The sequence below is a fragment of the Pseudaestuariivita rosea genome (assembly GCF_017592335.1).
GTDB lineage: Bacteria > Pseudomonadota > Alphaproteobacteria > Rhodobacterales > Rhodobacteraceae > Parasulfitobacter > Parasulfitobacter rosea.
In genome coordinates this window covers 1-56,753 of the sequence record NZ_JACNMP010000011.1, presented here as the reverse complement: position 1 = coordinate 56,753, position 56,753 = coordinate 1, and the positions used below count along the sequence as shown (strand labels likewise).

The 56,753-nt window shown below is 54.7% G+C and carries 59 protein-coding genes; 43 read left to right on the top strand and 16 right to left on the bottom strand.

Annotated elements, in window-relative coordinates; genetic code table 11:
• The first annotated feature begins 244 nt into the window (after positions 1-244).
• Positions 245-628, top strand: coding sequence for a hypothetical protein (locus tag H7848_RS09545; protein WP_208350576.1), 384 nt, complete (start codon positions 245-247; stop codon positions 626-628).
• 92 nt (positions 629-720) lie between these two features.
• Here H7848_RS09545 and H7848_RS09540 read toward each other — a convergent pair whose 3' ends face one another.
• The gene (locus tag H7848_RS09540; protein ID WP_208350574.1) at positions 721-960 is read right to left on the bottom strand and encodes a DUF6356 family protein; all 240 of its coding nucleotides are present in this window, start codon (positions 958-960) and stop codon (positions 721-723) included.
• Between the two features lie 97 nt (positions 961-1,057).
• Here H7848_RS09540 and H7848_RS09535 point away from each other — a divergent pair, with 97 nt between their 5' ends.
• The 3 genes from H7848_RS09535 (at position 1,058) to H7848_RS09525 (ending at position 2,213) form a co-directional block, all read left to right on the top strand.
• Entirely contained in the window at positions 1,058-1,522 is a 465-nt protein-coding gene (locus H7848_RS09535) for an Lrp/AsnC family transcriptional regulator (RefSeq protein WP_237072682.1), read from the top strand.
• Between the two features lie 11 nt (positions 1,523-1,533).
• Positions 1,534-1,992 carry a DUF6173 family protein gene (locus H7848_RS09530; protein ID WP_208350570.1) on the top strand — a complete coding sequence of 153 codons (459 nt, stop codon included), beginning with the start codon at positions 1,534-1,536 and terminating at the stop codon, positions 1,990-1,992.
• A gap of 86 nt (positions 1,993-2,078) precedes the next feature.
• Positions 2,079-2,213: an aa3-type cytochrome c oxidase subunit IV gene (locus tag H7848_RS09525; RefSeq protein ID WP_208350568.1), complete on the top strand. Its 135-nt coding sequence runs from the start codon at positions 2,079-2,081 to the stop codon at positions 2,211-2,213.
• A 6-nt stretch (positions 2,214-2,219) separates the two neighbouring features.
• Here H7848_RS09525 and carA read toward each other — a convergent pair whose 3' ends face one another.
• Entirely contained in the window at positions 2,220-3,374 is a 1,155-nt protein-coding gene (carA, locus tag H7848_RS09520) for a glutamine-hydrolyzing carbamoyl-phosphate synthase small subunit (protein ID WP_208350566.1), read from the bottom strand.
• A 172-nt stretch (positions 3,375-3,546) separates the two neighbouring features.
• Here carA and H7848_RS09515 point away from each other — a divergent pair, with 172 nt between their 5' ends.
• Positions 3,547-4,005: a GatB/YqeY domain-containing protein gene (locus H7848_RS09515; RefSeq protein ID WP_208350564.1), complete on the top strand. Its 459-nt coding sequence runs from the start codon at positions 3,547-3,549 to the stop codon at positions 4,003-4,005.
• 244 nt (positions 4,006-4,249) lie between these two features.
• On the opposite strand, the gene kynU is transcribed toward H7848_RS09515, so the two are convergent.
• Positions 4,250-5,443 (bottom strand): kynureninase, encoded by a 1,194-nt coding sequence (gene kynU, locus H7848_RS09510; protein WP_208350562.1) that lies wholly within the window; start codon positions 5,441-5,443, stop codon positions 4,250-4,252.
• Between the two features lie 5 nt (positions 5,444-5,448).
• A complete protein-coding gene (locus tag H7848_RS09505) occupies positions 5,449-6,273 on the bottom strand; it encodes an alpha/beta hydrolase (protein WP_208350561.1) in 825 nt (274 codons plus the stop codon).
• Between the two features lie 127 nt (positions 6,274-6,400).
• Between H7848_RS09505 and H7848_RS09500 the strand changes: the two genes are divergently transcribed.
• The 6 genes from H7848_RS09500 to H7848_RS09475 are packed head-to-tail and all read left to right on the top strand — an operon-like array spanning position 6,401 to position 11,190.
• Positions 6,401-6,640: an Lrp/AsnC ligand binding domain-containing protein gene (locus tag H7848_RS09500; RefSeq protein ID WP_208350559.1), complete on the top strand. Its 240-nt coding sequence runs from the start codon at positions 6,401-6,403 to the stop codon at positions 6,638-6,640.
• Positions 6,641-6,661: 21 nt separating this feature from the next.
• Entirely contained in the window at positions 6,662-7,810 is a 1,149-nt protein-coding gene (locus H7848_RS09495) for an ABC transporter substrate-binding protein (protein ID WP_208350557.1), read from the top strand.
• Positions 7,811-7,861: 51 nt separating this feature from the next.
• Positions 7,862-8,770, top strand: coding sequence for a branched-chain amino acid ABC transporter permease (locus tag H7848_RS09490; protein WP_208350555.1), 909 nt, complete (start codon positions 7,862-7,864; stop codon positions 8,768-8,770).
• On the top strand, positions 8,767-9,753 hold the full coding sequence (locus H7848_RS09485; RefSeq protein WP_208350552.1) for a branched-chain amino acid ABC transporter permease: 987 nt from the start codon (positions 8,767-8,769) through the stop codon (positions 9,751-9,753). Before H7848_RS09490 ends, H7848_RS09485 begins: the two co-directional genes overlap by 4 nt.
• Positions 9,746-10,504 carry an ABC transporter ATP-binding protein gene (locus tag H7848_RS09480; protein WP_208350551.1) on the top strand — a complete coding sequence of 253 codons (759 nt, stop codon included), beginning with the start codon at positions 9,746-9,748 and terminating at the stop codon, positions 10,502-10,504. The genes H7848_RS09485 and H7848_RS09480 overlap by 8 nt, the downstream gene beginning before the upstream one ends.
• Entirely contained in the window at positions 10,501-11,190 is a 690-nt protein-coding gene (locus H7848_RS09475; protein WP_336512080.1) for an ABC transporter ATP-binding protein, read from the top strand. Before H7848_RS09480 ends, H7848_RS09475 begins: the two co-directional genes overlap by 4 nt.
• A gap of 472 nt (positions 11,191-11,662) precedes the next feature.
• Here H7848_RS09475 and H7848_RS09470 read toward each other — a convergent pair whose 3' ends face one another.
• The 6 genes from H7848_RS09470 to H7848_RS09445 form a co-directional block, all read right to left on the bottom strand.
• The gene (locus H7848_RS09470; RefSeq protein WP_208350548.1) at positions 11,663-12,571 is read right to left on the bottom strand and encodes a hypothetical protein; all 909 of its coding nucleotides are present in this window, start codon (positions 12,569-12,571) and stop codon (positions 11,663-11,665) included.
• Positions 12,571-13,113 (bottom strand): DUF2244 domain-containing protein, encoded by a 543-nt coding sequence (locus H7848_RS09465; RefSeq protein ID WP_208350545.1) that lies wholly within the window; start codon positions 13,111-13,113, stop codon positions 12,571-12,573. Before H7848_RS09465 ends, H7848_RS09470 begins: the two co-directional genes overlap by 1 nt.
• Positions 13,114-14,790, bottom strand: a complete 1,677-nt coding sequence (gene ctaD, locus H7848_RS09460; protein ID WP_208350543.1) for a cytochrome c oxidase subunit I — start codon at positions 14,788-14,790, stop codon at positions 13,114-13,116.
• Positions 14,791-15,000: 210 nt separating this feature from the next.
• A complete protein-coding gene (locus tag H7848_RS09455) occupies positions 15,001-15,648 on the bottom strand; it encodes a hypothetical protein (RefSeq protein WP_208350541.1) in 648 nt (215 codons plus the stop codon).
• A 116-nt stretch (positions 15,649-15,764) separates the two neighbouring features.
• A complete protein-coding gene (locus H7848_RS09450; RefSeq protein WP_208350539.1) occupies positions 15,765-16,556 on the bottom strand; it encodes a cbb3-type cytochrome c oxidase subunit I in 792 nt (263 codons plus the stop codon).
• A gap of 49 nt (positions 16,557-16,605) precedes the next feature.
• On the bottom strand, positions 16,606-17,991 hold the full coding sequence (locus H7848_RS09445; protein ID WP_208350677.1) for an MORN repeat-containing protein: 1,386 nt from the start codon (positions 17,989-17,991) through the stop codon (positions 16,606-16,608).
• Between the two features lie 442 nt (positions 17,992-18,433).
• Here H7848_RS09445 and H7848_RS09440 point away from each other — a divergent pair, with 442 nt between their 5' ends.
• From H7848_RS09440 to H7848_RS09420, 5 genes are all read left to right on the top strand, one after another.
• The gene (locus tag H7848_RS09440) at positions 18,434-20,092 is read left to right on the top strand and encodes an NAD+ synthase (RefSeq protein WP_208350537.1); all 1,659 of its coding nucleotides are present in this window, start codon (positions 18,434-18,436) and stop codon (positions 20,090-20,092) included.
• A 66-nt stretch (positions 20,093-20,158) separates the two neighbouring features.
• On the top strand, positions 20,159-21,130 hold the full coding sequence (locus H7848_RS09435; RefSeq protein ID WP_208350532.1) for a pyridoxal-phosphate dependent enzyme: 972 nt from the start codon (positions 20,159-20,161) through the stop codon (positions 21,128-21,130).
• Between the two features lie 288 nt (positions 21,131-21,418).
• Positions 21,419-22,294 carry a DMT family transporter gene (locus tag H7848_RS09430; RefSeq protein ID WP_208350530.1) on the top strand — a complete coding sequence of 292 codons (876 nt, stop codon included), beginning with the start codon at positions 21,419-21,421 and terminating at the stop codon, positions 22,292-22,294.
• Between the two features lie 57 nt (positions 22,295-22,351).
• Positions 22,352-23,065 (top strand): cytochrome c biogenesis CcdA family protein, encoded by a 714-nt coding sequence (locus tag H7848_RS09425; protein ID WP_208350528.1) that lies wholly within the window; start codon positions 22,352-22,354, stop codon positions 23,063-23,065.
• A 15-nt stretch (positions 23,066-23,080) separates the two neighbouring features.
• The gene (locus H7848_RS09420; protein WP_208350526.1) at positions 23,081-23,488 is read left to right on the top strand and encodes a thioredoxin family protein; all 408 of its coding nucleotides are present in this window, start codon (positions 23,081-23,083) and stop codon (positions 23,486-23,488) included.
• Positions 23,489-23,493: 5 nt separating this feature from the next.
• On the opposite strand, the gene H7848_RS09415 is transcribed toward H7848_RS09420, so the two are convergent.
• The gene (locus H7848_RS09415; RefSeq protein WP_208350524.1) at positions 23,494-24,267 is read right to left on the bottom strand and encodes a DUF2125 domain-containing protein; all 774 of its coding nucleotides are present in this window, start codon (positions 24,265-24,267) and stop codon (positions 23,494-23,496) included.
• Positions 24,268-24,653: 386 nt separating this feature from the next.
• Here H7848_RS09415 and H7848_RS09410 point away from each other — a divergent pair, with 386 nt between their 5' ends.
• The 23 genes from H7848_RS09410 to H7848_RS09300 all read left to right on the top strand — a co-directional run bounded on the left by H7848_RS09410 (position 24,654) and on the right by H7848_RS09300 (position 46,326).
• On the top strand, positions 24,654-25,049 hold the full coding sequence (locus tag H7848_RS09410) for a hypothetical protein (RefSeq protein ID WP_208350522.1): 396 nt from the start codon (positions 24,654-24,656) through the stop codon (positions 25,047-25,049).
• A gap of 51 nt (positions 25,050-25,100) precedes the next feature.
• Entirely contained in the window at positions 25,101-27,161 is a 2,061-nt protein-coding gene (locus tag H7848_RS09405; RefSeq protein WP_208350521.1) for a dynamin family protein, read from the top strand.
• 22 nt (positions 27,162-27,183) lie between these two features.
• The gene (locus H7848_RS09400; protein WP_208350517.1) at positions 27,184-29,037 is read left to right on the top strand and encodes a dynamin family protein; all 1,854 of its coding nucleotides are present in this window, start codon (positions 27,184-27,186) and stop codon (positions 29,035-29,037) included.
• A gap of 80 nt (positions 29,038-29,117) precedes the next feature.
• A complete protein-coding gene (locus H7848_RS09395; protein WP_208350512.1) occupies positions 29,118-29,519 on the top strand; it encodes a hypothetical protein in 402 nt (133 codons plus the stop codon).
• A 31-nt stretch (positions 29,520-29,550) separates the two neighbouring features.
• On the top strand, positions 29,551-30,459 hold the full coding sequence (locus tag H7848_RS09390) for a hypothetical protein (RefSeq protein WP_208350510.1): 909 nt from the start codon (positions 29,551-29,553) through the stop codon (positions 30,457-30,459).
• A 92-nt stretch (positions 30,460-30,551) separates the two neighbouring features.
• Positions 30,552-31,388, top strand: a complete 837-nt coding sequence (locus H7848_RS09385) for a flagellar motor protein MotB (protein WP_208350508.1) — start codon at positions 30,552-30,554, stop codon at positions 31,386-31,388.
• 96 nt (positions 31,389-31,484) lie between these two features.
• The gene (locus H7848_RS09380; RefSeq protein ID WP_208350507.1) at positions 31,485-32,786 is read left to right on the top strand and encodes a flagellar hook protein FlgE; all 1,302 of its coding nucleotides are present in this window, start codon (positions 31,485-31,487) and stop codon (positions 32,784-32,786) included.
• A 19-nt stretch (positions 32,787-32,805) separates the two neighbouring features.
• The gene (gene flgK, locus H7848_RS09375) at positions 32,806-34,251 is read left to right on the top strand and encodes a flagellar hook-associated protein FlgK (protein WP_208350506.1); all 1,446 of its coding nucleotides are present in this window, start codon (positions 32,806-32,808) and stop codon (positions 34,249-34,251) included.
• Positions 34,252-34,253: 2 nt separating this feature from the next.
• Positions 34,254-35,264 (top strand): flagellin, encoded by a 1,011-nt coding sequence (locus tag H7848_RS09370; protein WP_208350505.1) that lies wholly within the window; start codon positions 34,254-34,256, stop codon positions 35,262-35,264.
• A complete protein-coding gene (locus H7848_RS09365; protein WP_208350504.1) occupies positions 35,261-36,364 on the top strand; it encodes a flagellar basal body P-ring protein FlgI in 1,104 nt (367 codons plus the stop codon). The genes H7848_RS09370 and H7848_RS09365 overlap by 4 nt, the downstream gene beginning before the upstream one ends.
• An 85-nt stretch (positions 36,365-36,449) precedes the next feature.
• On the top strand, positions 36,450-37,802 hold the full coding sequence (aroA, locus tag H7848_RS09360; RefSeq protein ID WP_208350501.1) for a 3-phosphoshikimate 1-carboxyvinyltransferase: 1,353 nt from the start codon (positions 36,450-36,452) through the stop codon (positions 37,800-37,802).
• Positions 37,799-38,203, top strand: a complete 405-nt coding sequence (locus H7848_RS09355; protein ID WP_208350499.1) for a GFA family protein — start codon at positions 37,799-37,801, stop codon at positions 38,201-38,203. The genes aroA and H7848_RS09355 overlap by 4 nt, the downstream gene beginning before the upstream one ends.
• On the top strand, positions 38,200-38,823 hold the full coding sequence (gene cmk, locus H7848_RS09350; RefSeq protein ID WP_208350498.1) for a (d)CMP kinase: 624 nt from the start codon (positions 38,200-38,202) through the stop codon (positions 38,821-38,823). The genes H7848_RS09355 and cmk overlap by 4 nt, the downstream gene beginning before the upstream one ends.
• 3 nt (positions 38,824-38,826) lie before the next feature.
• Positions 38,827-39,054 carry a hypothetical protein gene (locus tag H7848_RS09345; RefSeq protein ID WP_208350496.1) on the top strand — a complete coding sequence of 76 codons (228 nt, stop codon included), beginning with the start codon at positions 38,827-38,829 and terminating at the stop codon, positions 39,052-39,054.
• Positions 39,055-39,076: 22 nt separating this feature from the next.
• On the top strand, positions 39,077-40,753 hold the full coding sequence (rpsA, locus tag H7848_RS09340) for a 30S ribosomal protein S1 (RefSeq protein WP_208350494.1): 1,677 nt from the start codon (positions 39,077-39,079) through the stop codon (positions 40,751-40,753).
• A gap of 288 nt (positions 40,754-41,041) precedes the next feature.
• Positions 41,042-41,323 (top strand): integration host factor subunit beta, encoded by a 282-nt coding sequence (gene ihfB, locus H7848_RS09335; RefSeq protein WP_208350492.1) that lies wholly within the window; start codon positions 41,042-41,044, stop codon positions 41,321-41,323.
• A 6-nt stretch (positions 41,324-41,329) separates the two neighbouring features.
• On the top strand, positions 41,330-41,680 hold the full coding sequence (locus tag H7848_RS09330; protein ID WP_208350486.1) for a LapA family protein: 351 nt from the start codon (positions 41,330-41,332) through the stop codon (positions 41,678-41,680).
• Between the two features lie 19 nt (positions 41,681-41,699).
• The gene (locus H7848_RS09325; protein WP_208350484.1) at positions 41,700-42,341 is read left to right on the top strand and encodes a phosphoribosylanthranilate isomerase; all 642 of its coding nucleotides are present in this window, start codon (positions 41,700-41,702) and stop codon (positions 42,339-42,341) included.
• Complete coding sequence (locus H7848_RS09320; protein WP_208350482.1) at positions 42,338-42,802, top strand: GNAT family N-acetyltransferase; 465 nt, start codon at positions 42,338-42,340, stop codon at positions 42,800-42,802. Before H7848_RS09325 ends, H7848_RS09320 begins: the two co-directional genes overlap by 4 nt.
• Positions 42,803-44,023 (top strand): tryptophan synthase subunit beta, encoded by a 1,221-nt coding sequence (trpB, locus tag H7848_RS09315; RefSeq protein WP_208350480.1) that lies wholly within the window; start codon positions 42,803-42,805, stop codon positions 44,021-44,023.
• A gap of 119 nt (positions 44,024-44,142) precedes the next feature.
• Positions 44,143-44,457 carry a hypothetical protein gene (locus tag H7848_RS09310; RefSeq protein ID WP_208350479.1) on the top strand — a complete coding sequence of 105 codons (315 nt, stop codon included), beginning with the start codon at positions 44,143-44,145 and terminating at the stop codon, positions 44,455-44,457.
• 202 nt (positions 44,458-44,659) lie between these two features.
• Complete coding sequence (locus H7848_RS09305) at positions 44,660-45,577, top strand: sulfite exporter TauE/SafE family protein (protein ID WP_208350478.1); 918 nt, start codon at positions 44,660-44,662, stop codon at positions 45,575-45,577.
• Positions 45,574-46,326, top strand: a complete 753-nt coding sequence (locus H7848_RS09300; RefSeq protein WP_208350476.1) for a TIGR02186 family protein — start codon at positions 45,574-45,576, stop codon at positions 46,324-46,326. Before H7848_RS09305 ends, H7848_RS09300 begins: the two co-directional genes overlap by 4 nt.
• Here H7848_RS09300 and H7848_RS09295 read toward each other — a convergent pair.
• The 5 genes from H7848_RS09295 to ccrA all read right to left on the bottom strand — a co-directional run bounded on the left by H7848_RS09295 (position 46,316) and on the right by ccrA (position 50,914).
• Positions 46,316-47,848, bottom strand: coding sequence for an ATP-dependent DNA helicase (locus tag H7848_RS09295; RefSeq protein WP_208350475.1), 1,533 nt, complete (start codon positions 47,846-47,848; stop codon positions 46,316-46,318). The two genes, H7848_RS09300 and H7848_RS09295, sit on opposite strands and share 11 nt — an antisense overlap.
• A gap of 39 nt (positions 47,849-47,887) precedes the next feature.
• On the bottom strand, positions 47,888-48,517 hold the full coding sequence (locus H7848_RS09290) for an acyl-homoserine-lactone synthase (protein ID WP_208350474.1): 630 nt from the start codon (positions 48,515-48,517) through the stop codon (positions 47,888-47,890).
• Between the two features lie 93 nt (positions 48,518-48,610).
• Positions 48,611-49,294 (bottom strand): helix-turn-helix transcriptional regulator, encoded by a 684-nt coding sequence (locus tag H7848_RS09285; protein WP_208350473.1) that lies wholly within the window; start codon positions 49,292-49,294, stop codon positions 48,611-48,613.
• Positions 49,239-49,439 carry a hypothetical protein gene (locus H7848_RS09280; protein WP_208350472.1) on the bottom strand — a complete coding sequence of 67 codons (201 nt, stop codon included), beginning with the start codon at positions 49,437-49,439 and terminating at the stop codon, positions 49,239-49,241. The genes H7848_RS09285 and H7848_RS09280 overlap by 56 nt, the downstream gene beginning before the upstream one ends.
• 191 nt (positions 49,440-49,630) lie before the next feature.
• Entirely contained in the window at positions 49,631-50,914 is a 1,284-nt protein-coding gene (ccrA, locus tag H7848_RS09275; protein ID WP_208350471.1) for a crotonyl-CoA carboxylase/reductase, read from the bottom strand.
• A gap of 281 nt (positions 50,915-51,195) precedes the next feature.
• Between ccrA and H7848_RS09270 the strand changes: the two genes are divergently transcribed.
• From H7848_RS09270 to H7848_RS09255, 4 genes are all read left to right on the top strand, one after another.
• Positions 51,196-53,163, top strand: a complete 1,968-nt coding sequence (locus H7848_RS09270) for a protein meaA (RefSeq protein WP_208350470.1) — start codon at positions 51,196-51,198, stop codon at positions 53,161-53,163.
• Positions 53,164-53,205: 42 nt separating this feature from the next.
• Positions 53,206-54,078 carry a class I SAM-dependent methyltransferase gene (locus H7848_RS09265; RefSeq protein WP_208350469.1) on the top strand — a complete coding sequence of 291 codons (873 nt, stop codon included), beginning with the start codon at positions 53,206-53,208 and terminating at the stop codon, positions 54,076-54,078.
• 108 nt (positions 54,079-54,186) lie between these two features.
• Positions 54,187-55,686: a SulP family inorganic anion transporter gene (locus H7848_RS09260; protein WP_208350675.1), complete on the top strand. Its 1,500-nt coding sequence runs from the start codon at positions 54,187-54,189 to the stop codon at positions 55,684-55,686.
• A 3-nt stretch (positions 55,687-55,689) separates the two neighbouring features.
• Entirely contained in the window at positions 55,690-56,535 is an 846-nt protein-coding gene (locus H7848_RS09255; protein WP_208350467.1) for a universal stress protein, read from the top strand.
• The last annotated feature ends 218 nt before the right edge of the window (positions 56,536-56,753 follow it).

The window sequence follows — 56,753 nt, the reverse complement described above, 5'->3', positions numbered from 1 at the left end:
AAAGCGTAATTCTAGAATTTCGGGCACTATATCCACTTATCCCGCCCGGTGGGCACCACCGGGCAGCGCCCGACCCGCCCCCCAGGGCGGGCGCTTCTCGCCCACCCTCGGGCCGGTCGCTGCCCTCGGCTATAATCAAAGACATTTATGTGCGGAAGAGCTGAAATCTAAGCGACCCTTCTTCAGTTGAAATACATAAGCAACATACAAATAAAGATACCAAAGTCCTGAAGGAGTAAAATACATGAAGATTGTGGCGCAGGGCCCTTTTCCGGGATGGCGCGATGGTAGTGGGAGGCGAATGGCTTGCATGAACATGACTGCGTACCAACTTGGGACTTTGCTTGGCTTAGAAACGCACACCGATAATGAAGATCAATATCTATGGTTTGACAGGACTAGCATAGGCAGAATGACAGTCATCACAGATGCGAGGAATGATTTTGATTTTGCCGAGGTGTATGTTGAACGTCACGCCAATCGTTTGGAAGCGTTTAAAGAGATAATCGCGATGTTCATTGAAGTTCTACCGGATGATGTTCCGTGTCAGCTTGAGGATGAAATCGACTATGACCGCTCGTACCGGCTTATTCACGGTTATCCACTTGAAGGGCCTTTGCAAAAGTAGATGAGGCCTTTTACCGACGTTTTCTTCGGTAGCAAAATAAGTCGTCAGATTAGATTATGACATGAAAGCCAAAATCCATCCGTCATTCCAAATCAATCCTGCCCCGTTGCCCCACGGTTTTCGATGCGCGCGTGAAGGCGGCGGATGATTTGGCTGGCGGTGGTTTCGCATAGGGCGGGGATGACGGCGTGTACCAACGCTGCCAGCCCCGCGACGATCAGCCAAAAGGCAAAACTGGCCGCGAACCACATATGCTGGAAATATGTTTCACCCACGCTGCGGGGATGCTTGAGGAACAGGTTCAAAACAGCGGGATTGGATTGGTCTGACATGGCGGCGCCTCCTTACATCTGAAGATAAAACAAAGACTGGAAATGTTATCTCAAATAACCTTGCAAATTGGCGCGAAATTCGAATATTTTCCACATGATGGCTGATTTGGACAAATATGATCAACAGATATTGAAGATTCTGCAAGACGATTGTTCAGTCAGTATCGACGAAATCGCCGAACATGTGCACCTGTCGCGCAACGCCTGTTGGCGCCGGATCAAACAGCTTGAGAACACAGGGGTCATCCGCAAACGTGTAGCACTTTTGGATGCCGATGCTTTGGATCGGGGGCAGATGGTTTTTGTCCTGATCAAAACCAACCAGCATGACGCGGACTGGATGACAAAGTTTGATCAGACTGTCAGACATCTGCCCGAGGTCGTCGGCGCCTATCGACTGACCGGTGATCTGGATTATGTGCTGACCGTACGGGTGGCCGATGTCGCCGCCTATGACCGGTTTTACAAGAAGCTGATCGCGCGGGTTCCCGTGTCTGAGATTTCGGCCAGTTTCGTGATGGAACACATGAAGGATACAACCGCCATACCGATTGGAACATGAAGGGATAACAGATGGACAGTCAGATCAAGACTTCGGCCGAAGCCTATGAAAGCGATGCCCTGCCACGTGCCCGCGAAGTGCACGCCGACCCAAATCACGAAGGCTGCACCGATGTCGCGCTGCCGGTGCAGATGAAAAAGCCGGTGAAAACGAAAAGCCCGGCACAATGGGCCTATGAACGCATTATCTTGTATATCAAGAACTTCGAGGAACAGCTAGACAATCAGCACGAAATCGCGATGGGCTTTGCCGGCAGCAACACCGGTATCCTGAAAATCGAAGGCATGGGCTATTTCGACCCCGATATTGTGACATTTTTCGGCAGCGATGAGACCGGAGCGAAGACACAATTGGTGCAACATGTCAGCCAGTTGAACGTCATGCTGCGCGCGCTGCCCAAGGAAACCGACCAGCCTGAACCCGTCCGCATCGGTTTCCGGCTGGCGCAGGAATTGAATGGGGACGCGTGATGTTTTGAAAATGCGCCGTCATGTCCCACGTGACATCTTTGACGGAATCAATTACGTCACCGAAAACGCAATACAGGAAATATCTGATGTCTGACTATGAGCCCGGGAAAATGGACACGACCGAACAGGAAAAGACCTTTGCGGGGTTTGTCAAATTTTCCACTTATTCTGTTGTCGCTATTCTGATTGCGCTGATCTTTCTGGCGCTGATCGGTGCGTGATTTCGGCTATTTATCTGAAATAGCAGTAGAAAATCGTTCAAACAGATAGTAACTGTCCTGTGGCCCCGGGCTGGCCTCGGGGTGGTATTGCACCGAAAAGACCGGGCGGTCTTTCATTCGAATACCGCAGTTTGACCCGTCAAACAACGACACGTGCGTCTCAATAACACCGTCGGGCAGGGTCTGACTGTCGACGGTAAATCCGTGATTCATGGACGTGATTTCGACCTTGCCAGTTTCAAGATCCTTCACGGGGTGATTTGCGCCGTGATGGCCGTGGTTCATTTTGATGGTCTTTGCACCAAGCGCCAGGGCCAGCATCTGATGACCCAGGCAGATGCCAAAGACGGGGATATCCGTTTTATCGATCACATCGCGGATCATCGGCACCGCATATTCGCCGGTCGCCGCAGGATCGCCGGGACCATTTGACAGAAACAGACCGTCCGGCTGATAGGCTATCACATCATCATAGGTCGCGGTGGCAGGCAAAACAGTTACATCGCAACCAGCGCTGGACAGGCAGCGCAGAATATTGCGCTTGGCACCGTAGTCGATCGCCACGACCTTGTGACCTGGGCCAGTGCGCTTGGTATAGCCTTCGGGCCACTGCCAGCGTAGTTCGTCCCACCGATAGGATTGCGCGCAGGTGACTTCACGGGCCAAGTCCACACCCTCTAGTCCTTTGAACGCACGCGCTTTTTCTACCAGAGCCTCGATATCAAAAACGCCATCGGGCGCATGCATCAGCGCCACGTGGGGTGCGCCCTGCTGGCGGATGGCGCGTGTCAGACGGCGCGTGTCGATGCCGCCAATGCCGATCCGGCCCCGCTTGGTCAGCCAGTCGGTCAGCCGTTCCGCCGCGCGCCAATTCGATGGCTCGGACGGGTCCCATTTGACGACCATACCAGCGGCAACGGGATCAGCGGTTTCATCATCTTCGGGATTCACACCGACATTTCCGATATGGGGAAAGGTGAATGTCACCACCTGCCCCGCATAGGATGGATCGGTCATGATTTCCTGATACCCGGTCATGGCGGTGTTGAAACAAAGCTCGGCCTGGGTTTCGCCGACGGCGCCAAATCCGCGACCGTAGAACAGGGTTCCATCCGCAAGCGCCAGACAGGCCGTGGGTTTTTCAGCGGCAGATGCGATCATATTCATTCTCCCCACGGCATAAATCTGCGTGACCCTAAGGGGGTGCACCGATTGCGTCAAGGCCGAAAGAAAGGTCATAAAAACAAGATGTCTTTGCGGCAGATGGCTTGTCATTGGGGCCGACTGAAATTACAGTAGGCCTTTGTTCAAACCCGCGGGGATAGGGCCAAACATGGATATGCGAAGCCGGGTGAATACAGCCCTGAAAGACGCTATGAAAAGCAAGGACAGCGAACGACTGTCGACATTGCGGCTGATCAATGCCGCGATCAAGGATCGCGATATTGCGGCACGTGGCAACGGATCGGGTGATGGCGTGTCCGAGGCTGAAATCCTTGGGATCCTAGGCAAAATGGTCAAACAACGGCAGGAAAGCACGCGCGCCTATGAAGAAGGCGGTCGTCTGGAACTGGCCGAAAAGGAACAATCCGAAATTCGGATCATCGAAGAATTCCTGCCGAAACAGCTTAGCGATGCCGAAGCAGCCCAGGCCGTCGATGCCGCGATATCCGAGGTCGGCGCCGAAAGCATTCGCGATATGGGTCGTGTGATTGGCGTGCTGAAAGGCAAATATACCGGCCAGATGGATTTTGGTCGCGTCGGGCCGATGGTGAAGGAAAAGCTGGGCTAACGTCCCAAGCTGCCTGCGCGATGGTGTGAAACGCAAAATCCACCGCGCAGACATAGGGGGTTAATACTCTGGTCATTACAAATCGACTTGCCAGTTCAATATCCCAGAGCGTCTGAGTGAGTATCTGTGCACCAGACTGGCATCTTGAACTGTCGTGTTCCGACGGCAGATCGAAAACCTGCCTGCCCAAGGGTATATCCCGTGCAGATTGTGCGTTCCGTGTCCTGGCGCACAAAGTTCGAATTTAAGTGACGCCTTTGGGCTTTCTGAACTCGGGTTTATCCCATTCGCGATTATCCAGAACGTCGGCCAGGTGACCCACAGCGTCACAAATATCATCCTCGTCCAGATAAAGGGGCGTGATACCAAACCGCATGATATCCGGCGCGCGGAAATCGCCGATGACGTTCCGGGCGATTAGGGCCTGAATGACCGCATAGCCATGGTCGAAATGGAACGACACCTGGCTGCCGCGCTGGCCCCCATTTCGCGGGCTGGCCAACGTCAGTTGCGGGCAGCGCTGTTGCACCTGTTCAATGAACAAGTCCGACAGCCGCAGACTGGCGGCGCGCAGGTCGTTCATGTCGACGTCCTCCCACACTGACAGAGCTGCATCAAGGGCGGCCAGTTGCAGCACGGACGGCGTGCCCACGCGCATGCGTTCGATGTCAGGCGCCGGGCGATAGGTGGGTTCAAACGCGAAGGGGGCGTCATGACCCAGCCAACCACTCAGGACCGGCGACAGATCTGAGACAACATCCGGGCGCACATAGATAAACGCAGGCGCGCCGGGACCGCCGTTGAGATATTTATACGTGCAGCCAACCGCAAATTCGCAGCCAGAGCTTTGCAGATCGACCGGCACGGCACCCGCACTATGGGCCAGATCCCAGATCATGACGGCGCCAGCATCACGGGCCTGCTGCGTTATATGGTGCAGATCATGCATGCGGCCCGTGCGGTAATCGACCTGGGTCAGCATAACGGCGGCTGTGTCATAGGTGATGGCGGATGCGACGTCTTCTGGTTCAACGATACGCAGTTCATGGCCCTGATCCATATGGCTGATCAGACCCTGTGCCATATACAGATCTGACGGGAAATTCCCGCTGTCCGACAGGATAACCTTGCGATCAGGTCGCATTTTCAGGGCCGAGGCCAGCGCCTGAAACACCTTGATAGACAGGGTATCGCCCATCGTCACCGACCCTTCGGGCGCGCCGATCAGGCGGGCGACCTTATTGCCAACCGACATGGGCAGCCCCATCCAGTCATCAACGTTCCACCCCTTGATCAGGTGCTGCCCCCATTGATCTGTCACGACGTCAGACAGGCGCTGCTGCACACCCTTGGGTAATGGCCCAAGAGAGTTTCCGTCCAGATAGATCATGCCATCGGGCAGGATGAACTTGTCTTTGATGGGCAAACTGAGGGGCATCCGCGTCACCCGCCAACAAATGCTGTCGTGATGGGGCTGTCAGGGTCGGTCAGTCCTTCGATGATCGAAAAGTGATCATGCTGATCTTCGACAACACACTTTGTGACGGCATCCAGACCATCCCACATCTGCGCCATGATCCGGGCCTGACGGATGAACTCAGGCCGTTCGTCACTGCCAACCCAACAGGTCAGATGCGGGTTACCGTTAGGCAGATTCAGCGCCGCGCTTTCAGTGGTGGCCTCGGCCAAATCAAGCTGCAGCGCTTCGTTCATCTTGGTCTTCAGCAACAGCCGCAGATCGTGCAAACCACTGATCGATAGCGTGTGTTCAATGCGCGAGGCGATACCATCGGACAGGGGCGTGTCCGCGCAAATCATCCGCGATACCAGATGACCGCCCGCCGAATGACCCGCCAGCCTGATCGGTCCGGCAACGTGATCCGCTGCCGCTGCAATCGCCTGCCCAATCTGTTGGGTGATCTGGCTGATCCGCACCTCGGGCGTCAGGGTGTAGCTGGGCAGGCAGACGGCCCAGCCTTTCGCCCGTGCGCCCTGTGCCAGATGGGTCCAATAGGATTTATCGAACCGCATCCAATACCCACCATGCACAAAAACCGCCAAGCCCCGTGCCATGCCATCAGGCCAAACCAGATCAAACCGTTCCCGCGGCTGATCCCCATAGGCGATATCCTGATCGATCCGTACCCCACTTGCCCGATAAGCGGCGGCCTGTTCCGACCAGAGCTGCGGCAGTTTTTCAGCCCCCGGAGTGTATGCCATATTCGCATAAGCATCGTCCCAGTCGCGTAAATGTTCGGTTTTTATCATTTTCATCGCCCGATATTACCGGATTGGAACGCCACTAAACTGTGAATATTACAAATTCGGCATTTCCAATTCCTGACATAGCGGTAAAACTCGTGCAACCAAGATGGCAATCACAGGGATAGCAGCCATGATCTGTGCCTTCATATTCTTCCGCTGCAAACCGGGGTCGGCCTATCGCGTCGCGTCCGAGTTGGCCGAGAAAGAACTGCATTCCGAACTTTATTCGATCAGCGGTGACTTTGATCTGTTGATGAAGGTATATGTGCCAAAAGACGAAGATCTGGGATTATTCGTGAACGAAAAGATACTGGGGTCCGAGGATATCGTACGGTCACAGACCGTTATGGCGTTCAAGGCATTCCACTAAAAAACGACAGGGAGATATAATATGAAAATCACAACGCTTCTGGCGTCGGTGGCTGCGGCTGGTCTGATTGGCACCGCAGCACTGGCCGAGGGTCACGAGAAGGTCAAGGTCGGCATGATCTCAACGCTGTCGGGCGGTGGGGCCGGGTTGGGCATCGATGTGCGGGATGGGTTCTTGCTGGCCATCGAACAATCGGGGCGGCAGGATATCGAAGTGATTGTCGAGGACGATCAGCGCAAACCCGATGTGGCCGTGCGCATCGCGGACCGGATGATCCAGTCGGAAGATGTCGATGTGCTGACCGGTTTGATTTTTTCGAACCTGGCGATGGCCGTCGTTCCATCGGCAGTGGCGCAAGGCAAGTTCTATCTGTCACCCAACGCAGGCCCATCGGCTTTGGCCGGGCGCGGGTGTCATCCGAATTATTTCAACGTATCCTGGCAGAATGATGTGATCCACGAAGCCGCAGGCGCACAGGCCAATACGCTTGGGTATCAGAACACCTTCATGCTGGCCCCGAACTACCCCGCCGGCATCGACGCGATGAACGGTTTCAAACGTACGTTCAGCGGCACGCCGTCGAATGAAATTCTGACCAAACTGGGCCAGACGGATTATGCCAGCGAAATCGCCCAGATCCGTGCATCAGGCGCCGACAGCGTCTTTTTCTTTCTACCGGGCGGCATGGGGATTTCGTTCCTGAAGCAATATGCGGACAGTGGTGTTGATATCCCGCTGATCGGACCTGCCTTCAGTTTCGATCAGACCATCCTGCCTGCGGTGGGTGATGCCGCCCTGGGCGTCAATAATACCGCCCAGTGGAGCCCTGATCTGGACAACCCAACCAACGTCGCGTTTGTCCAAAGTTTTCAGGAAAAATACGGTCGTCTGCCATCGATGTACGCCAGCCAGGGGTTCGACACCGCCAATCTGCTGATCAGCGCCCTTGAAAAAGCACCGGTTTCCGACACCGACGCGTTCCGCGCGGCATTGCGGGAAGCTGACTTTAGCTCAACCCGTGGTGCGTTCCGCTTTAACACGAACCAGCACCCTATTCAGGACGTGTATGTGCGCGAGGTGATCAAGGACGGCGATGTCTTCACGAACCGGTTGATCGGCACGGCATTGACCGATCATGCGGATGCCTATGCCGCTGAGTGTAATATGTAAATTGTTTGGGCGGGGCATCTGCGGATGCCTTGCCCGCGTTGGAATATCTGAATGTCGCTATTGATCGCAGAGCAGTTTTTGAACGGTATCCAACTGGGTGTCATGCTGTTTCTGATGGCCGCTGGGCTGACCCTGGTTTTCGGGGTCATGGGGCTGATCAATCTGGCGCATGGGTCGCTTTATATGGTCGGTGCCTTTGCTGCGGCGTTCGTTGCCGCCAATACCGGTTCGTACCTGTTGGGTATCGTGGCCAGCGTTGTGGCCGCCGCAGTCGCAGGGGTGCTGATCGAAACACTTGTGATCCGGCGGCTTTATAAACGCGATCACCTTGATCAGGTTTTGGCCACCTTTGCGCTGATCCTGATTTTTTCCGAAGGCACGCGGATGATCTTTGGGTCCTTTCCACTGTATCTGTCGATCCCGGATGCGTTGGGGGGACCGATTACACTGCCGGGCGGCATCGAATACCCGCTGTTTCGCCTGACCCTGATCGCTATGGGGCTGTTGGTGGCAGTGGGGCTGTATCTGCTGATCACCAAGACCCGCGTGGGTATGCAGATACAAGCGGGTGAGGCGGACCGAGAGATGATCTCCGCCCTTGGTGTCGATATCTCAAAACTTTATACGTTCGTTTTCGCGCTTGGGGCCGCGCTGGCGGGTCTGTCTGGCGCTTTGGTCGGTACGTTGCAGTCGGTCGAGGTCGGCATGGGCGAACCCGTTCTGATCATGGCCTTCGTCGTCATCGTGATCGGCGGGATCGGATCCATCCAGGGGGCACTGGTGGGCGCGGTGCTGGTGGGTGTTGTCCAGACACTTGGTGCGTTCTTATTGCCGATCTGGTCAAAAATGCTGTTCGGCAGCCCAGATGCAGGCGCGGTTTTATCATCGATGCTGATCTATATTCTGATGGCCGGTGTCCTGCTGATCCGACCACAAGGATTGATGGGACAAGCCGCGTGATTTCTGAACGATACCTCAACATCGCCATCTGGGTGGGTGTGCTGGGTTTTGCGCTTTATGCAAATTTCAGTGGTGAAACCTATTGGGTCACGCTTGCCACCCGCGCCACGATCTTTGCGATTGCGGGTATCGGGCTGAATTTTGCGCTGGGTTACGGTGGCTTGATCAGCTTTGGCCATGCCGCGTTTTTCGGGATAGGCGGATATGCCGTCGGCATTCTGGCCAGCCATGCGCAGAGCTTTACGCCGATTTACGATGGGTTCGTCACCATCGATGGCACGCAGTCGATGGTGATCGCTTGGGGCGCCGCTGTGGTGGCCGGGGCGCTGACGGCCCTGCTGATCGGGGCGCTGTCCCTGCGGACCTCGGGCGCTTATTTTATCATGATCACCTTGGCCTTTGGTCAGATGTTCTATTACTTCGCAATCAGCTGGCCCGCTTATGGTGGTGAAGATGGCATTTCAATCTATGTCCGCAACAGCTTTCCGGGGCTGAACACTTTGGTGCCGTTTCAGTTTTTCTGTCTGGTTTTTACTGTTCTGACCATTGTTATTCTGCTGGTCAGGACCATGAACAAATCGCCCTTTGGTCTGGCGTTGAATGCAGTGCGGCAGATGCCTCAACGTGTTGAAACCGTAGGCATTGCACCCTTTAAATTGCGACTGATTGCCTTTGTCATTTCAGGCATGATCACCGCGCTGGCAGGGGCCATGTTTGCCGATCTGAACCGCTATGTCAGCCCTGCAATGTTTTCCTGGCACGTCAGCGGCGAGATCATGGTCTTTGTCATTCTGGGCGGCGTCGCGCGACTGATGGGCCCCGTAATCGGCGCTGCGACGTTCGTTGCGTTTGAGGAGGTTCTGGGCCGGCAAAGCGAACACTGGCTGATCTATCTGGGCTTGGCTTTGCTGATTATCGTGTTGTTCGCCAAGGGTGGCATCGTCGGATCACTGGCGCGGCGGGGGACAGCGCGCCATGGATAAGGCCGTTTTGTCGATCCGTAATCTGTCGAAATCCTTCGGTGCGATTGAGGCCAGCAAGGATATCTCGCTTGATGTTCGGGCGGGTGAAATTCATGCACTGATCGGGCCGAATGGGGCGGGAAAATCGACGCTGATCCAACAGATCGCGGGGGGTCTTCGGCCAGATGCAGGCCAGATTGTTTTTCAGGGCGAACCGGTCACACATCTGACAACGGTGCAGCGTGCGCGGCTTGGTCTGGGGCGCAGTTTTCAGGTGTCCGCCGTGGTGCCGGACTATACGGTTCTGGAAAATATTATGCTGGCGCTGCATGGGCGCAACCGAACGGCTTTTCGTTTGTTTTCAAATGCTTTTCGGGATACCGCGCTGCTGGCCGAGGCCCGCCGCCACGCCGAACGCGCTGAATTGGGGGACCGGTTATCGATACCAGCTGCGGCGCTGGCCCATGGCGAAAGACGGCTGTTGGAACTGGCGATGGCACTGTCGTTGAAGCCCAAGATTTTTCTGCTGGATGAGCCGATGGCGGGCCTTGGAAATGACGGCACACAGCGGGTCACGACCTTGCTGGCGCAGCTGAAAACCGAGGCGCCAATCCTGCTGGTGGAACATGACATGGATGCGGTGTTTGCGCTGGCGGATCGGATCTCGGTTCTGGTGTATGGACGGGTGATTGCGACGGGGACCAGGGATGAAATTCGAGCGAATGCGGATGTCAGGCGGGCCTATCTGGGCGATGATGAGGACGCGCTGTGATGCTGTTGGAGGTCCGCAATCTGACGGCCAGCTATGGGCCGACGCAGGCGCTTTTTGATGTGAATTTGACCGTGCCCAAGGGTCGTGTCGTGGCGTTGCTGGGGCGAAACGGGGTTGGGAAATCAACGACGATCAAGGCGATTTGCCGGATGTTACCTCATAAATCCGGGCAGATTATCTTTTCAGATCAATCCATTACGCATCTACCGTCGCATAAGGCCGCGCGGCTTGGGCTGGGGCTGGTGCCCGAAGGTCGCCGCTGTTTTACCAATCTGACTGTGCTGCAGAACCTGACTGTCGCGGCGCGGGACGGGTATTGGACTTTTGACCGCGTGGCCGAGCTGTTTCCGCGTCTGGCCGAGCGGCAAAATCAGATTTGCGCGACGCTGTCGGGTGGGGAACAACAGATGGTGGCGATCGGGCGGGCGTTGATGACGAACCCGCGACTTTTGATCCTGGATGAGGCGACCGAAGGACTGGCACCGATTGTCCGCAAAGAGATCTGGCAGGCGGTTCGGGTTTTGAAGGAAAGCCAGGGGTTGTCGATTTTACTGGTTGATAAGTCTTTGAAAGAGCTGCGAAATATCGCAGACGAAGCAGTTGTTTTGCATCGCGGATCAACCGTGTGGCAGGGCGAGATATCATCTTTGACGGATGAGATGACGGATCGTTATATCGGTGTCTGAGCGCCCGACGCAACGTCACGAAAGTAAACGCGCCGTGCGGTGGGAAATTTGGGCGAAATTACGTGTGCAAATTGCACATTTTCGAAGTTTTGCGATGATAGCCGCCCGCCGTTTGTGACAAATCGTACGTTTCGTACCTAGGTTTCATACGATTCCTGGACGTACAAAACACGCCGTCAATGCGCACGGTTGGGTTTGGATTGGGTAACATTCTGGCGGGATTAACTATTTTTGGCGGGATTTAAGATTTTGTTAGGGCATGGTCCTAAAAACATACTTTGTATTTGATAAGAGCTGCGGGCAGCGACCGGCCCGAGGGTGAGCGAGAAGCGCCCGCCCTGGGGGGCGGGTCGGGCGCTGCCCGGTGGTTCCCACCGGGCGGGATGGGCGGATATAGCACTGTAGGTTTTTTAGAACGATGCTCTAGCAAGAGGTCCCGGATCGAGTCCGGGACTGCGGTGGAAGGTGACGCCTAAGCCTGTGGGAAATCCTGTTCGATCTGGGCCAGCGTTTCGGTGTCTTTGACCTGATAGCGTTCGACAAACCGGGGCTTGAACCCCACGCGGCCGCGGCGGGTGCCGAAATTTTCGCCGTGGTTCAGCATGTATAGCGCTGCGGGAAATGGGAAAGGTGTCAGAGGACGCGCCGCCAGCCGGGACAGATAGGGGAACATGCGGTGTTCATGCTGGGTCAGGGTCGCCAGAAAGTCAGCCTCAAGCGGGGTATCGCTATAGCGGAAGGCGGCGGTGCTGCCGCAAAGTTTCCAGAAGGGTTTGCGGATGGGTTTCGACCAGGTGCGCGGCCCGGCCAGCCCAACGCGGTCCGCCGCGACATCCTTGATATAGCCCGAGGTGATCAGATACCCGCCAGGTTCGGCCATGCCGATCATATGTGCCACGGCGCGCGGATGCAGCAGGTCATCGGCGTCGAAGGGCATTACATAACCGTCCCACATGCCTTCGGTCGGCAGGTGGCGCACCAGCGCCGACAGCTTGGCCCATTTATCGTTGCCCTCGACAGGATCGGTGAACGGCAGAAAGACGATCTTATCATCAAAATCGATCTGATCGGGGCGGTCCTGACCACAGATAACGCAGGACCAATAGGGCGAGGTCTGGCGGCGAAACGAGGCCAGCGTCGCGGCCAGACGGGCCTGAACAGCGGACCAATCGGACACCTGATGCTTGCCTACCAGCGGGATCAGGAACATGACCTTGGGGATTTTTGGCAACGGCGGCTGCCCCGTACGGGCCAGGGTCAGGGCGGTGATTTCAGAATCCTGCAGGTCGTCATTGTCCAGCGCGGCTTCAGGTCCGAACAAACGGGCCTGCATCAGCAGTTTGAACCGTCGCGATTTGGGCGTTGCGGGGACTTGCGCCATCAATGGGTCCGAACGCGGCGCAGACAGTCAGATAACTTGGCGAACAGTTCCTTGCGTTCGTCTTCGCTTAGGAACGACCCGACCTCGACCTCTCGCCCGCCGCCGCTGAGCGTCACATAGTGGGGCACCGGCCCGCTTTTTTCGTGCATGTTCACTGTCACCCAATAGGTATTCGCTGTCCATTCCTGCCGCGGTCCGCGCGGGTTGTGCCGGATCAGTTCGGCGCGATCGGACCAGATTGTCAACTGCTCAAGCACTGATCCGTCCTTATAACTGCGTTCCAGTGCCCACCATACCGCACCCAGGGTGATCAGGAAAAACGGCAGCAGGCCCCAAACGACGGGTGATCCAAGGATGGTGACGATGGGCAGAAAGATCAGCGCCGCCGTGATGCCCATGAACAGAACAAAGCCGCGGCGCGGTAATGATCGATAGGGCCAAAGCGAAAACTGGCAATATGGTCGCCCTGTACCATCCGCATACGAAAAAGCCCCGGAATTTTCCGGGGCCTCTTGCGGTTTTATGGAATGCTCAAGAGGCATTTAATGCGAATGCTGCTTGTCCCAATCTTCACGCTTGGGCAGTTGTTCGAACGTATGCTCGGGCGGCGGGGATGGCAGTGTCCATTCCAGCGTGTCGGCATGTTCATTCCAGTAGTTCTTTTCAGTCACGCGACGCCCTGCCATCAGGGTGTAGGCAATGATACCGATGAAGAACAGGAACGAAGCGAATGACAGGAACGCACCGATACTTGAGATATAATTCCAATAGGCGAACGCCTCGGGGTAGTCGATGTAGCGGCGTGGCATCCCCTGACGGCCCAGGAAGTGCTGGGGGAAGAAGGTCAGGTTAGACCCGATGAACATCATCCAGAAGTGCAGTTTACCCGCCCATTCGGGATACTGACGGCCCGACATCTTGCCGATATAGAAGTATATCCCGGCAAAGATACAGAAGACCGCACCCAGTGACATCACATAGTGGAAGTGCGCCACGACATAGTAAGTGTCGTGATAGGCCCGGTCGACGCCCGCCTGTGACAGGACAACGCCGGTCACACCGCCCACGGTGAACAGGAACAGAAAGCCGAAGGCCCAGAGCATGGGTGTTTTGAATTCGACCGACCCGCCCCACATGGTGGCAATCCAGCTGAAGATCTTCACACCCGTCGGCACCGCGATGACCATAGTGGCCAGCATGAAGTAGGACTGTTGCGTCAGTGACATACCTACGGTGTACATGTGGTGTGCCCAGACGACGAAGCCCAGAACACCGATGGCAACCATCGCGTAGACCATTGGCAGGTAGCCAAAGATCGGCTTCCGGGCAAAGGTTGCGATGATGTGGCTGATCAAACCAAATCCGGGCAGGATAATGATATAGACCTCGGGGTGGCCAAAGAACCACAGGATGTGCTGGTACAGCACAGGGTCACCGCCACCGGCCGGGTCAAAGAAGGTGAAGCCGAAGTTGCGGTCCATCAGCAGCATGGTGATCGCACCGGCCAGCACTGGCAGGGCCAGAAGGATCAGCCAGGATGTGACAAAGATCGACCAGGCGAACAGCGGCACTTTGTGCAGGGTCATACCCGGCGCACGCATGTTCAGGAATGTAGTGATCATGTTGATCGCGCCCAGAATCGACGACAAGCCCGACACGTGCACCGCGAAAATGGCCAGATCCATCGACATGCCCGGCGCGCCCGAGGTCGAAAGCGGCGGGTAAAGCACCCAGCCCACGCCCGCACCGGCCTGCCCATCGGGACTACCCGGCGCAAACATTGATGCCACACCCAGGGCCGTACCGGCCACGAACAACCAATAAGACAGGTTGTTCATCCGCGGGAAGGCCATATCGGGTGCACCGATCTGCAGCGGCATGAAATAGTTGCCGAAACCGCCGAACAGGGCGGGGATCACCACAAAGAACATCATCAGGACGCCGTGATAGGTGATCAGCACGTTCCAAAGGTGTCCGTTGGGGGTACAGGTGGCCTCGGACACAAAGAACCGTGCGCCTTCCATACACATGTACTGGACACCGGGGTTCATCAGCTCCATCCGCATGTAGACGGTGAAGGCAACCGAGATAAAGCCGACAATGCCAGCGGTGAAAAGATAAAGAATACCAATGTCTTTGTGGTTCGTAGACATGAACCAGCGGGTAAAGAACCCGCGGTCGTCTTCGTGGTCGTGCCCGTGAATGGCGGCGTCTGCCATGCGGTTTCTCCCAATTCATTCGGATGTCAGATGCAAGGACGAAGAGTGACTCGCCCACGCGAATTTTGTGCTGTTCTAAATTGCCTTTTGCCAAAGGGCAATCACTGTGATGCGATAACGCTGGGGTAAAATGCCTCACCCCTTGTGTTGCAGCGGTTTGATTTTACGGAAAATTGTTGGTTTTTAGGGACGCAGAGTTCCGATCTTTATCTATTTGGTAGATGATGAAGTGTGAACGCCGACCACTTCGCCCTTGTCGTTAAGGCTTACACTTATACTGAAACCGTACGCTATTGTCATACCAGTCAAACGCCAGAGCAGAGGCTTAGTAAGTTCATTTATCCCCTCGGCACTCATAGTGCCTGCAATATATGCAATTGGATCATCTTCGTGCCTTGGTTCGTAGTTTAATGACTTAACCCGCCTTGGCCCATATGCCGAAAATCCATGATGGCTGAGCCAGCTCTTTATTTGCTCATGCGTCTGCAGACTGGTAAATATACGAAAAAAACAAACTCGCTTTGCTGCAGCAGGTCGCAGTTTCAACCAATCAATATTAAGTAGATTTGGCTCCATTTTGTCTTGTTCGTCCTTTATCAAGCATGATCGCGCATCTGGATAAAGAGCTATATAGTGATCGAATTCATGCCATCTTGGGTGATTACGGTCGACAAGATTACCTAAGAACATAAACGGTCTAGTCTCTTGTGTTGTTAACCGTTCAACGGGCACGCTGCAATTGTCCCAAGTGAAGGAATTCGCGGCAACATCGCGGCTGCCATCCTTTTCCGCAACGGCTGGCATTGATGCCAAAATCGTCGCAAAAATACCGAGTAGAATAACGATTGTTTTATTCATTGTCTTAATTGCTTCTGGTTAATGGAGCTTTGGCAATGATAACTTTATATACTTCTTATATGTTAATCGCAGGCTGCCAATTCCAGTGGGCATAAAGCATTGGCTGATATCGGTACTTATATTGCATTGGAAAGCAGCGCCAGACCCACACAGAACCCCAGCGTCAGAAGTGACAGAAATAGAGGGCGGCTTTGGCGGATGGGGGTTGCGTTGGTCATGACGATGATTGCGGCGCCCAGGATGAAACCGAGGATCAATAACATCTGCAGTTCGGGGTGGCCAAAAATCCACAGCAGATGCTGATATAGTACCGGGTCAACGCCGCCTGCGGGGTCAAAGACAGATACGCCAAAGGCGCGGTCGGTCAGACTTAGGTGTATCAGCAGCGTCAGAACGGGGATCAGACACAAAAGCGCAGCAGCCCCACCAGCGATCACGCCTGCGGTCAAGGTTTGCTCACCCATGTCGGGTGATAGTTTGGGTTTTGTGAGATATGTGATCATCAGGTTCAGCGCCATCAGCATCTGTGCGGCAGAACAGGCATAAAGGGCGATAAAAACAAAGTTGGAAAACCCCAGCACGGTAAGGCCGCCAGTAATAAATGTCAGGGCAAAGCCTGCGCAGCACACAGCATTGGCCCATGGCACCGCCAAATCCTTGGTTTGCGTCTGGAGTGGTAGGAAATAGCAGCCCAGACCTCCCAGGAACGCTGGGGCCAGCATGAACAACAGCACAAGGAAACTGTAGTTCACGGAAGCCATCAGCAGAATGTTCGAACGAGCCACATATTGCACCCCGGGCAGCATCAGTTCGGCCCGTGTGTAAAAGCTGATGACCAACAGCATCAGACCCACAATCGCAGCCATCCACAGGTGGAAAAGGCCCGCAGTTTTATGGCTGATCCGCATCAGATCAGGACCGCTGGATCGGGGCCTGAGTTATCACACCGCATTTGGGTCAGTTTGCGGATGCGTCGCCGCCATCATCGGCATCCGGGGCGCCATCCGCAGCATCGGCTGAAGCGGCCTCGGGCTGGGCAGTGTTATCGACCAGAGAACCGTTTTCCCAAATGCCCGAGATCTCAACCCCGGATGTAAAGCGCATGGTGCCCTGACCGCTGCGCGCACCGTTTTCGAACATGCCGATATAAACGTCGCCCGTGTCATAGACCGCAGTTCCTTGGCCGGTCATTTCCCCCTGACGCCATTCACCCTGATAAACAAAACCATCGGTCATGGTGAATTTGCCCTGACCGTGTCGGCGACCGTTCTGCCATTCGCCTTCATAGACATAGCCATTTGGAAAGGTCATCGTGCCTGTGCCGTGGTTTTGCGCATTCTGAAAGCCACCTTCGTAGATCAGGCCGTTGGGATAAGTGACAGTGCCCTGGCCTTCGATCACACCTGCGGACCATTCGCCTTCGTAGGTGCTGCCATCGGCATAGACGATCCTGCCCTGGCCATCAGGCAGTTCGTTGACAAAGCTGCCGGTATAGACCGACCCGTCGGGATAAGTGATTTCGCCCTGCCCTTCGATCAGGCCATTCTGCCATTCGCCGGTATAAACATAGCCATCGGTGCTGGTGAATGTTCCGGTTCCGTGGCGTTGATCATCGGCGAACTGGCCTTCGTAGACATCACCGTTGGCCAATGTGACCTTGCCCTGACCGTCACGCCGGCCGGCTTTGAAATCGCCTTCGTAGACATCACCATTGGCCTGAACCAGACGACCCTGCCCCTGCAGCTGATCATCGACCCATGTGCCCTCAAAAACTGTGCCGTCTGAAACCGTCAGGGTTCCCTGACCCTGACGCTGGCCATCCGCTACGGTTCCGTCATAAACAGACCCATCGGCATAGGTGATGCGCGCTTCGCCGGTGCGGAGACCATCAACCCAGGCACCTTCGTAGACATAACCGGACGGATCTTGCAGCTTGCCAAAGCCATTATGTTCGGCATTTTCAACGCTGCCTTCATAGACCACGCCGCTGGCATAGATCACGATACCCACACCCGTGATCTGGCCGTTTGCCCAGTCACCTTCATAGCTGCCGCCATCGGCAAAGGTCATCTTACCAAAACCGTTTGGCTGGCCTTGGGCAAATTCGCCGACATAGACGGACCCGTTCGGGAACTTGGCTGTCCCTTCGCCCGAGATTTCGCCATCGACCCATTCGCCGGTGTATTCATAGCCATTCGGCAGGGTATAAGTACCAAAACCGTGCTGCTTGCCATCCTGAAAGGTGCCTTCGTAGATGCCACCGTTTTCATACTGCTTGATCTGAACATCCTGCGCCCAGACACCGAAACTCGTAAGAAGCAACCCCGCCGCTGCGGTCGTCATACGTAAAAGACGCACCCTTATCCCCCTGTAATCGACGCGCCCCAGCGCCATTGATAGATTTGTGGCGAAGCCTAATTGACCCTTACGTCAGGGGCAACGGTTTTCAGCGCCGCACTCTTTCGTTCGTCCCTATATCTGGTAAACGGGTCGCAGTTACTAGGGCCTGTTCACACTATTGAGTTAGCTCTGGCGCGAGACCCATTTTGCGGCTGACAAGCCGATTTGACCGCAGCGATGTGGTTCATCGTCAGGGCAAAGCGGCTTGTCAGCCGCAAAATGGGCCGCGTCCCGCGGGGATTTCGCCAAAATTGCCCATTTCGTCGTTATTTGAGCTTGAAATAGCCCGCTATTCCTGCGCTCAAATGCTGAGAGATGAGCAATTTTGGTCTGAAACCAGCGCTAACTTAATAGTGTGAACAGGCCCTAAGAAAGGTCTTCATTTATGTCCCGAACATTCCGCGTGACGCTGGCCCAACTGAACCCGACAGTTGGCGATTTTCAGGGCAACATGGAAAAGGCCAAGCAGGCCTGGCAGGCGGGCAAAGAGGCTGGCGCCGATTATGTCATGCTGCCCGAGATGTTTCTAAGCGGCTATCAGGCGCAGGATCTTGTGATGAAGCGCGCCTTTACGATTGAGGCGATGCAGACGGTTGACCAGCTGGCAGCCGATTGTGCCGATGGTCCCGCCTTGGGCATCGGTGGCCCGTGTTATGAAGGCACCGAGCTATTCAACACCTATCACGTCTTGCATGGCGGGCAGGTCAAGGCGCGGATCTTCAAGCACAACCTGCCGAATTTCACAGTCTTTGACGAAGAACGCTATTTCATAAGCGGTCAGATCAGCGGCCCCGTGACAATCGGCCCGATGCGCGTGGGTATCCCGATTTGCGAAGATGCCTGGCACGAAGACGTGCCCGAGTCACTAGCCGAGACCGGGGCCGAGGTTCTGATGGTGCCCAACGGGTCGCCGTACTTTCGCGATAAATTCGACATCCGTTTGAACAAGATGGTGGCGCGTGTTGTCGAAACGGGGTTGCCTCTGGTCTATCTGAACCTGGTTGGTGGGCAGGATGATCAGATTTTCGATGGCGGGTCCTTCGTGCTGAACCCCGGTGGCAAGTTGGCCGTGAAGATGCCCGTCTTCGACGAATGCATCACCCATGTCGATTTTGAGCTGACCGATCAGGGCTGGCGCGCGGTGCCGGGCGAAAAGGTGGTGCATCCCGACAGCTATGAACAGGATTACCGCGTGATGGTCGAAGGCCTGCGCGATTATCTGGGCAAGACGGGGTTTGGAAAGGTCGTGCTGGGTCTGTCCGGTGGGATTGACAGCGCGATTGTGGCGACGATTGCGGTGGATGCGCTTGGGCCTGACAATGTGCGCTGTGTGATGCTGCCGTCGGAATATACCTCGCAAGGTTCACTGGACGATGCCGCGGCAGTGGCGGCAAACCTGGGCGTGCATCTGGACAGCGTGCCCATTACCGGCCCGCGCCAAGCCGTGACCGAGGCGCTGCAGCCGCTTTTTAACGGTATGGCCGCGGATATCACCGAGGAAAATATCCAGTCGCGTCTGCGGGGCCTTCTGCTGATGGCGCAGTCGAACAAGTTTGGTGAGATGCTGCTGACCACCGGCAATAAATCCGAGGTCGCGGTCGGCTATGCCACGATCTATGGCGATATGTCGGGGGGTTACAATCCGATCAAGGATATGTACAAAACCCGCGTGTTCGACACCTGCCGCTGGCGCAATGCCAATCATCGGCCGTGGATGAAGGGACCGGGGGGTGAGGTGATTCCAGTTCAGATTATCGAAAAGCCGCCCACGGCGGAACTGCGTGATGATCAGAAAGACGAAGACAGCCTGCCCCCCTATGAGGTGCTGGACGGTATCCTTGAAATGCTGATCGACCGCGATGCGTCAGTCGCTGACTGTGTTGAGGCGGGATTTGATGCGCAGACGGTGAAGAAGGTCGAACATCTGATCTATATCTCGGAATACAAACGGTTCCAATCCGCCCCCGGCCCCCGCCTATCCGGCCGCGCCTTCTGGCTGGACCGCCGCTATCCCATCGTGAACCGCTGGCGGGATGGGTCATGATTATACTGCGCAGTCCGTCGTTAATGCCGCCAAAAGGAAGCAAAACTTGGAAAAGAACCACGAAAGATGACAATTTCGGAACGCATTTACGAACAAGCCGCACGTTCCGTAATAGTGCGAAAGAAGATCAGCAGAAAGCTATCCTTGACGCCCTGCCTGCCTTCCAGGGGCTCATCCGAAGACCACAGGCATTTGGTTTTCAAGTGCGAGAACCTGCAACATACCGGTTCCTTTAAGTTTCGTGGGGCCATGGCGAAGCTGACTGCCACCTCACTTGAAGTTCCGCTGATCACTGCGTCGTCCGGCAACCACGGCTTGGCCGTCGCGAACGCCGCCCGTATCACGGGCCACTCGCTGACTGTGGTGTTGCCGGAAACCGTCGCAGAGGAGAAACTGAGCCGTATCCAGGCGCTCGGTGTGAAGACGATCCTTCACTCGAACGATTCCGGCCTTGCTGAACAACACGCACGAGAAATCGCGGACACCGAAGGGATCACCTACGTGTCACCATATAACGACGCCCAGGTCGTCGCCGGGCAAGGTACGATTGGCTTGGAACTGATTGAGCAGGTGCCCGATCTTGATACCGTTTACGTTGCCATGGGTGGCGGCGGCCTGATCTCTGGCATTGGCAGCGTTCTGAAAGCCTTTGCCCCTAATGCACGGGTTGTAGGCGTCAGCGCCGTCAACTCCCGCGCCTTCGCTTCTAGCCTGCGTGCCGAAAAGCATGTCGAAGTCGATCACCATCCGACCCTGGCCGATGGCGTTGCCGGGGGGTTCGATAGCGACTCGATCACGCTGCCGCTGGCATCTGAAGTTGTCGATGATCTCATCGACTGCTCCGAAACCGAAATAGCAGACGGCGTGCGACAGGTCGCCTGGACAGAAAAAATGCTTGTTGAAGGGTCCGCAGGTATGACGCTGGCGGCGTGGGAAAAGGACAAAGGGCGACAAGGAATAGGGACGAGCGTTGTCCTGTTGTGTGGCGCGAACTTCGACCGGAAGACAATCGCACCGATCCTTGGTGGTTCAGCATGATCCAACTTCATTATTCGCCTGGCTCATCTTGATAAAATGTTCGAACTCCGTGTCGGTCACAACATTGATCAGCTGATAACGAAGGAAGTCAGTGGCAATCAGACGTCTTATGATCTGAAGATCATGCACCCGTAATTGCGGCGTGGGTATAAGAGTTTGAGGCCGAAGTGCTGTTGTTATTCACGCCCAATAACAGGCAATTATTGAAACTGAGTTAGTCTGCACCTTCCCCAAGTGGCGGTTTTCGACTACGCCGGTCGGGCTGTTGACGGAACGCCGGGGGCAACCATGGACATTCGCGCCCTTTTGATGGGGCTGACATTTGCGGTGATCTGGTCGTCGGCCTTTACCTCGGCGCGGGTTATTGTGGCCTATGCACCGCCACTGACGGCGCTTTGCCTGCGGTTTCTGATATCAGGGCTGATTGCGGTCATTGTCGCGCGGATGTTGGGGCAAAGCTGGCGATTGACGCGGGCGCAGTGGGTGGCCACGGCGATTTACGGGGTTTGCCAGAATACGCTGTACCTGGGGCTGAATTTCATGGCGATGCAAACGATCGAGGCATCGCTGGCCGCGATTATATCGTCGACGATGCCCTTGCTGGTGGCTTTTGCCGGTTGGGTCGTCTTTCGTGAAAACGTGCGGCCCCTGGGGATTGCGGGTCTGATCGTCGGGGTGGTTGGTGTAGTCGTGATCATGGCGTCGCGGCTGCAGGGGAACGTCGATATCTATGGCGTGCTACTGTGCATTGGCGGGGTGATGTCGCTGACCTTTGCGACGATGGCGGTGCGCACGGCATCGTCCGGCGGCAATGTTTTGATGATCGTCGGGCTACAGATGCTGATCGGCAGTCTGACCCTTAGCCTGCCCGCGGCCGTTTTCGAGACGATTGAGGTTGAGCTGACCTGGCAGCTGGTCGTAGCCTTTACCTATACCACGATCTTTCCGGGGCTGGTCGGGTCAGCGGTCTGGTTCATGCTGGTGCGTCGGATTGGGGCGGTCAAGGCCTCAACCTATCATTTTCTGACGCCTTTTCTGGGGGTTGCGATAGCGGCTCTTATGTTGGGCGAACGGCTTGGCGTTCTTGACATGGCGGGGGTCGCTATCATTGCTGCCGGTATCTTTGCCGTGCAGATTTCGAAACAAAACCCCACGCGGATGTGACCCAGATAACGCGTCGGTGAAGTGACAAAGCGCCCCGCATAACGCAAGCCTGCGCCTATGGAATTGCTATTTGGATATGGTGCGGGTCTGCTGACCCTGATCAACCCTTGCGTTTTGCCGGTGCTGCCGATTGTGCTAGCGACCGCCCTGCAAGCCGACCGGCGCGGGCCGATTGCGTTGGCCGCGGGGATGAGCGTTGCCTTTGTTATTCTTGGCGTCACGGTCGCGGCTTTTGGGCGGGTTCTGGGCATTGATGATACTACTATCTCAAGCGTCGGGGCGGCGCTGATGATCGGATTTGGTCTGATCCTGCTGGTGCCCCGCTTTGCGACCGGGTTTGCGACGGCGACCGCGGGCTTTGCGGATAAGGCCGATGCGGGCATGGATCAGATTGATCGGTCGGGTCTGAAGGGCCAGTTTCTGGCCGGCATGTTGCTGGGCGCTGTCTGGAGCCCTTGTATCGGCCCCACATTGGGCGGCGCCATTTCGATGGCCAGCAAGGGCGAAAGCCTGGGCTGGGCCACGGCGATCATGGTCAGCTTTGCCATGGGCGTGTCGACCATTATTTTGGCTTTGGGCTATGGCGCGCGGTCTGCTCTTCAGAAACGTCAGGCCACGATGCGGGCGATTGCCGCGAAATCCCGTCCGATCATGGGGATCATCTTTATCGTCGTGGGCGTCGTGATGCTGTCGGGCGCTTTCAAGATCGTCGAGATCTGGTTGCTGGATACGATGCCGATCTGGCTGCAGGATTTATCTGTTGCCCTGTAAAAAAGGAGAGTTCCGTTGAAAAGAAGAGAGTTTATCGCCCTGACCACCGCCGCCGTTGTGGCCCCGATGATGGCCCAGGCCGCTTTTGTCAGCTATACGCCCGGGCTGATCGATGAACGGCTTGCCGCCGGTGACACTGTATTTGTTGATTTCAAGGCCAGCTGGTGCAGCACCTGCCGCGCGCAGGAACGTGCGATCAATGCTCTGAAATCCTCGAACCCGGCGTATCAGGAAAACATCACCTTTATCGCGGTTGATTGGGACACCTATAAAAACGATCCGATTGTGCAGCGCTATAACGTGCCCCGCAGGTCGACACTTATCATGCTGCGCGGGGATCAGGAGCTGGGGCGCATTGTGGCCGATACCCGCAAGGACACCATCAAGGCGCTACTGGATTCAGGTTTGCCGGAAAACGCCTGATCCGGTCAGCCCAACAGCAACGGTGGGATCGTAAAAATTGTAACCGGCCCCACCCGTGCGACGCCATCAACGACCAGAATAGGAACCGTAACACTGGACTGAGCAGTGTCGCCCAGGGCGTCTGACACGCTTGCGCGGCTGACTGTGCCATTCACTGGCAGAAGCGCCAGCGTGCGTTGTAGATCAGGCAATGTCATCTGCAGGGTTCCGCTGGCCAGTCCCTGCTGATCGACACGAAGCCCGCCTGTCATCTGAAGTCGTAATGCGCCCCAGTCAATTGCTGCATCGGTGATATCGATGGTTTGTATCTGCGGCGCTTCGTTCGAGAAACCAGAACGCGCCCATGGTTTATCAAGGATCACATCGGCCTGCAGTTCGGCACGGTCGACGACCGCCGGCAGACGTCTTCCTTGAACATCCTGCACAATGTCAGGGGGCAGGCGAAACCCCCGTGTTGAAAGCGAAACCCCATAGGTGTTTGATCCGCTCTGCCCAACACGCAGCCCGGCGCGCTGCAGAATCTGACGCACATCGTCGTCCTCGATCAGGGATAAGGTCTGCGCGGTCAGGCGTATCCGGTCTGTTGATGTGGTGGACGGCTGCCGCGTGGTATCTGTTGCAGATTGGAAAAGGCTGCGCTTGTCGACACCATTGCTGGCCACGGTAGCGGAAACTGAATGATCATCCGCTGTGCCTGTGCTGGACCCCGATTGCGATATGGCTGGTGCAGCCACCACCAAACCGGACAATACAAAAATAATGCGCAGTATAATTTTCATAACATTCACCATGATTATGCCACCTTCGGGCCGCAAATAACCTGCTTTACGTCTGCTGCTGATTCTAGCAAGAACAGCTCGAACCAGCCAGCGATATCGTTAACAATGACATGATTCTTGTCACGAAAAGAATCGCTTACCGTGATGAAACCTGTGGTTTTTCTGCTTTGAGTTGTCAGAATCGGCTTTTTGTTTACCTTTAGGGGCAAAACCCGTTACAAAAGTGGCACGGTTGTCCAAAGAGTGCCTAATTTTAGCCTAAGCGACCGCATAGGACTTAAAATTAGGGGCTGAAGAGCATCTTTCGATGTTACTTTAAATTGTTCTGAGAATCGCTCGGGGCACCTGATATGTATATGGGTCACTTTGTGTGTTAGGACTTACAGATGTTAAATGCGGATGACACCGGAAAAGACGCGGTATTATCGCATCAGGCCAAGCAGCAGGAAATCTTTCGCAAACTGGGTATGCTGGAAAAGGTTGCGGAGGGTGCTGGCGTTTGCATTTCGATCAAGAAAAAAGATGCGGATGCCGAACTGCTTGCCAATGCGGCTTGGCAACATTCGAAAACAGCGACACATGACCTACTTGTAGAAAAAGCGCTGGTGCGGTTTGCTGACAGTGACGACTATGATCATATCGCAGTCGCCGTTGATCCGACCGCAGGGGCGTCTTTATCCGACGAAACGATGACAGACCTGACCTACAGGGCCATTGAAATCGTTGGGCTGATACAGGCACCTAGTGAGGCAAATGATCTGGATCGGGTATCCGGGTCATGACATGTCTGATCAAGGCCATTGGGTAGGTTTTGTTATGGGGGAACAAGAAAAATGACCGTCAATCCTCAGATAGACGCAGCGCAGGGTGAATGCATTCCGGCAAACCGCCGTCTACTTCCATTGGGTTTGAACAGTCTTGGACCGTTGAATTACGCGTTCGAGGAAACAGGCAATGCCGTTCAGAAACTGGCCGAGGTCTGTGATAAACGCACATCCGCGCGCGCGATGGCGCTGAAAAAGAAACTGGATGATTTTGAGCCCAGCGTGACGCTGGTGGGCCAGGTTAAAGCTGGTAAAACTGCACTGACCAATGTTCTGGTCGGATCGCCGGGGTTATTGCCGTCCGATGTGAACCCTTGGACATCGGTTGTGACCACACTGCACATCAATCCCAAGCATGAAGGTGCGCAGACCAAGGCGCTGTTCGAATTCTTCGACAAGGATGAATGGGACAAACTGGTTCTGACCGGTGGTCGTCTGGGTGAACTGGCCGAACGGGCCGGTGCCGATGACGAAATGCAGGAAATTCAACGCCAGATCGCCGAGATGCAGGAAAAGACCCGGTCGCGTCTGGGGAATGATTTTGAGACCCTGATGGGTCAGCAGCATCGCTACGATTACTATGACTCTGAGTTGGTCGAACGTTATGTCTGTCTGGGCGAAGATCCTGTTACCGGCGCACCTGTCGAAGGAACGCGGGGCCACTATGCAGATGTCACCAAATCGGCCGAGCTGTTTGTGGATCTGCCCGAATTTCCCGGCACACTTTGCCTGCGCGACACGCCCGGTGTGAATGATACATTTATGGTGCGCGAACAGATCACAATCCGCAGTGTCCGTGATTCCGAGATTTGTGTGGTTGTCCTGTCAGCGCATCAGGCACTGACGACCATGGATATGGCGCTGATCCGGCTGATTTCGAACCTGGAAAAACGTCAGGTGATCCTGTTCGTGAATCGCATTGACGAACTGCCCGACCCGGCAACCCAGGTGCCCGAGATCGAAAACAGCATCCGCGCCACACTGAAGGGCTATAATGCCCCGCATGACTGTTCGATCATCTTTGGCAGCGCGAAGTGGGCCGAGGCCGCGTTGACCGACAGTATCGGTAGTCTATCCGATGAAAGCCGTAATTCGCTGATCGAATGGGCCCAGGCCGCCGAAGATTTTGCGGTTGACGATGTCGAAGCCCACACATGGTATCTGTCCGGCATTCCGGCGCTAATGGATTCTGTTTATGCCCGCGTCCGCGAAGGCAGCGGCCAACGGACGCTTGAAAAGGTTCGTAAGCGCGCACTGAACCTGGCCAACCAGGCCCGTGCAGCAACCAGCACCGGCAGTCGGATGCGGCTGAATCTGTCAGGCGACATCAATGTTGACGTCAAACTGTTGAAAGGATCTTTGAAAGCCTTGATCCAGACCTATGACAGCAAGATGGCAGCTGTTTTGAAGGATTTGCAGGATGGGCTGAGTTCCCGTCTGGAAAAGGCCGAGGCCAGCTTTGTGAAACGGGCCACAGATGCGCTGATCAGTCATCTGCAAAAGAATGGTGAACACGGATCGTGGCAATACAAGCCAGATGGTCTGCGTCTGCTGTTGCGGGCGGGATACCTGAATTTCTCAAACGCGGCGAGCAAGAATGCCGCCGCCCTTTATGCACAATCCGCCAAGGATATTGAGCGGATTTATATGGAAGTATTCGGGGTCGACCTGGATGGCTTCCATATTGAACCACCAATCCCGCCACGCGTGCCGCCCCCTGTCGTGTTGGGAAAAACCATCGCGCTGGACCTGCAAAGCACGTGGTGGCGCAAATGGTGGCAGAAACGTAAGGGTTTCGAAGCATTTGCAACGGATTATGCGCGTTTGATTCATTCAGAGTCAGGGGCAATCATTCAGGAACTGCAGGAAACGCAGGTCAAAGAGGTGTTGCAGAAAATCAGCTCTACTTTGGACGAGTTTCTGCAAGAGCAAAGCGAAATGCTGTTGAAACTGGCTGAAAACCCCGAATTGGGGTCTGAGCATTTCCAATCCGGCAGTGATGCTGAGTTGGAACAAACGCAAGGCGCATTGGGCGATGTGTTGACCCGACTGGAACGGGTCGCCGCCTGATCAGGCCGGAAGGAGAGACGTGATGACGGGACAAGCCCCCAACAAACGCCAACTTAGCCCTGCACAGCTTGAGCGGCTGACAAAATGGGCCAAGCGCAAGCCTGCCATTGCGTTGATGGGTGAATTCAGTGCGGGGAAATCCACTCTGCTGAACCTGTTGCTGGGCACGTCGATTCTGCCGACGCAGGTAACGGCGACGCAGCTGCCCCCCGTCTGGATGCGTTATGGCGAAGGCGAACCGTTCCGTATGGATGTTTACGGCAATCGCCGTTCGGTTGACCTGAACGACATAGGGTCGATCAATGTACGCAAAACACGGTTTATCCGGGTTTACAGCAAGGCAGAGTTCTTGAAACGCTGCGATCTGATCGATACGCCCGGCATTTCGGACCCGAACATTCCCGCACAGGTTTGGATGCATGCCGTTGGTTATGCAAATGCGATTTTGTGGTGTACACACGCCACCCAGGCCTGGCGCGAAAGTGAACGCAGCGCCTGGGTTTCTCTGCCTGACCGGCTGAAAGACAAAAGTCTGCTGCTGGTGACACGGGCCGACAAACTGGCAACCCCGGAAGATCGCCAGCGGGTTGACGCACGTCTGGAACGCGAAGCCGCACCCCTTTTCCGCAGTCGTCATTTCATGGCGTTGTTGGAAGCTATTGAGGCACGTGAAGCCGGTGATACGGGTCCAATGTGGGAACAAAGCGGTGGTAAGGGCTTTACCGAAGCGTTTGACCGCGTGCTTGATGACATTATGACCGAACGCGGCAAGATGCTGATGCGCCATAATGGCGACACCTCAAGCAATGTGGAAAGCTTCCCAGGCGTTGTGCGGCCCAACCGGCCAGGCCGGGACAATCCGTTGGTTCAGTCATTTTCACCAGTGCGGCCTTCGCGCCCGGCACGCAATCCGGAAGAACGCCGCGAACGCCTGCCTACGTCCGAGGCAAACGATCTGCGCTCGAAACTGGGGGGGGACGACACTCTGCAGGCTGCTGCACCAGCATCAGAAAACACTGAGGCGCAACAACCGACGCCACCAGCAGCACCAGAGCCGCCTGCGGAAAACAAGATCAGCGCATTGCGTGCAGCTTTTGACGGCAATTTGCGACCCGAAAACAGCTCTGATGCGGATCAACACATCGAAGAGACTGTGGAAGAACCTGTTGCCGAAACACCAACAGCGTCTTCCGCCGCCGGCTTCGGGCATAGTTTTGCACCGATGACAGACGAAGACCGCGCCCAACAGGATCAGGTGGCGCAGGCTAAAGACGATACAGATGTTGACGTACCGCATGACGATTTCGAATATCGCCCTGTAGAAACGCCAGCCGAGCCTGTTTCGACCTTCGCGCCTGTTTTCACGGAAGAAACGACTGAAGACGCCGACCACTCCGAAGAACCAGTCATCGATGCAGTTTCAGAAACCGCAGACGAACCGGCACAGTTCGACGAAAGTGAGGTTTTTGCCGAAGTCGAAGAATATGCCGACATGACCGAGCCGCTTTCCAAACAAGTGGAAGAGGTTGAGGAAGATGACATTATTAAAGATGTCGCGACAAATGTTGTGGGCGTACTTGGCTCTGCCCAGTCAGAACCCGACGCAAAGGCGTCCGCTTTGCAGGAAACAGCCAGTGTTGATTTACCCGAGACCGATGATGCCCTTGAAGACGCTCCAACGGATGTCTTGCCATCACAAATCTGGGCTGAAATCGCGCAACGTGGCGACATAAACTCGATACCCGATGTTCTTGCCGCCGTTCAGGAACTGCTGGAACGGATCGAAGCGCAGGATGAGGCGATGATGCAGGCCGAACAGCAGGCCGCCGAAACGGACGACGACCCGGCGCCCGGCGGTTGGAGCAAGCTGGCCTGACCTTTCGGAATACTTGCCTAATGGATCAAGCCATGTGATAAGCCATGGCTTGTCTATTTATGTTGTGATCCGGAGTGACCATGTCACTTGAACAGGCTTTAGAAAAATCCATGACGAACGTGCCCGAATGCCTGGCGGTCGGGTATCTGGACGTTGAAACGGGCATGTTGCTGGCTGAAACCATGATGCCCGGTTTTTCATCTGACGTCTTTGATACTCTGGCGGGCGCCATGACCGATATGTTGCTTGGTGACGAATTTGCCAGATTGGATAATCACATGGCGCAAGGCGACCCCAATGAACCATCTGAAAGCTATTTTCAGGAGTTTCTGGTTTTTAATCAGCAATATCTGAATGTGTTCATGCGGACGAAACAATATCCTAACCATGTTGTATGTTATATCTGCAATAAACTGGCCAATCCGGGTATGGTTCTGACCAAATCGCGCATGGATCTGGATACTATAACTGCAGCCGTATAGCGTCTGCGCAGCCACGTCGGGACTTTTAGTCATGTCGCTTAGTGCCTCACTTGCCAATATCCTAAAACAGGTACGAAAAACTGCTAAAGAGCGTGAACAACAGGTGCGCCACCTGCCCTCTGAGACAGCGCAGGAACGTCTTAAAGCGATTACAGGTGAAATTGGTCAAACACTTCTGCCGCGTGTTTTGACTTTTGAAAACGGCAACAATGCACATCTGACCATCGACGCCGGCAGCAGACGCGTGTTGAAGGTGCTGGATGTTCAACCGTCTGGTCTTCTGAGGGAAGGCGATACGCTTTTCACCGGCCGCGATGACAGCCAGCGTGATGAGCAACTGACATCGTTGTCACATATGCTGACGTTGTTCGCCAGTATTGACGGTAATTTGCGGGTTCTGTCCGCACCGCCACAAGAACTCTATGGCGCGGACGAGGTCGGCTATACCTCGGACGAACTCGAGAGCGCTTGCAAAAAACTGAATCTACCGAATGAAACGATAATCGACCTTTTGGAAGCAGCCCTGACAAACGTAGACGCTGCGGATCCTTCGGTTCAAGGCGATACAGACCCACCGCCTTCTGTGCCGATCCTAGATGGTGTGCCTGAAAAGATCTCGGTCTTTTTTCAATCGATCCAGCGCAGAAGCAACGTTGCCTTTCTGGTCGCCCCATCAGGCGATGTTTTGCAGTCAGTCCCGGACCCGTTTGACGGTGATCTTTTGGATATAAAGGACGAAATACTGGGGATGCTGGACCGCTGGTCAACGGAAACATCATCGGTGCTATCGGGCCAAAAGCTGATCGTGATGCGATCACAGGCCGCCGATGGCAATTCAGTCGCGTTTTTTATGCACGAAGGACATTGCATTATTTCCTCATTCAAAAATAAAGACTTAGGTCGAGTATTTTCAAGTTGGGCCCAAGTGTCATCCACCTAAGAGACGTCCGAAATACAAACAATTTGAATTGGTAAGGCGGTTTTCACTTCTTCATCTTATTGCTGCTTGCGGGTGAAGAAAAGGTGGTGGATATGTCCGGGCAGTCAAAGGCGCCGATTATTATCAAGCGCAAAAAAGTCGTGGCGGGTGGCGGGCACCATGGTGGTGCTTGGAAAGTCGCATATGCTGACTTCGTAACCGCGATGATGGCGTTTTTCATGTTGATGTGGTTGTTGAATGCGACCACTGAAAATCAGCGCAAGGGCCTGGCGGACTATTTTTCGCCATCCATTGCGGTCACGCGGACCTCGGGCGGCGGTGATGGTGCATTTGGGGGGGAAAACATATTCTCAACCGAAATGTCAGCCCGCACCGGTGTAGGTGCAACACGGCCCGAATCTGAACAGGATCTACTTGTTATCGGTGCAGACGGTCAGACGAATACCGACGCCGAAACTGATGGCGCGAATGAAAAACTCTTTAAAATTGAAGAGGAATTGCTGGGCCTGGGCGGCGAAAGCGATGTCGCAAATGAACTGATGAAGCATATCACGACCCGAGTGACAGACGAGGGGCTAGTGGTCGAAATATTTGCAACACCGGATGACCCTATCTTTGATGCAACTTCCGGCGAACCAACCCGCTTGACTGTCGCCTTGGTTGATATGATTGCGGATGTCTTTCAACTCGTCGAAAATAATGTTGCAATTGAAGGACATAGCAGATCAAAGCCAATTGTTGTGCGTGATAATCCCGTATGGCAGATATCGACAGATCGCGCGGCTACCATCAGGACACTGTTCGAAAACAGCAACTTTGATCCAATGCGGTTGAACCGAACGACAGGACATGCAGACCGCGAACCGATCGTCGAGAATACCATGTCCGTGCGCAATGATCGGATCGAGATTATTCTGCTGAGGGACTGAAATCAGAATTGCGCAAATTTTATCTGTTAGCACACTGTTAAGTCACCGTGCGGTAGCAACGGGAAGATAAATGTCGATGCAGCAGAAAGGCGCAAAATGACGATTTCTTCCTCGCTCAATGCCGGTGTGGCGGGTCTGACCGCGAACGCAAGCCGTTTGGCCACGATATCGGACAACATCGCGAACTCCTCGACCTTTGGGTATAAACGGGCAACTGCAGATTTTCATTCGATGGTCATTTCATCGGGTTCGGGAACTTATTCCGCAGGCGGGGTGCGCGTCACGACACAACGCTTGATCGATGAACGTGGTCCACTTGTGTCCACCAGCAACCCAACAGACCTGTCAGTGCGCGGTCGCGGCATGCTGCCTGTAACGACAACATCAGCCGTCAATGTCGACAATGGTGAACAGGAAATGATGCTGACAACCACGGGATCTTTCCGCACAGACCAGGATGGTATCCTACGTACAGAATCCGGCCTGGTTCTGATGGGATGGCCCGCTAATGCTGACGGAACGATCCCAAGCTATCCTCGGGATACTTCTGCTGGCCTTGAACCCATTCAGATCAACGTGAACCAGTTTGGCGGCGAACCAACAACCCGCATGTCACTTGGTGTAAATCTGCCGGCGACTGATACCGAGGTCGGGTCAGCAGGTGCCTCACAACAATTGTCGATTGAGTATTTCGACAATCTTGGCACATCCCAAAGTCTTTCTGTTGAATTTACACCAACTGTTCCGGCTGCGGGTGCGTCAAATGAATGGACAATGCTTGTGCGCGATTCGGCATCCGCGAATGCTGTTGTCGGGGAATATACTTTGAACTTCAACGACAACCGGACCGATGGCGGCACGATTGCTTCGGTTACAACAACAAGCGGTGGCGCATATGACCCTGTCACTGGAACATTTCAGGTGAATGTTCTGGGCGGGCCTATTGATATCTCAATCGGAACACCTGGCGATAGCAGTGGTATCACACAACTGTCCGACAACTTTGCGCCTGTCTCGATTCTGAAAGACGGATCGCCCGTGGGTAACATGACATCAGTTGAAGTGGACGAAAACGGCTATGTTCGCGCCTTCTTCGACACTGGGATTTCACGGACGATTTATCAGATTCCACTTGTTGATATGCCGAACCCAAATGGCCTGGTGGCTATGGATCAGCAGACCTATTCAATCTCACCGGAAAGTGGTTCCTATTTTCTGTGGGATGCAGGGGATGGCCCAACCGGCGACATCCTAAGTTTTGCTCGTGAAGAATCGACCACCGATGTCGCTGGCGAGTTGACCAATCTGATCCAGACGCAGCGCGCATATTCGTCCAATGCAAAAGTGATCCAGACAGTGGACGAGATGCTGCAGGAAACAACCAACATTAAACGATAACGTGCAAAGGGGCTGACCCATGTCAATCACAAGCGCACTCTCTAACGCGGTTTCAGGCCTAGGCGCCATGTCTCGGGCTGCGGAAACAGTATCGACAAACGTCTCCAACGCCTTAACAGATGGATACGGAAGGCGAGAAATAACGCTGTCTTCCCGCACGTCGGGAAATATGGGCGGCGTTCAGGTCACATCCGAGAGGCGTATTATCGACGCGGGTCTGGTTTCAGATCGACGGTTGGCCGAAGCTGATTTGAGTTTTTCACAAACAAAATCGAACTTTCTAAACCAGCTCGAAAGAACAATCGGCGTTCCCGGGGAACCGGGATCGCTGTCCAGCCGCTATGCAGATTTCGAAGCCAGCCTACTGGCCGCATCCAGTCAGCCTGATAGCGATGCCAGACTTACGGATGTTTTGGAAAGTGCATCAAGACTCACGGATTCGATCAACATTCTGAATGACGACATTCAGATCGCACGCATGAATGCGGATGCGGCTATCAAGCGGGACGTTGATGCCCTAAATGCTGCAATGCAACGCGTTGCGGAACTGAACTCAACCATTAAACGTCATAATGCGACAGGTCTTCCAACGGCCTCGCTTCAGGATGAAAGACAACGGCAGATTGATCTGATCTCGGAAATTGTTCCGATTAAAGAACTGCAACGCGATCATGGCCAAGTGGCACTTATCACCACGGGCGGCGCACAGCTTGTTGATGGTGTTCCGGCCGAGCTGACTTTCCCACCGACCCCCACAATCGCCGCCGGTATGACTGTCGAAGCCGGTTCTCTGGGCCGCCTCACGCTGAACGGCCGCGAGATTGACGGCATGGCCGGATCCCTTCGTGGTGGGCGGCTTGCTGCAAATTTTGAAATCCGCGATGATCTTTCCGTGACCGCTCAGCAACAAGTAGACGCACTGGCGCGCGATCTTGTTGAACGGTTCCAAGACCCGGCTGCGGACGCCAGCCTGAGTGCTGGCGATGCGGGACTATTCACCGATGGAGCATCAGCCTTTGATCCTGCCAATGAAAGCGGATTGGCAGAAAGACTATCGATCAACCCCACAGTCGATCCCGCCAATGGCGGAGAGCTTTGGCGTCTACGTGATGGTGTTGGCGCTATCGCACCAGGGCCAAGTGGCGATGGAACACAGCTATTGTCATTCCAAGAAGCTTTTACCAGTTCGCGTGCGCCCTTGCCCGGTTTGGGCAATTCATCACGGTCGGCCGCTGGATTTGCATCTGACCTATTGTCAGGCATTTCGACGTCACGGCAAAATCTGGAAGCTGATCAAAGCTTTGCCGCCACCCGCGCAAACACACTGCGCGACCTTGAGGCGGCCAATGGCGTCAACACAGATGATGAGATGCAAAAACTGCTTCTTATTGAACAAAACTACGCCGCAAATGCACGTGTTATTCAAACCATCGACGAATTGATGGACCAAATCATCAGGATCTGAATATGAATTTTAACCCTGTCAGCGATCTCTCCCAAAGCCTGCAAAGCAGGCGATATAATGCAGAGGTCAAATCGGATCTTGTCCGCTTGTCACAGGAATTGGCAAGTGGACAGAAATCCGACATTGCCAAAGCTGTAGGCGGTGACTTTCGAGCCCTGGCGGGAATCGAAAATTCACTTCGCGCGCTGGATAGTTTCAAACTGATAACAACCGAAGCTGAACAATATGCAGGAACGATGCAGCGTACTTTGGGGCTGGTTCAGACCATGTCCGAAGACATGTGGGCAACTCTATCAACATCCGACGATTTGAATTCCGATGCTGCAACCCAGGCCGTGTCACAAGACGCAAAAGGCAAATTGCAAAGCGTTATTTCAGCAATCAACACACCATCTAGTGTCGGAACGGTTTTCAGCGGTGCGACGACAAATGGGCCAGCTTTGGCCAGCGCAGATGTTATCTTGGATGAATTGCGAGCGGTTGTCGCGTCTGAAACCACGGCTGCAGGTGTCAAAGCGGCAATAGATAACTGGTTCGATGCATCAGGCGGTGGATTTGAAACGCAGGGTTACCTGGGCTCAACAACGTCTAAGTCCGGTTTCAAGGTCGGGTCGTCCGAGGTCATTAACCTTGATATAAAAGCAGATGAGCCAGAAATCAGGGATGTTTTGAAAGGGCTTTCGCTTGCAGCCCTTGCGGGTGATGGACTGACGCTAACGCCACCTGACAACAGCCGCGATCTGTTTGATATGGCCCGAGGCGAACTGGGCGCGGCCAATAACGGCTTGGTCAAACTTCGTTCAGACGTAGGGCGCGTTGAGGCAGGGATCGAAAACGCCTCGGTCAGAAATGAGGCTGAAAAAACTGCACTGGAAATGAGCTTGAACCACCTGACATCGATTGATCCGTTTGAAACGGCGACAAGATTGCAAGAAACACAGACACAGCTTGAAACGCTTTACACTGTGACAGCAAGATTATCGCAGCTAACGCTGGTGGATTTCCTAAGATGATGCGTCTTGTTTTATGCCTGCTGTTGGCTGTGGTTGGTGCAACCAACGCCTTTGCAGGGCCTATTCGAATCAAGGATCTGGTCGAATTTGACGGCGTACGCGGCAACGACCTGGTTGGATACGGATTGGTTGTGGGACTCAACGGAACTGGTGATGGGATCAGGAACGCGCCATTCACCGAAGAAATCATGGCCAATATCCTTGAAAGGTTGGGCGTGAATGTGTCTGGCGAACAGTTTCGGCCGAAAAACGTGGCCGCCGTTTTAGTCACCGCCGAACTACCACCTTTCTCAAGGGCCGGGTCACAGATTGACGTGACGGTTTCAGCGATTGGCGATGCCAAAAGCCTTCTGGGTGGCACGCTGATCATGACGCCTTTGAATGCCGCTGACGGCCAGATTTACGCCGTGGCGCAAGGTACCATCATCGCCGGTGGCGTTTCCGCCGGCGGGGACGGCGCCAACGTTGTGCAAGGCGTTCCAACGGCCGGGGTTATTCCGTCGGGTGCGCGCGTCGAACGTGAGGTTGATTTCGACTTCACCGGCCTGACAAGTCTGCGAATGGCCCTTCGCACACCCGATTTCACGACAGCCGGACGCATTGAGCAAGCGGTGAATACCGCCTTTGGGCGACCGGTCGCCCGTATGTTGGATGCAGGGACTGTTGAGCTGGATATCGTTGCCACCCGATTGCCTTCGGCGGCCCATGCCTTGGGGCAGATCGAAAATATTTTCGTTGAACCAGAACGCAAAGCCAAGGTGGTGGTTGATCAACGCTCTGGCACGATTGTGATGGGCGAAGATGTCCGCATTTCGCGGGTTGCCGTTTCGCAAGGGAACTTGACGCTGCGCATAGAAGAGGCCCCGATCGTTGTGCAGCCCAGCCCGTTTTCTGATGGCGAAACAGTTGTCGTGCCCCGAACGACTGCCGAAATCGAAGAAGAACCAGGGATTGGGTTGGCCGAGGTGCGCGAAGGAACATCTTTGTCAGAAGTCATTGCCGGGCTGAATGCACTTGGCGTTTCACCACGTGACATGATCGACATCCTGAAAAGCATCAAGGCCGCGGGTGCGCTACATGCCGAATTTATAGTACGATAGATTTGGGTGCACCAAAGTACAAAGTGATAATTTACCCTGTCTGTTGTCTCGGTTAAGTATCTGCCGAACAACAGACGAGGTAACAATGTCCGGTCACGGCACACCAATCCCGATGACATCCAGAAAATCGGGGCCTTTGCGGGGCACAGCCAATGTGCCGGGGGACAAATCGATTTCACACCGCGCGCTGATCTTTGGCGCGCTTGTGATCGGAGAAACTAAAATCAGCGGATTGTTGGAAGGCGAAGATGTGCTGGACACAGCGGCGGCAATGCGCGCCTTTGGGGCAACGGTCGATCATATGGGCCCCGGCGAATGGTGTGTTCAGGGCGTCGGCGTTGGCGGATTTTCTGAACCGGATGATGTTATTGACAGCGGAAATTCCGGCACCGGTGTCAGACTGATTATGGGTGCCATGTCAACGTCACCCATCACGGCCACTTTTACCGGCGATGCCAGCCTTAGGTCACGACCGATGGCGCGCATCACCGATCCGATTGGCCTGTTTGGCGCCACGTCCTACGGTCGGAAAGGTGGGCGCTTGCCCATGACAATCGTGGGCGCGCGCGACCCTATACCCGTCAATTATAAGGTGCCCATGCCGTCCGCTCAGGTCAAATCTGCGGTTTTACTGGCGGGATTGAATGCGCCCGGCCAGACGACGGTGATCGAAAAAGAGGCCACGCGCGACCACACCGAACGGATGCTGCAGGGTTTTGGTGCAGATGTTGAGGTTACAGAAAGTGCCGAAGGCCGCGTCATCGTTCTGACCGGCCAGCCCGAGTTGAAGCCACAAAAAATAACAGTGCCCCGCGACCCAAGCTCGGCCGCGTTTCCGGTGTGTGCGGCGCTGATCGTCGAAGGCTCGGACGTTTTGGTGCCGAATATCGGCCTGAATCCCACCCGCGCCGGTCTGTTTACCACGTTACGCGAAATGGGCGCGGACCTGACGTTTGAGAATGAACGTGAAGAAGCCGGCGAACCCGTCGCAGACCTGCGCGCGCGCTTTTCGCCCGAGTTGAAAGGCGTCGAAGTGCCCCCGGAGCGCGCAGCCAATATGATCGACGAATATCCGATCCTGTCGGTTGTGGCATCATTCGCCGAAGGCGCAACGACCATGCGGGGTGTCAAGGAATTGCGCGTGAAGGAAAGCGACCGGATCGATGCAATGGCCCGCGGGCTTGAGGCTTGTGGTGTGACGATCGAGGAGGACGAAGACACCATGATCGTTCACGGACGCGGCGCGGATGGAGTACCCGGCGGAGCGACTTGCGAAAGCCGTCTGGATCACCGCATCGCGATGAGCTTCATGTGTCTTGGAATGGCCACGCAAAAAGCAGTCAGTATTGATGATGGCGGCCCCATTGCGACCTCTTTCCCGATCTTTGAGCCCCTAATGAAAGAGCTTGGCGCGCAGATTGTAAGAGCGAATAGATGACAAAAGGAAGCTGTCTTTGCGGTGCAATTGAGTATCACGTCAGTGGTCCCATGAGGCCGGTTATCGCGTGCCACTGCAACCAGTGTAGAAAATCGAGCGGCCATCACGTGGCTGCGACCTCGGCCAAACGCGAGCTGATCTCAATCAAGGGGAACGTGACCTGGTACCAATCGTCGGATACCGCGCGGCGCGGGTTTTGTGGCGTCTGTGGCTCACAATTGTTTTGGGACGGCCCCGGATCGCATATGTCAATTTTTGCGGGTACGCTGGATGAACCAACCGGTCTGAAGCTATCGGGTCACATATTTTGTGCAGATAAGGGTGACTATTACGACATCGAAGATGGTCTGCCGAAGGCGGATCAGGATCATCCAGACATGACCACTCAGGTCGCCCCATGAAGTTCACAGTCGCAATTGATGGCCCGGCTGCGGCGGGCAAGGGAACGATAAGCACGGCCGTCGCAGCACATTTTGGTTTTGCGCATCTGGACACCGGGCTTTTGTACAGGGCGGTTGGGCGAAAGACTCTGCTTGGTCATGATGCCGTTATGGCTGCGAAAACATTGGCGGCGACGGATTTGCAGGAAACCGACCTTCGAACACCCGAGGTCGCGCAGGCGGCTTCGAAGATTGCCGTTCTGGCCGAGGTGCGGACAGCGCTTGTTGATTTTCAGCGCAATTTTGCGGCGCGGGATGGTGGGGCTGTTCTGGATGGCCGCGATATTGGCACCGTGATCTGCTCGGATGCGAACGTAAAACTGTTTGTAACCGCAAGCGCTGAGGTACGTGCTGAAAGGCGGTACCTTGAACTGCGAGAAAAGGGCCACGACGTCAGCCGCGAAACGGTTCTGGCCGATGTCAAGGCACGGGATGAACGCGACAGCCAACGCGAAGCGGCACCATTAAAGCCTGCAGAAGATGCTATCATGATCGATACCTCGGATATGTCGATTGATGACGCTGTAAAAACTGCGATCGAGATGGTGCAGACCAGACTAAAGCCGTCGAACAGGACATAATTTTTGTCGCGGTACGCATGGCGCGGCGGCGATGCGCAGAAAACCTTAGGAAAACCTTGTATTCCTGAAAAACCCGAGTTATACGCAGCGCGTCAAAGCGGCGATAACAGCCGTTCAGAACAAATATGGGCAGGGTCGGTCATCACCGGCCCTTACTGTTTTGGCAAATCCGTTTTGACCAAAGGAACCCTCAAGACCGGCGGAGACAACCGCTCGGCCCGAAAAATGTAAACGTAAGGAAACTGTGAACTACATGGCGAATGCATCAATGGAGGAATTCGAAGCCCTCTTGCAAGAAAGCTTCGAGATTGACACACCCGAGGAAGGGTCAGTTGTCAAAGGTAAAGTCATCGCAATCGAAGCGGGACAAGCCATCATCGACGTCGGCTACAAAATGGAAGGCCGCGTTGAACTGAAAGAATTCGCAAATCCTGGGGAGGCGCCCGAAATCGCAGTTGGCGATGAGGTTGAAGTGTTCCTTCGTCAGGTCGAAAACGCCAAGGGCGAAGCGGTCATCAGCCGCGAAATGGCCCGCCGCGAAGAAGCCTGGGATCGTCTGGAAAAAGCATATGCCAACGAAGAACGTGTCGAAGGCGCGATCTTTGGCCGGGTCAAAGGTGGCTTTACCGTTGATCTGGGTGGCGCTGTGGCGTTCCTGCCCGGCTCGCAAGTCGATGTGCGCCCCGTGCGTGACGCAGGCCCGCTGATGAACATGAAGCAGCCGTTCCAAATTCTGAAAATGGACCGCCGTCGCGGCAACATTGTTGTGTCCCGCCGTGCCATTCTGGAAGAAAGCCGCGCAGAACAGCGCGCTGAGGTTATTGGCAAGCTGGCTGAAGGCGACGAAGTTGACGGCGTGGTCAAGAACATCACCGAATACGGCGCCTTTGTTGACCTGGGCGGTGTTGATGGTTTGTTGCACGTCACCGACATGGCGTGGCGCCGCGTGAACCATCCATCGGAAATCCTGAATATCGGTGAAACGATCAAGGTTCAGGTCATCAAGATTAACAAGGAAACCCACCGAATCAGTCTGGGCATGAAACAACTGCAAGAAGATCCCTGGGATCTGGTTGCAGCTAAATATCCGCTTGAATCAGTCCACATTGGTCGTGTCACCAACATCACCGATTACGGTGCGTTTGTTGAGCTGGAAGCCGGTGTTGAAGGTCTGGTGCATGTGTCCGAGATGTCTTGGACCAAAAAGAACGTCCATCCCGGCAAGATCGTTTCGACCAGCCAGGAAGTGGAAGTCATGGTTCTGGAAATCGATGGTGCAAAGCGCCGCGTGTCCCTTGGCCTGAAACAGACCATGCGCAACCCATGGGAAGTCTTTGCTGAAACCCACCCTGTTGGCACCGAAGTTGAAGGTGAGGTCAAAAACATCACTGAATTCGGTCTGTTCATCGGTCTGGAAGGCGACATCGACGGCATGGTTCACCTGTCTGACCTGACATGGGAAGGCCGCGGCGAAGACGTGATCAACGACTATCGCAAAGGTGACGTGGTCAAGGCCGCTGTCACCGAAGTTGATGTCGAAAAAGAGCGTATCTCGCTTTCGATCAAAGCTCTGGGTGGCGATCCGTTTGTCGATGCCGTTGACGGCGTCAAGCGTGGATCGGTCATCACTGTTGAGGTCACCGCGATCGAAGATGGCGGGATTGAAGTTGAGTATGAAGGCGCGAAATCCTTCATCCGCCGTTCGGACCTGTCCCGTGATCGTGCCGAACAACGCCCTGAGCGGTTCCAGGTTGGTGACAAGGTCGATGTGCGCGTGACGAACATTGATCAGAAAACCCGTAAACTGGGTCTATCGATTAAGGCACGCGAGATTGCGGAAGAAAAAGAAGCTGTTGCACAATATGGCTCGTCCGACTCGGGCGCATCACTGGGCGATATCCTGGGTGCAGCTTTGAAAACCGACGACTAAGTTCGATAGAAATTCAAATGTCAAAGCGGCCTCATCCACGGATGGGGCCGCTTTTTATTTCGAATCAGAAGTAGCGCGGCGTGGTCGACAGCGACCAAGACCGGCGAAAGCATGCCAAATAGATTGGAAATTGTGGAAAACTCGCTGAAATTGATCAGTTTATGAACAAAAATTTTCCCAGAAAGATCAATGACATGCTTTCTTGAAGCGTTTTTTTTGCATATAGTCGGACCATTCATCGGTCCGCAAAACGGGCGCATTGGCATTTCGTGTAGGGAGATGAGGGAGATGATCAGATCTGAACTGATCCAGAAGATTGCAGATGAAAATCCGCATCTTTATCAACGTGATGTGGAAAAGATAGTTAATACCATTTTTGAAGAAATCATTGACGCCATGTCGAACGGGGATCGTGTCGAACTGCGTGGATTTGGTGCATTTTCGGTGAAGAAGCGTGACGCGCGCACGGGGCGGAACCCAAGAACGGGTGAATCCGTTGAGGTTGACGAAAAGCATGTACCGTTCTTTAAAACCGGTAAACTGCTAAGGGATCGCCTGAACGGAGGATAACGGCAAATGCGTTATATTCGCTATCTGATCATCGCAGCAATTGCGATCGGTTTGATTATCGTTGCTCTTGCAAATCGCGATATCGTAACGCTGAGCCTTCTTCCGGCTGAATTGGCCGCGCTGACCGGATTTTCGTTTCAGATACAACTGCCTTTGTTTTTGATTATCTTTGCCGGAATTGCCGTTGGTATTCTTTTGGGTTTTGTCTGGGAATGGATGCGCGAGCATAAGCATCGGTCAGAAGCCTATCACAAAGGCCGTGAGGTCAATAAGCTTGAGCGCGAGGTCAAGCGTCTGAAGGGTGAAAAGCACAAAGGCAAAGACGAGGTTCTGGCTTTGCTTGAGGAAAGCAGCTAACCCGCGTATCTACGCGGGCATGAGCGTAAAGATCAAAATATGCGGACTGAAGCGGTCTGAGGAAATCAGGGCCGCTGCTGATGCCGGTGCCCAGTATGTCGGGCTGGTTTTCTTTCCCAAATCCCCACGCAATATCACGGTAGAACAGGCAAAGGCACTTGCCACAACTGCACCCGTTGGCCTGGCCAAGGTCGGGCTGTTTGTCGACACGCCAGACGATTTTCTGGATCGCGTTCTTACATCGGTGCCACTTGATATCCTGCAACTGCATGGACACGAGACACCGGATCAGGTTGCACATATTCGGCAACGATACGGGCTGCCGGTTATGAAAGCCATTGGGATTGCTGACGAAGCAGACCTGCCGCAGATTAATGACTATGCAGCCGTTGCAGATCAGATTCTGGTCGACGCAAAGCCACCCAAGACGGCTGACCTGCCAGGCGGCAACGGCCTTAGCTTTGATTGGAGATTAATCGCCGGACGCAGATGGCCCGTGCCCTGGATGCTGGCTGGCGGCCTGACCCCACTGAATGTAGCCGAAGCTGTCAGATTGACCGGTGCCAGTCAGGTCGATGTGTCCTCGGGTGTCGAAAGCGCACCGGGGGTAAAGGACATTGATCTGATAACCGATTTCATCAGTGCCGCGCAAAAGGTATGACCATCGTTTTCCGCCATGCTATTGCCGCCGATGTGCCAGCTATCATCGGACTACTGCGTGACGACACCTTGGGTAAAACCCGTGAAATGGATGAACTGGCTATCTATCACCGTGCATTCGCTCAGATGCAATCTGAGGCAACGAATCAGATTATTGTCGGGGATCAGAACGACCGTGTGATAGCAACCTATCAGATCACCTTTATCCTGGGTCTTTCCCTAAAAGCCAGTCGTCGGGCACTGATCGAAAGCGTCCGTGTTGCAAGGGATCTGCGTCGCCAAGGGATCGGAAAGCTGATGATGCAGGATGCAGAACGCCGGGCGCGCGAAGCCGGCTGCAGCCTGATCCAGCTGACAACCAACCAAAGCCGCGACAATGCGCACAGATTCTACGCTGGCCTTGGCTTTACGCCATCGCATATAGGGTTTAAACGCGTTCTGTCTGACCCAGAGGATAGCTGAATGGCCAATGATCTTTTCAACAGCTTCATGAACGGCCCCGATGACAAGGGCCGCTTTGGTGATTTTGGCGGACGCTTTGTCAGCGAAACCCTGATGCCGCTAATCCTTGAATTGGAAGCAGAATACGAAAAGGCGAAGACCGACGATAGCTTCTGGGCCGAGATGGATGATCTTTGGAAGCATTACGTTGGCCGCCCCAGCCCGCTTTATTTTGCAGAACGCCTGACCGATCATTGTGGTGGCGCAAAGATTTATATGAAGCGGGATGAACTGAACCATACCGGCGCGCATAAGATTAACAATGTTTTGGGGCAAATTCTGTTGGCCCGTCGGATGGGCAAAACGCGGATTATTGCTGAAACAGGTGCGGGCCAGCATGGCGTGGCAACTGCAACTGTCTGTGCGCGCTTTGGGTTGAAATGCATCGTCTATATGGGTGCCCATGATGTGGAACGTCAGGCGCCGAATGTCTTCAGGATGAAGCTTTTAGGGGCCGAGGTCATACCCGTGACCAGCGGTCGTGGCACACTCAAAGACGCCATGAATGACGCGCTGCGCGACTGGGTCACAAATGTGCGAGATACGTTTTACTGCATCGGCACTGTTGCAGGACCACATCCTTATCCAGCCATGGTACGCGATTTTCAGTCAATCATCGGAAAGGAAGCCAAAGAACAACTGATGGAACGTGAAGGCCGCCTGCCTGATACGATCATTGCCGCCATTGGCGGTGGGTCCAATGCGATGGGTCTGTTTTATCCGTTTCTGGACGACAAGGATGTTAGGATTATCGGGGTTGAGGCCGGTGGTAAAGGTGTGAACGAAAAGATGGAACACTGCGCCAGCCTGACCGGTGGCCGCCCGGGTGTGTTACATGGCAACAGAACATATCTTTTGCAGGATGACGACGGTCAGATCCTGGAAGGCTTTTCCATCAGCGCCGGTCTTGATTACCCCGGCATTGGCCCCGAACATTCCTGGCTGCATGACATCGGTCGGGCAGAATACGTCGCGATTACCGACAACGAGGCGCTTGAGGCATTCCAGCTTTGCTGCCAGACCGAAGGCATCATTCCTGCGCTGGAACCCAGCCATGCCTTGGCGCACGTGACCAAAATCGCACCTGATCTGCCGAAAGATCACATCATCATCATGAATATGTGCGGCCGCGGCGACAAAGATATTTTTACGGTCGCACGTGCTTTGAATGTTGATATCTAAAAAATACCTATAAAATCAAAGAATTATAAAAAATTTTCATTTTTAGGGAATAAAGCTGAATTCGGTCCGTTCTTCAATGTGAACCGCTTGGATGCGGTTTTGCAAAAAGGAGAATGGCGATGAAAACCTTAACAGCTTTGACAACCGTTGCATTTCTGATGACCAGCACGGCGCAGGCCAGTGTCATGCATAGCGAAATCAAATTTGGTCGGGCCGGATCTGATATATTCGGTGCAGAAACCGTTTCCTATACCTGGGAAGATTTCCGCGATGACCTGGATGACGCTTTCAGTGGTCGTGATGACGACGATGACGACGATGACGACGATGACGACGATGACGACGATGACGACGATGACGACGATGACGACGATGACGACGATGACGACGATGACGACGATGACGACGATGACGACGATGACGACGATGACTGATATCGTCTACCGAATAATAAGCAAGCTTCCACTCACAACTGGCACCGATTTTTCGGTGCCTTTTTTCCATTCCACATCGCAAAACCGGCGAAAAAGCCCGCATGTCGAGATAATTTGGCAATAGTTCCGATTTGTCGCACTCGGGGGGCTACACCATACCTGCGACATTTTGTAATCGGGAAGGGATTGTGAGACTCTGCATATGCAAATCTACCTTCCAATTGCCGAAGTTTCGGTAAACGCGTTTCTGCTGCTTGGCTTGGGTGGCCTTGTTGGCATCTTGTCGGGAATGTTCGGTGTGGGTGGCGGGTTTTTGATGACGCCCTTGCTGTTTTTCATCGGAATTCCACCCGCCGTGGCCGTTGCGACCGAAGCCAATCAGATCGTTGCATCTTCATTTTCCGGGGTTCTGGCGCATCTAAAGCGTAAAACCGTAGATCTTAGGATGGGCACCGTATTGCTGATCGGCGGTTTGATCGGCGCGGCATTGGGTGTGGTAATTTTCAACTATCTTAAAAGCCTGGGGCAAGTCGATTTGCTGGTACGACTGTGTTACGTCGTTTTCCTGGGGATTATCGGCAGCCTGATGTTTGTCGAATCGCTGCGGGCGATCCGACGCGCTAAAAATCCTGGTACGGCCCCGAAGCGGCGCAAGCACAACTGGATTCATGCCCTGCCATTCAAGATGAAGTTCCGTGTGTCGGGTCTTTATATCTCGGTCATCCCGCCGGTGTTGGTCGGGATTTCGGTGGGCGTTCTGGCCGCGATTATGGGGGTCGGCGGCGGCTTTATCATGGTGCCGGCAATGATCTATCTGCTTGGAATGCCAACAAAGGTCGTCGTTGGAACATCACTGTTTCAGATCATATTTGTCACGGCCTTTACCACGTTGCTGCACGCAACGACCAACTTTACTGTTGATATCGTTCTAGCAGTCTTGCTGTTGGTCGGCGGTGTGATCGGTGCACAGATCGGCACCCGCATCGGCACCCGAATGAAGGCCGAACAGCTAAGGATACTGTTGGCCATCATGGTTTTGGCAGTTTGCGGCAAACTCGCCTTTGATCTTTTGGTCCAGCCGACAGAACTTTATTCGGTTGGTGTGGGGGGGCACTCATGATCCGGCTCAGCATCCTCTTCATTCTTTTCATGACCTGCCAGGCCATCGCGCAGGACATCGTTGGCGGCCTGTCACAAAAAAGGGTGGCGATCACTGCCCGCTTCGAGGGGTCCGAAATTCTGATTTTCGGTGCCGTCAAACGCGACGCCCCGACCGAAGACAATGTCGAGGTGATCATTACAGTCGCCGGCCCATCTGAGCCGATAACCGTGCGCCGCAAATCGCGAGAGTTTGGGATATGGATTAACACTGCCGCGGTTGAGGTCGATGCCGCCCCCAGTTTTTATTCGATTGCGACGACAGCGCCACTTGGCGAAATCCTGACAAATACTGAAGATCTGAGGCATAAAATCTCGATCCCGCGCGCGATCCGGTCGGTCGGCGCACCACAGACCATTGCAGACGCGAACACGTTCACGGATGCACTGGTCAGAATTCGCAAACAGGAAGATCTTTATCAGTTGAACGAAGGCAGCGTATCGCTGGCCGATCAAACGCTGTTTCAGACGTTCATAACGCTGCCCGCCAATCTGGTCGAAGGCAGCTATGAGACCCGCATTTTCCTGACCCGCGATGGTGAGGTAATCAGCACCTACACAACGGCTATCGATGTGCAAAAAGTGGGTCTGGAACGGTGGCTGTATACCCTAGCCCACGATCAGCCGCTGATTTATGGATTTCTGTCGTTGTTTATTGCGATTGCTGCGGGGTGGGGCGCGGCGGCGACATTTCGATTGCTTAATCTATAGCCGTCTCGCCGATCAGTTCCAGTGGAACCTGTTTGGCGCGAAGATCGTCGATGCGAAGCGTGTGCGACGGTTTGGCCAACCTGTTTCGGACGACCCAGTAAAGCCGCTCTTCCGCACGTGTGATCGCGACATAGGCCAGACGTTTCCACAAAGGCACCCCGGCTTCGCTGCGCCCGGCCCGCGCCGCCGCGTATAAATCCGGTGCGAAAACCTGAACATTTTCCCACTGTGATCCTTGCGCCTTGTGAATTGTCACCGCAGCGCCATGCAGAAATGTCGCGCCCATGTTGGCAGCAAAGGGGATAAAGGGCTCTTCCTCGTCCGGTTTTTCGATTTTGACGATCGAGGCCGCGCTGACTTGTGGATCCTCGGCGCCCATGACGTGCAGGCGGGAAAAGCCAGGCTTGCGACCAGCGCCTAGATAGATGACCTGCGCCCCCTTGATCAGACCGCGCGCCTCAAGATCCAGCCGTTTCTTGCGATGCTTCAATGGTAATTCAATACCATCACAGATCAGCGGTTCCCCTTCCAACAATTCGTGTTCGGGCGCGTCATAGGCCCCACGAAAAGCCTGGATCAGACGAACACGGGTGACGTTGCGCCAAACCAGAACAGGGGACCGCGCCATCAGGTCAGCCTCGACCCGCTGCGCCCAGATAACACGCCCGTCGCGTTCTGCCGCGGCCTGAACCAGCTTTTCAAATCCTTCAAACGTCAGCGTATCATCCGACAAGGCATGCGCTAAATCCAGAATGGGGTTGTCGGTATCTTGGCGGTGAATGCGGCTTAGGGTCAGTTTGCGCGGCCCTTTGATACTATCAAAAACCATGGATCCGGATTGATTGACCGGTGCAAGCTGCGCCGGGTCACCAAACAGGATCAGGGTCGGAAAAATTTCCTGCAGATCTTCGAATTGCTTGGCATCCAACATCGAGCTTTCATCGATGAATCCGATATCCAGCGGGTCTTCACGCCTTTTCCAGCCTGTGATGAAATCGGACCCCTTCAGTCCGGCCGCCGCCAGCGCTCCGGGAATAGATTTATTGTTCTGGTAAAATGCAAACGCCCGATCAAGTGCTGCTTCGGTCAGGTCTTCGATTTCAGGTTTTTCGCCATCGCCCGCCAGCCATTCGGCGATCTTTTCGTATTCCGGGTCATAGACCGGGGTGTAGAGAATGCGGTGGATCGTCGTTGCCGGAACACCCCGGTTGCGCAACACGCTGGCGGCTTTGTTTGTGGGCGCCAGAATGGCAAGGGTGCGGCGATCTTTGCGTCGCTTGCCTTCGTAATCGCCGGAAATCACGTCGACCCCGGCCTCTTGCAGCGCTTTGTAGAGGCGAGCCAGCAGCATGGTTTTGCCCGATCCCGCCTTGCCAACCACGGCCATGACGCTCGATTTGCCGGTCGCAACCGGGGTCAACAACGCGTCATCGATATCAACGCCAACACCGCGCAGCATTTCTGCCACGCGGTCAAAGGCATCGGCCTGATCTTCGGAAAACTGAAAAGCGGGAACGACCATGGCGCGACACTATCCGCCAAGGCCGCACGGGGCCAGAGCCTATGCCGTGGCGGACGTCAGTTTTTCAAGCCCGATCGACTGATCAATCCAGCCTTCGATCAAGGATGGCGAAATACCTGCGGCGGCACAGAGCCGGTCGCGCGTTTCTTCGTTGAATTCCCAGATACCCACGCTGATCGCGTCTTTGCCTTCGCCCTGGGTGCCCAGGACCTCGGGCGGCCATTTCAGGCGGCGGTAAATCAGTTTCATGCGTTCATCGAAAACACCGACGGTATGTGTCGCACCAAATCGCAGACCCAGTTGTAAACCACCCAGGATCAGCATCGTCGCCGTGTTGCGGTCACTGTCCGGCGATAGGCAAAAGCGCGTGCATTCCCAGATGGTTGGGCTGGAAATCTGGGTTCCGGTGATATGGTCGAAGTGTTCATTAACCATCGTGCGCCCGGTTGTCGGCAGGCTGCGCATAGATCCGCCGTGCGATCCATCGGCCTTTTGCCAGATGACGTAGATGGGGTTCAGATGGTCATATTGATCGCGTTCGGCACCATCACGTCCGACTTTGACATCCCATCCCAGTCTTTCACGAAACTGCCAAGCGCGATCCTGAAACATGGTTCGTCGTAACTTCGGGTAGTGGTGCAGATCATCACCAAAGATAAACTTAAGCATTGTGGGCCTCTTATGCTCGATTTGTTGGCCCCAATCGCTACACCGGTCTTGGTTAACGAATTCTTACCATTTCGTTAACGAAACTTTTTGATTTTAGATTTTATCAAATAAACCCAACGTCATTGCACGCTGATATGCATGCTCAACATCGGCCGCATCCAGCTTGAAGCATGCAGACGCAGATATGACATCCACTGCGATAGGCCCAAGCCCACAAACATCTGATATGCTTTGCAGGCTGTGTCCGTCGGCCAAAAGCTTTAACAGGCGCAATTCCTGTGCACTGATAGCGTGATCGACCTTCGCGCTGATTTTCTGCGCCAAGTGACTGTCAGTGGCATAGGCTGCTTTGCGCAGGTCACGCTTCAATAAGCTAACCTGATCGGCCCAAATTTGATCACGACAGTCTTTGCCGACAAGCATAATGGCCAATAGGCGCTGCTGTCGAAAAACCGCGACAGACAGACCGTGGCATGGCAAAAGATGCCTTGGCACACCCAATAAATACGCGGCGTTTTTTGATATCATGCCATCCAGATCACGCCATTCAACCGTGTCTGAAACCCAAGGCACAGTATCGACCGCAAGATCCGTTGTAGGCACAGCGATCCGCGCCAGGCTGCTGACCCAAAAAACCGGGACAACTGGCCTGAACGACAGGAACAGAACATGATCCATTTCAAACAGATCAGAGGCACGGCCGATGGAAGCCTTCAGATCTTCAAGCGTTTCCGCCTGCTCCAGGCCCTTGATATATGCGCGAAGTCTGTTGACCATTCACCTCGCTACCTTCGTTCGAAGCCATTTCAGTCGCTGCAAGCAGACTTGCTTCTTCAAGATGTTCAGCCAGATTGGGCAGGTCATTTTGCAATGCATAGGCCCGCAAATCCAGCAGTACATCCATTATCCATTTATTTTTCATCAGGCACTGTCTTTCGAAGTTGTTACAGAAGGATTGACACAACCCTGACATGAATTTCGCGGCAACAATACGCGCCACTTCACAAACACCAGAAATCCTGAGGACATTAAGACGAGGTTAAAAAAGGGCGGCCAAACGCTGGCCGCCCTAAAAAAAAATTAAATATCGACAAATTCGACGAAAATCGCCGGCTACTTTGCCGCCAGTGTGTCTTCGAAGGTGCGCAGACCAGTTGTCGGGGCCTGAACAAGAACTGCCATATTCCCCGGCTTATGTTCGTTCCGCAGCATCTTGATGTGGGCATCGGGTATTTGATCCCAGGGGAAGACCTCGGACATACAGGGATCAATGCGGCGTTCAATCATCAGTTTATTAGCAGCTGACGCCTGCTTCAGATGCGCAAAATGGCTGCCTTGGACGCGCTTCTGGTGCATCCATAGATATCTGGCGTCCATCGTCAGGTTAAATCCGGTCGTACCCGCACAAATCACGACGATACCACCCTTTTTGCAGACAAATGTCGACACGGGGAACGTCGCCTCGCCGGGATGTTCAAAAACCATGTCGACATTCACGCCTTTGCCGGTGATATCCCAGATCGCCTTACCGAACTTGCGGACCTCACCGAACCAGTCCTTGTATTCGGGCGTATTGACTGTAGGCAGCTGCCCCCAGCAGTTGAAATCCTTGCGGTTGATGACGCCCTTTGCCCCAAGCCCCATCACAAAATCGCGCTTGTCCTCTTCGCTGATCACACCGATCGCGTTGGCACCCGCCGTCGCGGCCAGTTGGATCGCGAATGATCCCAAACCACCCGAAGCGCCCCAGACCAGAACATTCTGCCCAGGTTTCAGTTCATGGGGATGGTGGCCGAACATCATGCGATAGGCCGTCGCCAAAGTCAGCGTGTAACAGGCACTTTCTTCCCAGCTAAGATGCTTGGGCCGCGGCATAAGCTGTTGCGCCTGAACGTTCGTGAACTGAGCAAAAGATCCATCCGGCGTTTCATAGCCCCAGATGCGCTGACTGGGCGAATACATCGGATCACCGCCGTTGCATTCTTCGTCGTCGCCGTCGTCCTGATTGCAGTGGATGACGACCTCATCCCCGACTTTCCAGCTTTTCACCTTGTCACCGACCGCCCAGATAATGCCCGACGCATCAGAACCAGCGATATGAAAATCGGCCTTGTGGACATCAAACGGGCTGATCGGCACCCCAAGGCCCGCCCAGACACCGTTATAATTCACCCCGGCCGCCATAACCAGAACAAGCACTTCGTGGCTGTCCAGTGTCGGCACATCGACAACCTCAACTTGGAAACTTTTGTCCGGCTCACCATGGCGTTCGCGCCGGATGGTCCAAGCATACATCTGTTTTGGCACATAGCCCATGGGTGGCATTTCACCCACTTCGTACAGATCCTTTTCGGGCGCATCATAGGATATGGTGCTGATATTGTTGTCCAAGGCCATCCATGCCTCCTCTGGTTTGGCGACTGCACAGGTGCTGCAACGCAGAATCGCGAAAGTCTCTGACCGTGAAATAGAGTTGTTAAGGTAATATTGCAATCTATTTTGATTATATTTTGTAATTTTATAACCTACAGAAATAGATTTATCTGCAAAGTACCGCTGCAGAGGTCCATGTACTAGCACCTTTCCGCCGCGTCGCAGCGAATTGACAGAGGCATATTATTTCGAATAATTATCAAAACCAGAAATAAAATTACCCATCGTGAGTCGCGAGGTCAGATATGTCGCAACCCCAAAAAGATCGTCCCTGGCTGTTCAGAACATATGCCGGGCATTCGACGGCCAAGGCATCGAACGCGCTTTATCGCGGGAACCTTGCAAAGGGTCAGACGGGTCTGTCGGTGGCGTTCGACCTGCCCACGCAAACCGGATACGACAGCGATCATGAGCTTTCGCGCGGCGAGGTTGGCAAGGTCGGTGTGCCTGTCGCGCATCTGGGCGACATGCGGACGTTGTTCAATGATATCCCGCTGGAACAGATGAATACCTCGATGACGATCAACGCCACCGCACCATGGCTGCTGGCGCTTTATATCGCGGTGGCCGAGGAACAGGGCGTCGATGTCAGCAAACTGCAGGGCACCGTGCAGAACGATATCATCAAAGAGTATCTGTCGCGCGGCACTTATATATGCCCCCCCAAGCCCAGCCTGCGTATGATCACGGATGTCGCGGCCTTTACCCGCGAACACCTACCGAAATGGAACCCGATGAACGTCTGTTCCTATCATCTGCAAGAAGCGGGCGCGACGCCGGAACAAGAACTGGCCTTTGCGCTAGCCACGGCAACGGCTGTGCTGGACGATCTGAAAGAAAAGGTCCCGGCTGAGCATTTCCCGGCAATGGTTGGCCGCATCAGTTTCTTCGTGAACGCAGGCATTCGTTTCGTGACCGAGATGTGTAAGATGCGTGCTTTCGTAGATCTGTGGGATGAGATTTGCCGTGAACGATATGGCGTCGAAGATCCCAAGTTTCGCCGTTTCCGCTATGGTGTGCAGGTCAACAGCCTTGGATTGACTGAACAACAGCCTGAAAACAATGTCTATCGCATCCTGATTGAAATGCTGGCGGTGACGCTGTCGAAAAAGGCCCGCGCGCGGGCTGTGCAGTTGCCTGCCTGGAACGAAGCACTTGGCCTGCCGCGCCCCTGGGACCAGCAATGGTCACTGCGGATGCAACAGATTATGGCGTTTGAGACGGATTTGTTGGAATACGACGATCTGTTTGATGGCAACCCCGCCGTTGATCGCAAGGTAGAAGAGCTGAAAGAGGGCGCGCGGGCCGAGCTGGCCCAGATCGACGCCATGGGCGGCGCGGTTGAGGCGATCGAGTATATGAAATCGCGACTGGTTGAATCGAACGCCGAACGGATCACGGGCATTGAAGGCGGCGAGACTACGGTTGTGGGCGTAAACCGCTATACCGAGGCCGAAGAAAGCCCCCTGACCGCCGGGGATGAAGCGATCATGGTCGCCGACAAAGATGCCGAAGAAGATCAGGTCGCGCGTCTGAATGCTTGGCGCGAGGCCCGCGACGCGCAGGCCGTCAAAGCCGCACTGGACGAAGTGCGTCAGGCCGCGCGGACCGGCGCAAACATCATGCAACCCTCGATCAAAGCCGCTAAGGCGGGTGCGACGACGGGCGAATGGGGCGACGTCGTGCGTAGCGCCTTTGGTAAGTACCGCGGGCCGACTGGCGTATCGAAGAACCCCTCGAACCGGACCGAGGGTCTTGAAGAAATCCGCGAACAGGTGAATGCGGTATCAGACAAACTGGGCCGTCGCCTGAAGTTTCTGGTGGGCAAACCCGGTCTTGACGGCCATTCAAACGGTGCCGAACAGATCGCTGCCCGTGCGCGCGATTGCGGGATGGACATCAGTTATGAAGGCATCCGCCTGACACCCGAGGAAATCGTGACCGCGGCGCGGGAGGAAGACGTGCACGTGGTGGGGCTGTCGATTCTGTCGGGGTCGCACATTCCGCTGATCGGCGAATTGATGGACCGGATGCGCGCGGAAAATCTGGGGCATATCCCCGTGGTTGTCGGCGGTATTATTCCGGATGACGACGCCAAAAAGCTAATGGCGATGGGCGTGGCCAAGGTCTATACGCCTAAGGATTTTGAACTGAACCGGATCATGTTCGATATCGTTGGTTTGGTGGATGCCGCGCCGATTGCAGCTGAATAATTCGCTTTTCAATGCAATGGCTTCGCGGTACTTCGTTGCGCCATGGCAAAACAAAAACTTGATACACAGGCGATTGGTCTGGATGCGGGCTTGGCCTTTACCAAATGGCTGACAGGCGCGGAAAATCTGCATTATGGCCTGTGGGACGGGCTTGAGGTCACAGCGGGAAACCTGCGCACCGCACAGGATGCTTACACTGAAAAGCTGTTCAAGCTGCTGCCTAACCAGCCCGTTCGAATTTTGGATATCGGTGGCGGGGCGGGTGAGACTGCAAAAAAGCTGCTGGCCCTCGGCCATAGTGTCGATATTGTCGTGCCTTCCCCGTTTCTGGCGACACGCTGTCGTGACAACGCACCCGGTGCCACGGTGCATGAGTGTAAGTTTGAGGATTTTCAAACCGACCAGCGCTTTGATCTGTGTCTTTTTTCTGAATCCTATCAATATATTCCGCTGGACCAGGGCTTGGCGAAATGCCTCGATCTGTTGACGCCTGATGGTGAGATCATCATCTCGGACTGTTTTCGGACGAAAGACTATTCAGTCGACAAAACACAAGCCAAGGTCGGGGGCGGCCACCGGGAATGGCGTTTTCGCGAGATGCTGGAAAACACAGCCGTAGATGTCATTTCTGAGGAAGACATTACCCAATCCGTCGCCCCATCAGTCCACTTGGAACAAGAGCTGTTTAACGTTTTTGGCTATGCCCTGACCCGCATAGATCAGGAACTGACGGCCAAACGCCCCAAAATCCGCTGGACCATCAACCGCGTCCTTCGACTATTGATAAAAGATCGCGCGCGGGCACGTTTGGATCAACGTCTGAACCAGAAAACGCGCACTGCCGAGAATTTCATCAAGTATAACCGCTATCTGATGATAAAACTGCGCCCAAAAGGTAACGCCGCCCCGTCCTGACCGCCGTCTTCGCTGCGTCATGGCGAAATGGGCTGGTCTTTGTGCACGAACCTGTTAGGACGCGCACGCAATCCAAAGACATGAGGCGCACCAGTGCTTGCGTATTACATCACCAATTTCCGCCAGGACTGGTTTGGAAATATTCGAAATGATTTGCTGGCCGGTCTGGTCGTCGCCCTTGCGCTGATCCCCGAGGCGATCGCCTTTTCGATTATCGCGGGCGTTGATCCCAAAGTGGGTCTTTATGCGTCGTTTTCGATTGCAGTGATAACAGCCATCTTCGGCGGGCGGCCCGGTATGATTTCTGCGGCCACTGCTGCAACTGCCGTACTTATGAAACCATTGGTGGATGAACATGGTGCCGTTCTGGGCCTGCAATACATCCTGGCGGCAACGGTTCTGGCAGGCATCCTACAAATCATCGCAGGTGTTTTGAAACTGGACCGTGTGATGCGCTTTGTCTCGCGGTCCGTCATGACCGGCTTCGTGAACGCGCTGGCAATCCTTATTTTCATGGCGCAATGGCCCGAGCTGGACATCACCGACGAAGCCGTCACCTGGCTGACCTTTGTGCTGGTGGGCGCGGGGCTGGCGATCATCTATTTGTTTCCATATCTGACCAAGGCGGTACCGTCCCCACTAATCACAATCGTTGTCCTGACGGGTTTGTCGATGTTTTTCGGGTTCGAGGTACGACAGGTCGAGGATATGGGTGATCTGCCCAGCACCCTGCCGTTTTTCCTTTTACCCGATGTCCCGCTGACCTTCGAAACGCTTCAGATCATCTTTCCCGTGGCAGCCGCTATTGCCATTGTGGGCCTTCTGGAAAGCCTGATGACGGCCAGTCTGATCGATGATCTGACCGATACAGAAAGCGACAAGACACGCGAATGCGTGGGCCAGGGGCTGGCAAATACGGCGACTGGGTTTATCGGCGGTATGGCCGGATGTGCGATGATCGGTCAGTCGATGATCAACGTCAAATCCGGTGGGCGCGGGCGACTGTCCTGCTTTGTAGCCGGTGTATTCCTATTGTTCCTGATTGTTGTCTTGGGCGATTGGGTCCGGCAAATTCCGATGCCCGCGCTGGTGGCGATCATGATCATGGTGTCGATCGGAACGTTCAGCTGGTCGTCGATCCGCGATTTGCGGGATCATCCAAAATCATCCTCGATCGTTATGCTGGCGACTGTCGCGGTCACGGTCTACACACACAATCTGGCCTTGGGTGTTTTGACGGGCGTACTGCTGTCGGGTGTCTTTTTCGCAGGCAAGATCGCACAGATCTTTCGGGTCAGATCAGAGCTGTCAGCCGACGGGCGCACGCGCACCTATGTCGTCGAAGGGCAGCTTTTCTTTGCCTCGGCCGAACAGTTCAGTGGGTCGTTCGATTTCCACGAAACGCTTGAAACCGTCATTATCGACGTGTCAAAGGCGCATATTTGGGATATCTCGTCTGTTGCAGCCCTTGATATGGTTGTGTTGAAGTTTCGCCGGGATGGTGCGCAGGTCGATGTGATCGGCATGAACAAGGCCAGCGAAACCATCGTAGATAAGCTGGGGGTCGCCGACAAACCCGGCGCGCTGGACGATCTGATGGGACACTAGGACATGAGCAAAATCGTAGCCTTCGTTGACGGGTCGATCTATTCGGAAAGTGTTTGCGATCATGCGGCCTGGGCGGCAAAACAGTTGTCTGCAGAGGTCGAGGTGATCCATATCATCGGCCGTCGTGAAAGCGGGCCGCAGGATTTGTCAGGCAATATTGGTTTGGGGGCCCGCAGCAAACTGATCGAAGATCTGGCCAAGCTGGATGAAGAGCGCGCTAAACTGGCCCAGAAACGCGGGCGTGCGATTTTGGAAGACGCCGAGGCGCGCATTGCAGCACATGACGTGACGGTGGCGACCCGTCTGCGCAATGGCGACCTGCTTGAGGAACTGACCACCCTGACCGCCGACGCCGATCTGGTCATCATTGGCAAACGGGGCGAGGCCGCCGATTTCGCCAAACTGCACCTTGGATCAAACCTGGAACGTGTGGTGCGCGCCTGTCAGAAACCCATCATGGTGGCCAGCCGCGGCTTCAACCCGATCAAAAAACTCCTTGTCGCCTTTGACGGGGGGGCATCGGCCGTTAAGGCCGTTGATCATGTGGCGCAGTCGGGGCTTTTTCAGGGGCTCAGCGCCAATATAGTGGCTGCAAGTGCTGAAAATCAGGACTTGAGGCGCCAGATCGAAGGGGCCGCGGCCATGCTGCAAGACGCGGGTCTGGCCGTGGAAAGCAACATGATCGAGGGCCAGCCCGAAACCGTGATCGCTGACAGCATCAAGGAAACAGGTGCCGACATGCTTGTCATGGGCGCCTATGGCCATTCGCGCATCCGCAGCATGATCATCGGATCAACCACCACCCAGATGATCCAATCATGCCACGTGCCGATACTGCTGTTTCGATAATATTGTCATCGGACTTGTTTGAACTGCGGCCCTTTGAACCGGCGTATCGGGTTACCCCGCTCTAACTGATAATGCTTGCTAGCTAGAGCAAGATGAGATCAGGTTGAAGCGTATCCTGAGTTGACAAGGTAATTCGCACATTCCTGCGGGGTGAAGCGGTCGAGCAGCTTACCGATCCTGCGCCATGTTGCCTCTATCGTGCGTTCGGCGGCGTCTCG

Excerpts from the sequence above, each read along its gene's own strand:
- H7848_RS09405 (WP_208350521.1), top strand. The coding sequence starts at position 25,101 with ATGACCGTCAATCCTCAGATAGACGCAGCGCAGGGTGAATGCATTCCG.
- H7848_RS09500 (WP_208350559.1), top strand. The coding sequence starts at position 6,401 with ATGATCTGTGCCTTCATATTCTTCCGCTGCAAACCGGGGTCGGCCTAT.
- H7848_RS09480 (WP_208350551.1), top strand. The coding sequence starts at position 9,746 with ATGGATAAGGCCGTTTTGTCGATCCGTAATCTGTCGAAATCCTTCGGT.
- H7848_RS09515 (WP_208350564.1), top strand. The coding sequence starts at position 3,547 with ATGGATATGCGAAGCCGGGTGAATACAGCCCTGAAAGACGCTATGAAA.
- H7848_RS09310 (WP_208350479.1), top strand. The coding sequence starts at position 44,143 with ATGAAAACCTTAACAGCTTTGACAACCGTTGCATTTCTGATGACCAGC.
- H7848_RS09430 (WP_208350530.1), top strand. The coding sequence starts at position 21,419 with ATGGACATTCGCGCCCTTTTGATGGGGCTGACATTTGCGGTGATCTGG.
- H7848_RS09425 (WP_208350528.1), top strand. The coding sequence starts at position 22,352 with ATGGAATTGCTATTTGGATATGGTGCGGGTCTGCTGACCCTGATCAAC.
- ihfB (WP_208350492.1), top strand. The coding sequence starts at position 41,042 with ATGATCAGATCTGAACTGATCCAGAAGATTGCAGATGAAAATCCGCAT.
- H7848_RS09385 (WP_208350508.1), top strand. The coding sequence starts at position 30,552 with ATGTCCGGGCAGTCAAAGGCGCCGATTATTATCAAGCGCAAAAAAGTC.
- H7848_RS09540 (WP_208350574.1), bottom strand. The coding sequence starts at position 960 with ATGTCAGACCAATCCAATCCCGCTGTTTTGAACCTGTTCCTCAAGCAT.
- H7848_RS09450 (WP_208350539.1), bottom strand. The coding sequence starts at position 16,556 with ATGCGGATCAGCCATAAAACTGCGGGCCTTTTCCACCTGTGGATGGCT.
- H7848_RS09380 (WP_208350507.1), top strand. The coding sequence starts at position 31,485 with ATGACGATTTCTTCCTCGCTCAATGCCGGTGTGGCGGGTCTGACCGCG.
- H7848_RS09390 (WP_208350510.1), top strand. The coding sequence starts at position 29,551 with ATGTCGCTTAGTGCCTCACTTGCCAATATCCTAAAACAGGTACGAAAA.
- H7848_RS09320 (WP_208350482.1), top strand. The coding sequence starts at position 42,338 with ATGACCATCGTTTTCCGCCATGCTATTGCCGCCGATGTGCCAGCTATC.
- H7848_RS09300 (WP_208350476.1), top strand. The coding sequence starts at position 45,574 with ATGATCCGGCTCAGCATCCTCTTCATTCTTTTCATGACCTGCCAGGCC.
- H7848_RS09285 (WP_208350473.1), bottom strand. The coding sequence starts at position 49,294 with ATGGTCAACAGACTTCGCGCATATATCAAGGGCCTGGAGCAGGCGGAA.
- H7848_RS09445 (WP_208350677.1), bottom strand. The coding sequence starts at position 17,991 with ATGACGACCGCAGCGGCGGGGTTGCTTCTTACGAGTTTCGGTGTCTGG.
- rpsA (WP_208350494.1), top strand. The coding sequence starts at position 39,077 with ATGGCGAATGCATCAATGGAGGAATTCGAAGCCCTCTTGCAAGAAAGC.
- H7848_RS09525 (WP_208350568.1), top strand. The coding sequence starts at position 2,079 with ATGTCTGACTATGAGCCCGGGAAAATGGACACGACCGAACAGGAAAAG.
- H7848_RS09455 (WP_208350541.1), bottom strand. The coding sequence starts at position 15,648 with ATGAATAAAACAATCGTTATTCTACTCGGTATTTTTGCGACGATTTTG.
- carA (WP_208350566.1), bottom strand. The coding sequence starts at position 3,374 with ATGATCGCATCTGCCGCTGAAAAACCCACGGCCTGTCTGGCGCTTGCG.
- H7848_RS09535 (WP_237072682.1), top strand. The coding sequence starts at position 1,058 with ATGGCTGATTTGGACAAATATGATCAACAGATATTGAAGATTCTGCAA.
- H7848_RS09470 (WP_208350548.1), bottom strand. The coding sequence starts at position 12,571 with ATGGCGCAAGTCCCCGCAACGCCCAAATCGCGACGGTTCAAACTGCTG.
- H7848_RS09400 (WP_208350517.1), top strand. The coding sequence starts at position 27,184 with ATGACGGGACAAGCCCCCAACAAACGCCAACTTAGCCCTGCACAGCTT.
- H7848_RS09435 (WP_208350532.1), top strand. The coding sequence starts at position 20,159 with ATGACAATTTCGGAACGCATTTACGAACAAGCCGCACGTTCCGTAATA.
- H7848_RS09415 (WP_208350524.1), bottom strand. The coding sequence starts at position 24,267 with ATGAAAATTATACTGCGCATTATTTTTGTATTGTCCGGTTTGGTGGTG.
- H7848_RS09490 (WP_208350555.1), top strand. The coding sequence starts at position 7,862 with ATGTCGCTATTGATCGCAGAGCAGTTTTTGAACGGTATCCAACTGGGT.
- H7848_RS09545 (WP_208350576.1), top strand. The coding sequence starts at position 245 with ATGAAGATTGTGGCGCAGGGCCCTTTTCCGGGATGGCGCGATGGTAGT.
- H7848_RS09270 (WP_208350470.1), top strand. The coding sequence starts at position 51,196 with ATGTCGCAACCCCAAAAAGATCGTCCCTGGCTGTTCAGAACATATGCC.
- H7848_RS09255 (WP_208350467.1), top strand. The coding sequence starts at position 55,690 with ATGAGCAAAATCGTAGCCTTCGTTGACGGGTCGATCTATTCGGAAAGT.
- H7848_RS09440 (WP_208350537.1), top strand. The coding sequence starts at position 18,434 with ATGTCCCGAACATTCCGCGTGACGCTGGCCCAACTGAACCCGACAGTT.
- kynU (WP_208350562.1), bottom strand. The coding sequence starts at position 5,443 with ATGCCCCTCAGTTTGCCCATCAAAGACAAGTTCATCCTGCCCGATGGC.
- trpB (WP_208350480.1), top strand. The coding sequence starts at position 42,803 with ATGGCCAATGATCTTTTCAACAGCTTCATGAACGGCCCCGATGACAAG.
- H7848_RS09410 (WP_208350522.1), top strand. The coding sequence starts at position 24,654 with ATGTTAAATGCGGATGACACCGGAAAAGACGCGGTATTATCGCATCAG.
- cmk (WP_208350498.1), top strand. The coding sequence starts at position 38,200 with ATGAAGTTCACAGTCGCAATTGATGGCCCGGCTGCGGCGGGCAAGGGA.
- aroA (WP_208350501.1), top strand. The coding sequence starts at position 36,450 with ATGTCCGGTCACGGCACACCAATCCCGATGACATCCAGAAAATCGGGG.
- H7848_RS09495 (WP_208350557.1), top strand. The coding sequence starts at position 6,662 with ATGAAAATCACAACGCTTCTGGCGTCGGTGGCTGCGGCTGGTCTGATT.
- ccrA (WP_208350471.1), bottom strand. The coding sequence starts at position 50,914 with ATGGCCTTGGACAACAATATCAGCACCATATCCTATGATGCGCCCGAA.
- H7848_RS09325 (WP_208350484.1), top strand. The coding sequence starts at position 41,700 with ATGAGCGTAAAGATCAAAATATGCGGACTGAAGCGGTCTGAGGAAATC.
- H7848_RS09265 (WP_208350469.1), top strand. The coding sequence starts at position 53,206 with ATGGCAAAACAAAAACTTGATACACAGGCGATTGGTCTGGATGCGGGC.
- H7848_RS09465 (WP_208350545.1), bottom strand. The coding sequence starts at position 13,113 with ATGCCTCTTGAGCATTCCATAAAACCGCAAGAGGCCCCGGAAAATTCC.
- H7848_RS09530 (WP_208350570.1), top strand. The coding sequence starts at position 1,534 with ATGGACAGTCAGATCAAGACTTCGGCCGAAGCCTATGAAAGCGATGCC.
- H7848_RS09280 (WP_208350472.1), bottom strand. The coding sequence starts at position 49,439 with ATGAAAAATAAATGGATAATGGATGTACTGCTGGATTTGCGGGCCTAT.
- H7848_RS09365 (WP_208350504.1), top strand. The coding sequence starts at position 35,261 with ATGATGCGTCTTGTTTTATGCCTGCTGTTGGCTGTGGTTGGTGCAACC.
- ctaD (WP_208350543.1), bottom strand. The coding sequence starts at position 14,790 with ATGGCAGACGCCGCCATTCACGGGCACGACCACGAAGACGACCGCGGG.
- H7848_RS09370 (WP_208350505.1), top strand. The coding sequence starts at position 34,254 with ATGAATTTTAACCCTGTCAGCGATCTCTCCCAAAGCCTGCAAAGCAGG.
- flgK (WP_208350506.1), top strand. The coding sequence starts at position 32,806 with ATGTCAATCACAAGCGCACTCTCTAACGCGGTTTCAGGCCTAGGCGCC.
- H7848_RS09355 (WP_208350499.1), top strand. The coding sequence starts at position 37,799 with ATGACAAAAGGAAGCTGTCTTTGCGGTGCAATTGAGTATCACGTCAGT.
- H7848_RS09290 (WP_208350474.1), bottom strand. The coding sequence starts at position 48,517 with ATGCTTAAGTTTATCTTTGGTGATGATCTGCACCACTACCCGAAGTTA.
- H7848_RS09295 (WP_208350475.1), bottom strand. The coding sequence starts at position 47,848 with ATGGTCGTTCCCGCTTTTCAGTTTTCCGAAGATCAGGCCGATGCCTTT.
- H7848_RS09305 (WP_208350478.1), top strand. The coding sequence starts at position 44,660 with ATGCAAATCTACCTTCCAATTGCCGAAGTTTCGGTAAACGCGTTTCTG.
- H7848_RS09330 (WP_208350486.1), top strand. The coding sequence starts at position 41,330 with ATGCGTTATATTCGCTATCTGATCATCGCAGCAATTGCGATCGGTTTG.
- H7848_RS09395 (WP_208350512.1), top strand. The coding sequence starts at position 29,118 with ATGTCACTTGAACAGGCTTTAGAAAAATCCATGACGAACGTGCCCGAA.
- H7848_RS09505 (WP_208350561.1), bottom strand. The coding sequence starts at position 6,273 with ATGATAAAAACCGAACATTTACGCGACTGGGACGATGCTTATGCGAAT.